This window comes from Magnetospirillum fulvum MGU-K5, from assembly GCF_000442515.1.
GTDB lineage: Bacteria > Pseudomonadota > Alphaproteobacteria > Rhodospirillales > Magnetospirillaceae > Phaeospirillum > Phaeospirillum fulvum_B.
On the sequence record NZ_AQPH01000025.1, the window covers coordinates 1 to 44304 of the forward strand.

44 protein-coding genes and 2 pseudogenes are annotated in these 44304 nt (G+C 65.1%); 17 read left to right on the forward strand and 29 right to left on the reverse strand.

Features of this window, described 5'->3' with window-relative positions:
- A pseudogene (locus tag K678_RS19025) lies at positions 1 to 181 on the forward strand (tRNA epoxyqueuosine(34) reductase QueG); the annotation flags it as partial.
- Here the strand turns inward: K678_RS19025 and K678_RS08225 are convergent.
- The 11 genes from K678_RS08225 to cysE form a co-directional block, all read right to left on the reverse strand.
- Complete coding sequence (locus K678_RS08225; protein ID WP_021131998.1) at positions 146 to 502, reverse strand: helix-turn-helix domain-containing protein; 357 nt, start codon at positions 500 to 502, stop codon at positions 146 to 148. The pseudogene K678_RS19025 and the gene K678_RS08225 overlap by 36 nt on opposite strands.
- A 231-nt stretch (positions 503 to 733) precedes the next feature.
- Positions 734 to 1834 (reverse strand): tRNA 2-thiouridine(34) synthase MnmA, encoded by a 1101-nt coding sequence (gene mnmA / locus K678_RS08230; protein ID WP_196802558.1) that lies wholly within the window; start codon positions 1832 to 1834, stop codon positions 734 to 736.
- Positions 1835 to 1940: 106 nt separating this feature from the next.
- Positions 1941 to 2279, reverse strand: a complete 339-nt coding sequence (locus tag K678_RS08235; RefSeq protein ID WP_002727038.1) for a ferredoxin family 2Fe-2S iron-sulfur cluster binding protein — start codon at positions 2277 to 2279, stop codon at positions 1941 to 1943.
- 27 nt (positions 2280 to 2306) lie between these two features.
- On the reverse strand, positions 2307 to 4196 hold the full coding sequence (hscA, locus tag K678_RS08240) for a Fe-S protein assembly chaperone HscA (RefSeq protein WP_021132000.1): 1890 nt from the start codon (positions 4194 to 4196) through the stop codon (positions 2307 to 2309).
- On the reverse strand, positions 4197 to 4817 hold the full coding sequence (hscB, locus tag K678_RS08245) for a Fe-S protein assembly co-chaperone HscB (protein ID WP_021132001.1): 621 nt from the start codon (positions 4815 to 4817) through the stop codon (positions 4197 to 4199).
- Between the two features lie 16 nt (positions 4818 to 4833).
- Entirely contained in the window at positions 4834 to 5169 is a 336-nt protein-coding gene (locus K678_RS08250; RefSeq protein WP_021132002.1) for a HesB/IscA family protein, read from the reverse strand.
- 60 nt (positions 5170 to 5229) lie between these two features.
- On the reverse strand, positions 5230 to 5634 hold the full coding sequence (gene iscU / locus K678_RS08255) for a Fe-S cluster assembly scaffold IscU (protein WP_021132003.1): 405 nt from the start codon (positions 5632 to 5634) through the stop codon (positions 5230 to 5232).
- 80 nt (positions 5635 to 5714) lie between these two features.
- Positions 5715 to 6983 (reverse strand): IscS subfamily cysteine desulfurase, encoded by a 1269-nt coding sequence (locus K678_RS08260; protein ID WP_039852529.1) that lies wholly within the window; start codon positions 6981 to 6983, stop codon positions 5715 to 5717.
- 28 nt (positions 6984 to 7011) lie between these two features.
- A complete protein-coding gene (locus K678_RS08265) occupies positions 7012 to 8157 on the reverse strand; it encodes a cysteine desulfurase family protein (protein ID WP_021132005.1) in 1146 nt (381 codons plus the stop codon).
- 39 nt (positions 8158 to 8196) lie between these two features.
- The gene (locus K678_RS08270) at positions 8197 to 8670 is read right to left on the reverse strand and encodes an Rrf2 family transcriptional regulator (RefSeq protein ID WP_021132006.1); all 474 of its coding nucleotides are present in this window, start codon (positions 8668 to 8670) and stop codon (positions 8197 to 8199) included.
- Positions 8667 to 9461 carry a serine O-acetyltransferase gene (gene cysE / locus K678_RS08275; RefSeq protein WP_021132007.1) on the reverse strand — a complete coding sequence of 265 codons (795 nt, stop codon included), beginning with the start codon at positions 9459 to 9461 and terminating at the stop codon, positions 8667 to 8669. Before cysE ends, K678_RS08270 begins: the two co-directional genes overlap by 4 nt.
- A gap of 211 nt (positions 9462 to 9672) precedes the next feature.
- Here cysE and K678_RS08280 point away from each other — a divergent pair, with 211 nt between their 5' ends.
- Complete coding sequence (locus K678_RS08280) at positions 9673 to 10362, forward strand: alpha/beta hydrolase (protein ID WP_021132008.1); 690 nt, start codon at positions 9673 to 9675, stop codon at positions 10360 to 10362.
- Positions 10363 to 10433: 71 nt separating this feature from the next.
- Here K678_RS08280 and K678_RS08285 read toward each other — a convergent pair whose 3' ends face one another.
- Both K678_RS08285 and K678_RS08290 read right to left on the reverse strand, forming a co-directional pair.
- Complete coding sequence (locus K678_RS08285; RefSeq protein WP_021132009.1) at positions 10434 to 10757, reverse strand: hypothetical protein; 324 nt, start codon at positions 10755 to 10757, stop codon at positions 10434 to 10436.
- A 14-nt stretch (positions 10758 to 10771) separates the two neighbouring features.
- Positions 10772 to 11839 (reverse strand): anhydro-N-acetylmuramic acid kinase, encoded by a 1068-nt coding sequence (locus K678_RS08290; RefSeq protein WP_021132010.1) that lies wholly within the window; start codon positions 11837 to 11839, stop codon positions 10772 to 10774.
- A 77-nt stretch (positions 11840 to 11916) separates the two neighbouring features.
- On the opposite strand from K678_RS08290, the gene tyrS reads away from it, so the two are divergent.
- Complete coding sequence (gene tyrS, locus K678_RS08295) at positions 11917 to 13167, forward strand: tyrosine--tRNA ligase (RefSeq protein WP_021132011.1); 1251 nt, start codon at positions 11917 to 11919, stop codon at positions 13165 to 13167.
- Between the two features lie 3 nt (positions 13168 to 13170).
- On the opposite strand, the gene cyaY is transcribed toward tyrS, so the two are convergent.
- Positions 13171 to 13479 (reverse strand): iron donor protein CyaY, encoded by a 309-nt coding sequence (gene cyaY, locus K678_RS08300; protein WP_021132012.1) that lies wholly within the window; start codon positions 13477 to 13479, stop codon positions 13171 to 13173.
- Positions 13480 to 13605: 126 nt separating this feature from the next.
- Here cyaY and rpmE point away from each other — a divergent pair, with 126 nt between their 5' ends.
- A complete protein-coding gene (gene rpmE / locus K678_RS08305; RefSeq protein ID WP_002727010.1) occupies positions 13606 to 13836 on the forward strand; it encodes a 50S ribosomal protein L31 in 231 nt (76 codons plus the stop codon).
- A gap of 145 nt (positions 13837 to 13981) precedes the next feature.
- Positions 13982 to 15745, forward strand: a complete 1764-nt coding sequence (locus K678_RS08310; protein ID WP_021132013.1) for an adenylate/guanylate cyclase domain-containing protein — start codon at positions 13982 to 13984, stop codon at positions 15743 to 15745.
- Between the two features lie 6 nt (positions 15746 to 15751).
- Here the strand turns inward: K678_RS08310 and K678_RS08315 are convergent, their stop codons facing one another.
- Positions 15752 to 16153: a DUF1465 family protein gene (locus K678_RS08315; RefSeq protein ID WP_021132014.1), complete on the reverse strand. Its 402-nt coding sequence runs from the start codon at positions 16151 to 16153 to the stop codon at positions 15752 to 15754.
- 457 nt (positions 16154 to 16610) lie between these two features.
- On the opposite strand from K678_RS08315, the gene rimO reads away from it, so the two are divergent.
- Genes rimO through K678_RS19450 form a run of 3 tightly spaced genes read left to right on the forward strand, consistent with a single transcriptional unit; the run spans position 16611 to position 19380 of the window.
- On the forward strand, positions 16611 to 17939 hold the full coding sequence (rimO, locus tag K678_RS08320; protein ID WP_021132015.1) for a 30S ribosomal protein S12 methylthiotransferase RimO: 1329 nt from the start codon (positions 16611 to 16613) through the stop codon (positions 17937 to 17939).
- Positions 17936 to 19105: a sensor histidine kinase gene (locus K678_RS08325; protein ID WP_231376230.1), complete on the forward strand. Its 1170-nt coding sequence runs from the start codon at positions 17936 to 17938 to the stop codon at positions 19103 to 19105. Before rimO ends, K678_RS08325 begins: the two co-directional genes overlap by 4 nt.
- A gap of 29 nt (positions 19106 to 19134) precedes the next feature.
- Positions 19135 to 19380, forward strand: a complete 246-nt coding sequence (locus K678_RS19450; protein WP_231376231.1) for an ATP-binding protein — start codon at positions 19135 to 19137, stop codon at positions 19378 to 19380.
- 223 nt (positions 19381 to 19603) lie between these two features.
- On the opposite strand, the gene K678_RS19455 is transcribed toward K678_RS19450, so the two are convergent.
- Both K678_RS19455 and K678_RS19460 read right to left on the reverse strand, forming a co-directional pair.
- Positions 19604 to 20347, reverse strand: coding sequence for an SDR family oxidoreductase (locus tag K678_RS19455; protein WP_231376233.1), 744 nt, complete (start codon positions 20345 to 20347; stop codon positions 19604 to 19606).
- Positions 20347 to 21666 carry a class II aldolase/adducin family protein gene (locus tag K678_RS19460; protein WP_231376232.1) on the reverse strand — a complete coding sequence of 440 codons (1320 nt, stop codon included), beginning with the start codon at positions 21664 to 21666 and terminating at the stop codon, positions 20347 to 20349. Before K678_RS19460 ends, K678_RS19455 begins: the two co-directional genes overlap by 1 nt.
- 128 nt (positions 21667 to 21794) lie before the next feature.
- Between K678_RS19460 and K678_RS08335 the strand changes: the two genes are divergently transcribed.
- Together K678_RS08335 and K678_RS08340 are read left to right on the forward strand one after the other, a co-directional pair.
- Positions 21795 to 22739 carry a tyrosine recombinase XerC gene (locus K678_RS08335; protein ID WP_021132018.1) on the forward strand — a complete coding sequence of 315 codons (945 nt, stop codon included), beginning with the start codon at positions 21795 to 21797 and terminating at the stop codon, positions 22737 to 22739.
- A 101-nt stretch (positions 22740 to 22840) separates the two neighbouring features.
- Positions 22841 to 23611 (forward strand): hypothetical protein, encoded by a 771-nt coding sequence (locus K678_RS08340; RefSeq protein WP_021132019.1) that lies wholly within the window; start codon positions 22841 to 22843, stop codon positions 23609 to 23611.
- Positions 23612 to 23764: 153 nt separating this feature from the next.
- Here K678_RS08340 and K678_RS08345 read toward each other — a convergent pair whose 3' ends face one another.
- From K678_RS08345 to rpmH, 7 genes and pseudogenes are all read right to left on the reverse strand, one after another.
- Positions 23765 to 24142: a helix-turn-helix domain-containing protein gene (locus tag K678_RS08345; RefSeq protein WP_021132020.1), complete on the reverse strand. Its 378-nt coding sequence runs from the start codon at positions 24140 to 24142 to the stop codon at positions 23765 to 23767.
- A 437-nt stretch (positions 24143 to 24579) separates the two neighbouring features.
- Positions 24580 to 25500: an acetylglutamate kinase gene (gene argB / locus K678_RS08350; RefSeq protein ID WP_021132021.1), complete on the reverse strand. Its 921-nt coding sequence runs from the start codon at positions 25498 to 25500 to the stop codon at positions 24580 to 24582.
- Between the two features lies 1 nt (position 25501).
- Positions 25502 to 26203, reverse strand: coding sequence for a ribosome biogenesis GTP-binding protein YihA/YsxC (gene yihA / locus K678_RS08355; RefSeq protein WP_021132022.1), 702 nt, complete (start codon positions 26201 to 26203; stop codon positions 25502 to 25504).
- A pseudogene (gene yidC, locus K678_RS08360) lies at positions 26167 to 27717 on the reverse strand (membrane protein insertase YidC); the annotation flags it as partial. The gene yihA and the pseudogene yidC, both read right to left, overlap by 37 nt.
- 166 nt (positions 27718 to 27883) lie before the next feature.
- Positions 27884 to 28132: a membrane protein insertion efficiency factor YidD gene (gene yidD / locus K678_RS08365; protein ID WP_021132024.1), complete on the reverse strand. Its 249-nt coding sequence runs from the start codon at positions 28130 to 28132 to the stop codon at positions 27884 to 27886.
- Complete coding sequence (gene rnpA / locus K678_RS08370; RefSeq protein ID WP_021132025.1) at positions 28129 to 28527, reverse strand: ribonuclease P protein component; 399 nt, start codon at positions 28525 to 28527, stop codon at positions 28129 to 28131. The genes yidD and rnpA overlap by 4 nt, the downstream gene beginning before the upstream one ends.
- Before the next feature lie 5 nt (positions 28528 to 28532).
- On the reverse strand, positions 28533 to 28667 hold the full coding sequence (rpmH, locus tag K678_RS08375; protein ID WP_021132026.1) for a 50S ribosomal protein L34: 135 nt from the start codon (positions 28665 to 28667) through the stop codon (positions 28533 to 28535).
- Positions 28668 to 29147: 480 nt separating this feature from the next.
- Between rpmH and K678_RS08380 the strand changes: the two genes are divergently transcribed.
- The gene (locus K678_RS08380; RefSeq protein ID WP_021132027.1) at positions 29148 to 29723 is read left to right on the forward strand and encodes a protein phosphatase CheZ; all 576 of its coding nucleotides are present in this window, start codon (positions 29148 to 29150) and stop codon (positions 29721 to 29723) included.
- A gap of 50 nt (positions 29724 to 29773) precedes the next feature.
- Here K678_RS08380 and K678_RS08385 read toward each other — a convergent pair whose 3' ends face one another.
- Positions 29774 to 31747 (reverse strand): protein meaA, encoded by a 1974-nt coding sequence (locus tag K678_RS08385; RefSeq protein WP_021132028.1) that lies wholly within the window; start codon positions 31745 to 31747, stop codon positions 29774 to 29776.
- 190 nt (positions 31748 to 31937) lie between these two features.
- On the opposite strand from K678_RS08385, the gene ccrA reads away from it, so the two are divergent.
- The 6 genes from ccrA to K678_RS08415 all read left to right on the forward strand — a co-directional run bounded on the left by ccrA (position 31938) and on the right by K678_RS08415 (position 41029).
- Entirely contained in the window at positions 31938 to 33224 is a 1287-nt protein-coding gene (gene ccrA / locus K678_RS08390) for a crotonyl-CoA carboxylase/reductase (RefSeq protein WP_021132029.1), read from the forward strand.
- Between the two features lie 95 nt (positions 33225 to 33319).
- Positions 33320 to 34978 (forward strand): acyl-CoA dehydrogenase family protein, encoded by a 1659-nt coding sequence (locus tag K678_RS08395; protein WP_021132030.1) that lies wholly within the window; start codon positions 33320 to 33322, stop codon positions 34976 to 34978.
- A 238-nt stretch (positions 34979 to 35216) separates the two neighbouring features.
- Positions 35217 to 36869, forward strand: coding sequence for an NAD+ synthase (locus tag K678_RS08400; RefSeq protein WP_021132031.1), 1653 nt, complete (start codon positions 35217 to 35219; stop codon positions 36867 to 36869).
- Positions 36866 to 38206: a glutamate--tRNA ligase gene (gene gltX, locus K678_RS08405; protein WP_021132032.1), complete on the forward strand. Its 1341-nt coding sequence runs from the start codon at positions 36866 to 36868 to the stop codon at positions 38204 to 38206. The genes K678_RS08400 and gltX overlap by 4 nt, the downstream gene beginning before the upstream one ends.
- Before the next feature lie 36 nt (positions 38207 to 38242).
- Positions 38243 to 39625, forward strand: a complete 1383-nt coding sequence (gene cysS / locus K678_RS08410) for a cysteine--tRNA ligase (protein WP_039852532.1) — start codon at positions 38243 to 38245, stop codon at positions 39623 to 39625.
- Positions 39626 to 39631: 6 nt separating this feature from the next.
- Positions 39632 to 41029 (forward strand): hypothetical protein, encoded by a 1398-nt coding sequence (locus K678_RS08415; protein ID WP_021132034.1) that lies wholly within the window; start codon positions 39632 to 39634, stop codon positions 41027 to 41029.
- Between the two features lie 69 nt (positions 41030 to 41098).
- On the opposite strand, the gene K678_RS08420 is transcribed toward K678_RS08415, so the two are convergent.
- The 4 genes from K678_RS08420 to K678_RS08435 form a co-directional block, all read right to left on the reverse strand.
- Positions 41099 to 41869, reverse strand: a complete 771-nt coding sequence (locus K678_RS08420; RefSeq protein WP_021132035.1) for a DsbA family protein — start codon at positions 41867 to 41869, stop codon at positions 41099 to 41101.
- A 94-nt stretch (positions 41870 to 41963) separates the two neighbouring features.
- On the reverse strand, positions 41964 to 42866 hold the full coding sequence (locus K678_RS08425; RefSeq protein WP_021132036.1) for a YicC/YloC family endoribonuclease: 903 nt from the start codon (positions 42864 to 42866) through the stop codon (positions 41964 to 41966).
- A 73-nt stretch (positions 42867 to 42939) separates the two neighbouring features.
- Entirely contained in the window at positions 42940 to 43719 is a 780-nt protein-coding gene (locus K678_RS08430) for an SDR family NAD(P)-dependent oxidoreductase (RefSeq protein WP_021132037.1), read from the reverse strand.
- Positions 43694 to 44110 carry a DUF2141 domain-containing protein gene (locus K678_RS08435; protein ID WP_021132038.1) on the reverse strand — a complete coding sequence of 139 codons (417 nt, stop codon included), beginning with the start codon at positions 44108 to 44110 and terminating at the stop codon, positions 43694 to 43696. The genes K678_RS08430 and K678_RS08435 overlap by 26 nt, the downstream gene beginning before the upstream one ends.
- Positions 44111 to 44304: the final 194 nt, after the last annotated feature.

Below are 44304 nucleotides of genomic sequence, written 5' to 3' on the forward strand. Positions count from 1 at the left end.
GGTCAAACGGGTCGGACGGGATCGCTTTGTCGCCACCGTGTTGATCGCGATCGCCAATGGCGGCCGGACCGAATTGCTGCCGCTGGTCGAGCGTTTGAAGCTCGACCCGGCGGCGGAGGTTCGCGAGATGGCGACGTGGGCTGCCTCAGCCCTCGGCGGCGAGAGCGCGAGCCAGCTGTGACAACGCTTCCTGATGGCGTTCGTTGGTGATGGTCGCGAAATTCCGCGCCAACTCCAGGCACATTCTCTGACGGGCATTCAGATCGGACGCGCGATTGGTCTCGATGCCCTCGAAGAAATAATTGACCGGGACGGAGAGCGCCTGGGCGATCTCGTACAAACGGCCGGAAGAGATGCGGTTGATGCCGCGTTCGTATTTGTGGGCCTGCTGATAGGTCACACCGATAAGGTCAGCCATCTGCTGCTGAGAAAGCCCGAGCATAATGCGGCGCTCGCGAATTCTTGCTCCGACGTGACGGTCGATATCATTGGCACGGTTCATAATATACTCGGGCCTCGTCTTCATCCTCGCCGCAATACTTGGTCTATATGTCGGCAGGATTGGATGGATAGTTGGGGTCCGGCACCCGGTGCGGGTGATAACCACCTGCCGCTGAGATAGGCTGAATTCCTGAGGGGGGCAACCCGAAACTGCCCAACCTGTGGAAATCCGTAATACTACGCAGAGTTTGAATCTTAAGTATTATGTATATTGATCAAGACTCAGATCGCGTTAGAGGATCGCGTTCGCCGGATCGATCCAGCCGCCGCCGAGCATTCTAGAGCCTTGATAAATAACGCAGGCTTGGCCGGGGGCAACGCCCTGTTCCGGTTGGAGCAGTCTGACCTCGGCGGATGTCTTATCCAAACGTCGTAATTGGGCCGGAACAGGGGGCCGGGTCGAGCGAACCCGGACCTCAACTGCCAGTTCTGTTTCAGACCCGCCTAGCCAGTTGAAGCCGGACAGCATCACCCGGCTTTGATTGAGCGCTTCGCGGGGGCCGACGATGACCCGGGCGGTCTCGGCCTCGACCGCCAGCACATACAGCGGCGGCCCACCGCCCAACCCCAGACCCCGCCGCTGACCGACGGTGAAATGGATGATGCCGGGGTGGTGGCCCAGTACCTTTCCGTCGCGATCGACGATGTCGCCGGGGCGAACCGCCTCGGGACACAAGGTTGCGACAATCCGGGTGTGGTCGCCATCGGGGACGAAGCAGATGTCCTGGCTGTCGGGCTTGGCGGCGACGGTCAGACCGTGACGGGCGGCGATGGCGCGGGTCTCGGTCTTGTTTTCGATGTCGCCCAGCGGAAAGCGGAGGAAATCGAGCTGCTCGCGGGTGGTGGCGAACAGGAAATAGCTTTGGTCGCGGGCGGGGTCGCGGCCACGCAGCATTTCCGGCCCGTCCACGCCCTGGCGGCGGCGGACATAATGGCCGGTGACCAGGGCATCGCCGCCGAGATCGCGGGCTAGGGCCAGCAGATCGCGGAACTTGACGGTGCGATTGCATTCGATGCACGGCACCGGGGTCCGCCCGGCGGCATAAGCGGCGGCGAAGGGGGCGATGACGTCGCGCTTGAACTCGGCTTCAAGGTCGTGGACGTAATGAGGAATGCCCAATTGGTCGGCGACGGCGCGGGCGTCGTGCAGATCGCGCCCGCCACAGCAGCCGATCGCGGCGGGGCCGGGATCGTGCAGCCGCAGCGTCACCCCGACGACATCATAGCCCTGTTCGAGCAGCAGCGCCGCCGTTGCCGAGGAATCGACGCCACCCGACATCGCCACCACGACGCGGGTGGCGTGGGGCGGTTTGGCGATGTCGAGGCTGTTCAGGCCGGAAGACGGCATGGCGCGGATTCGTTCTGTTGCGGGCGCGGTCCGGGGGCCGCCCCGCTCTCACCGGGGCCGGGCCGCCCCCGTGAGAGGTCCAGGGGGTGGACTATTTCTTGCCGACCATCATGTTGCGGGTCGCGGCGGGCAGGGTGACGGTCAGCCCGTCCATCTCCTTGGTGACGATGATCTGGCAGCCCAGCCGCGAGGTCGCGGTCAGCCCGAACGCGAGATCGAGCATGTCCTCTTCGTCTTCGCTGGCGGGCGGAATCTTGTCGTACCATTCCTTGGCGACGACGACATGGCAGGTCGAACAGGCCAGCGAGCCCTCGCAGGCCCCTTCCAGATCGACGTGATTGCGGTGGGCGGCTTCCATCACCGACAGGCCTTCGGCGGCATCGACCTCGGTGCGCGAGCCGTCGGGATTGATGAATGTCAGTTTGGGCATGGGACGCGTGCCTTTATCCGAAAAGAGTTAGCCGCCGATGGCGTCGTCAAGCGAATCGATCGCGACCCCGGCCAAAGCCTGACGGATACCGCGATCCATCCGCCGTTCGGCGAAGATCTTGGTTGCCGCCTCCAACGCGTCCATCGCGGCGGTGACGGCGTCGCGGTCGGACAAAGCGATGGTGCGCTCGACCTCGGCGATAGCCGCATCGATACCCTTTCGCTCGTCCGCGGACAAGAGGTCGGAATCGACCCCCAGCGCCGCCTGGACCGCCAGCACCGAGCGGCGGGCTTCGACGACGGTTTCGGCCAGCAGGCGGTTGTCCATGTCCTCGCGGGCATGTTCGAGCGAATCCCGCAGCATCGTCGCCATTTCGTCCTCGGTCAGGCCATAGGACGGCTTGACCGCGACCTGCTGTTCGATCCCGGTGCTGCCCTCGCTGGCGGTGACGGTCAGCAGACCATCGGCATCGACGGTGAAGGTCACACGAATGCGCGCCGCTCCGGCGGCCATCGGCGGGATGCCGCGCAGGACAAAGCGGGCGAGCGAGCGGTTCTGATCGACCATCTCGCGTTCGCCCTGGACGACGTGGATCGTCATCGCCGTCTGGCCGTCCTGATAGGTGGTGAATTCCTGGGCCATCGCCACCGGAATCGGGGTGTTGCGCGGGATCAGCTTTTCGACGATGCCGCCCATCGTCTCGATCCCCAGCGACAGCGGGGTAACGTCGAGCAGCAGGGTATCGGACCCGGCGGTCAGCGCCTCGGCCTGCAACGCCGCGCCGACGGCGACGACTTCGTCGGGATTGATGTCGGCGAGCGGATCGCGGCCGAACAGCGCCTTGACCGAGCTGCGGACCAGCGGCATCCGGGTCGAACCGCCGACCAGCACCACGCCCTGGATATCGGCGACGTCGATCCCGGCATCTTCGATCACCTGACGGCAGATCGCGACGGTCCGGTCGAGCCACGGCGCGGCCAGTGCGTCCAGCGTTTCACGCGAAAGGGTGTGGCGGGTGGCGATGCCGCCGACCTCGATCATCCAGTCACCCTCGCGCTGGGTCGACAGGCATTCCTTGGCGACGCGGGCGGCGGCCAGGGCCTGCATCACCTCGCCCTCGGTCAGGGTGACGTCGCCTCGGGTCGCGGCGCGCTCGGCCAGGAAATGCTCGGCTACGGCATGGTCGATATCGTCGCCGCCCAGCGCGGCGTCGCCGCCGGTGGCGCGAACCTGGAACACGCCCTTTTCCATCCGTAGGATCGACAAATCGAAGGTGCCGCCGCCCAGATCATAGACGGCGTACAATCCCTCAGCCCCGTGATCGAGCCCATAGGCCAGCGCGGCGGCGGTCGGTTCGTTGACCAGACGCAGCACCTCGAGCCCGGCCAGGCGGGCGGCGTCCTTGGTCGCGGTGCGGGCGGCATCGTCGAAATAAGCGGGCACGGTGATGACGGCGCGATCGACCTCTTTGCCCTGGGCCGCTTCGGCACGGGCGCGAAGCGCGCGCAGGATGTCGGCCGAGACCTCGACCGGGGTCAGCGTCCGCCCGGCGACGCGCAGCCGGACCATGCCGCCCTCGGCGGCGCTGTCGAGCCGGAAGGGCAGGGTGCCCGCCAGCGATTTCAAATCCTCGATCCCGCGCCCCATCAGCCGCTTGACCGAACTGACCACCTGTTCCGGCTTTTCCAGGATCATCCGGCGCGCTTCGCGCCCGACGATCACACTGCCGTCCTCGTCATACTGAACCACCGAGGGGATCAGCGCCTGACCGTCGTCGTCGCGGAGCACTTCGACCACGCCGCCCTGAGCCAGAGCCACCACCGAATTGGTGGTGCCGAGATCGATGCCGACGGCAAGGCCGCGATCCTGCTCATGCGGAGCAGGGCTCTCGCCGGGTTCGTGCAACTGCAACAGCATTCAGGGCGTCCTTGTGATGCGGGTTTTCTTGGCCCGGGCCTCTTCGGCGAGGCGGGACAGATATTTCAGCCGGATGGCCAGATGACCGGCCTGATCGAGGTCGTTGGCGTTGAAGGCGGCGGAAATGCCGCACTGGCAGGCGATCATCGCCGATTCGGCCTCCATTGCCAATTGCGCGACCCGCTCACGGGTCTCGGCCTCGGCCAGCGCCTCGCGCATCTCCATCTGCTCCATCAGCAGGGCGCGGTCGTTGATGGTGCCGCAAGCGGTCAGATCGACCGGGCTTCCCAGCAGGCCGAGCAGATAGGCGGCGCGGCGGAGCGGGTCCTTCAGCGTGTCATGGGCGTCGTTGAGCGCGGTGGCCTGCGCCTGCGACAGCGCCTTTTCACGCGGCGATTTCGAGGCAAAGCGGTCGGGATGAACCCGCCGTTGCAGGCCGAGATATTGGCGTTCCAGCGCGTCCTGATCGATATCGAACGAACGCGGCAGCCCCAGCCGGGTATAATGATCGACAACGCCCGGCCCCTGCACCGCGCCGCAGACCGAACAGAACAGGGCGCGGGACGCGACAGGGCCCTTGCAGGACCAGCAGGGGGCGATCGCGGAGGCGGGATGGTTCATCGTCGGTCCTCGCCCCTCAGACGTGGAAGGATTCCCCACAGCCGCAGCGACCTTTCTCGTTCGGGTTGCGGAAGACGAAGCCGGACTGCATCTTGTCCTCGACGAAGTCCATTTCGGTGCCAAGGATGAACATCGTCGCCTTGGGATCGATCAGGACGGTGACGCCGTTATGTTCGACGATCTCGTCATAGGGCGTCCGCTCGTCGGCGAATTCCAGGGTGTAGGACAGGCCGGAGCAGCCCTTCGAACGCACCCCGATGCGAATCCCGGCCGACGGCTTGCCGCGCTTGTCGAGAAGGGCCTGGACACGGGTCGCGGCGGCGTCGGTGATGGTCAGTGGAGCAGCGGGCATGGGGGTATCCTCAAGGATGGAAACGCGGTGGTCCAAAAGCCGGGGTGGGCGGCGGGCAGCCTATTCGGCTGCCGCGCTGTCGTCCTTGCCGGCCTTGCGCTTGTAATCGGCGATGGCGGCCTTGATCGCATCTTCGGCCAGCACGGAACAATGAATCTTGACCGGGGGCAAGGCCAGTTCCTGGGCGATGTCGGTATTCTTGATCTGACCGGCCTCGTCGAGGGTCTTGCCCTTGACCCATTCGGTGACCAGCGAGCTTGACGCGATCGCCGAGCCGCAGCCGAAGGTCTTAAACTTGGCGTCCTCGATGATGCCCTCGGCGCTGACCTTGATCTGAAGCTTCATCACGTCGCCGCAGGCCGGGGCGCCGACCAGCCCGGTGCCGACGTTGCCGTCTTCCTTGTCGAGCGATCCGACATTGCGCGGATGTTCGTAATGGTCGATGACCTTGTCGCTGTATGCCATGACGAGTCTTCCTTTTCGGGCCGGAGGATCACTCCGGAATGATTCCAAACTATATCACGTCCGCACGGGATGCGAGATGATTAATGCTCGGCCCACTGCACCGAGCTGACATCAATCCCTTCCTGATGCATTTCCCACAGCGGGCTGAGCGAGCGCAGATGCTCGACCGCGCTGACGATGTGGTCGATCGCATAGGAGATGTCTTCGTCGGTGGTGAAGCGGCCAAAGCCGAACCGCAGCGAGGTGTGGGCCATTTCGGCATTCAGCCCCAGTGCCCGCAGCACATAGGACGGTTCGAGCGAGGCCGAAGTGCAGGCCGAGCCGGACGACACCGCCAGACCCTTGACCCCCATCATCAGCCCCTCGCCCTCGACGAAGGCGAACGAGATGTTGAGGTTGCCGGGGACGCGGTGGTCAAGGTCGCCATTGACGTAAATCTCGGGCAGACGCTGTTGCAGGCCGCCCAGCAGGCGGGTGCGCAAGCCCAGCAGACGCTTGGATTCCTCGACCATCTCGGCCTGGGACAGCGCGCAGGCCAGACCGAGGCCGACGCACAGCGGCGTCGCCAGGGTGCCCGAACGCATCCCGCGTTCCTGGCCGCCGCCATGGATCATCGGCACCAGCCGGACGCGGGGGCGGCGGCGGACATAGAGCGCGCCGATTCCCTTCGGTCCATAAATCTTGTGGCCGGAAATGCTCATCAGATCGATGTTCATCGCGTTGACGTCGAGCGGGATCTTCCCCACCGCCTGGGCGCAATCGGAATGGAAGTGGGCGCCCTTGGCCCGGCACAGCGCGCCGATCTCGGCCAGCGGCTGGATCACCCCGATCTCGTTATTGACCCCCATCACCGAAACGATCGCGGTGCGGTCGGTGATCGCCGCCTCAAGCTCGGCCAGATCGATCAGCCCGTTGGTGCCGACCGGCAGATAGGTCACCTCGAACCCTTCCTGCTCGAGGTGGCGGCAGGTGTCGAGTACGCATTTATGCTCGGTCGAGACGGTGACGATATGGTTGCGGCGATCCTTCAGGAACATCGCGACGCCCCGGATCGCCAGATTGTTCGATTCGGTCGCGCCCGAGGTGAAGATGATTTCCTTGGCATCGGCTCCGATCAGCGCGGCGATCTGGGCGCGGGCCTGCTCGACCGCTTCCTCGGCTTCCCAGCCATAGGCGTGATTGCGCGAATGCGGATTGCCGAATTTCTCGGTGAACCAGGGCAACATCGCCTCGACCACGCGGGGATCGCACGGCGTGGTGGCCTGATAATCGAGGTAAACCGGGACATTGGGCCGCCGTGCCGGGGTCGCGGCGTTGGTCGGGGTGGTCTTGAGGCCGAGGGCTGTCATCGGTTTCATCCTTCCTTCAAATCGTGCGTCAGGCGGCTTCGGCCTGCGATATCGTGAACCCCTTGCGCCGGGCCAGATCGGTCCAGGCGGCAAGAAAGCGGTCGATGTCCTCTTCGCGGCTGGCCCAGCCCAGGCTGATCCGGATCGCCGACCCGGCGATCTCGGGCTCCAGGCCCATTGCCGTCAGCACCCGGCTGACCTCTTGCCGCCCCGAGGCGCAAGCCGGTCCGGCGCTGACCGCTACTCCGGCAAGGTCGAGCGCCATCACCTGAGTTCGGCCGGGCAGGCCGGGCAAGGCGAGGCAGGTCGTGTTGCTCAGCCGGGGCGAAGCCGCGCCGACCGCGATCGCCTGGGGCAGACGGGTCAGCGCCGCGCGCTCCAATCGGTCGCGCATCGCGCTCAATCTCAATGTGGTGGTGGGATCGCTCAAATCATCCCCTACCAAGGTGGCGCACGCCCCAAACCCGACAATACCGGGCAAATTCTCGGTTCCGGCCCGGCGGCGGCTTTCCTGACCACCTCCAAGCAAGAAGGGTGCCAGGGGAAATGTCGGATCGGCCAGCACCAGCGCCCCGATTCCGGGAGGGCCGCCCATTTTATGGGCAGAGAGGGTGAGGAAATCGGCACCCAGCGCCGTCAGCGACAGCGGGGTCCGCCCGGCGGCCTGGGCCGCGTCGCAATGAAGTCGGGCGCCGTGGGCATGGGCCAGCCGGGCCGCTTCGGCCACCGGCTGGATCACCCCGGTTTCGTTGTTGGCCAGCATCACCGACACCAGCGCCGGGCGCGTGTCCTCGCCTAGCAGGCGGTCGAGTGCGGCAAGGTCGATCAGGCCGTCGGCCCCGACCGGAATAAAAGCGGCCCCGGCGCGTTCGGCCGGTTCGGCGATGGCGGGATGTTCGATCGCCGAGACGATCAGGCGCCGGGCCCCGCTGCCCGCCAGGATCAGGGCGTCGGCCTCGGTCCCGCCCGAGGTAAAGATCAGGCCGTGCGGATCGGCCCCGACCAGGGCGGCGACCTGGGCACGCGCGGTTTCCAGCCGTTTGCGTGCCGCCCGGCCCGGCCCGTGGATCGAGGAGGGGTTGCCCGCTTCGGCCCAGCATTCCGCGATCGCCGCCGCCACGGCGGGGCGCAGCGGAGCGCCGGAATTATAGTCAAGATAAGCGGTGCCGCTCATCGGCGCGCGCATCCTTCCGTTTTCGTCGCGCTGGCTGCGTTATTCGGCTGCCGCGATGGTGCCGGGGCGGTCGCCGCCATGGAACATTCCCGAACTCCCCAGAATGCGGCGTTCGCAAATGTCATGGAGGGAAACCGAACTGAGATAGAGATAAATCTGGTTGCCCAGTTCCTCCCACAGATCGTGGGTCAGGCAGCGGCCCTTGTTGTTATGACAGCCGGCCGGAGTGCCGGGCGAGCATCGGGTGGTCTGGATCGGCTCATCGACCGCCAGAATAATGTCGGAGACGCGGGTCTGCTGCGCGATCCGGGCCAGCAGATAGCCGCCGCCGGGGCCGCGCACGCTTTTGACCAGCCCGCCCTTGCGCAGCTTCCCGAACAATTGTTCGAGATACGACAACGAGATTTCCTGGCGTTCGGCGATATCGGCCAATGCCACCGGGCTCCCGCGCGAGTGGCTGGCGAGATCGACCATCGCCATCACGGCGTACCGTCCCTTGGTGCTGAGTTTCATGATCCAGTCTCCCGCTCCAGTGCCGGTTGGTCCGGGCTTTTGCCGACCGGCCGCGTGTGATCCGGCCCGGTTCCGGGCACGGTCGGTTCGCCGCCGACCAGATGGGGCAGCCGAGCGCAGCCGAGCGTCGGATGTCCATGCAGTTCGGTTTCCAGTTCGGTGACCCGCTCGACCAGACCGGCGATCTGACCGCGCAGGCTGTCGATAGCGCGGATCACCGGGTCGGGCAGGGATTCGCCCGGCAGTCCATAGGCGCAGAACTCGGGGTCTTTGCTGCGCCGCATTGCCATCCGGGCCGGGATGCCGACCATCGTCACGCCGGGGGGGACGTCGGTCAGCACCACTGCGTTGGCTCCGATCCGGGCACCCTTGCCGACGGTGATCGGGCCCAGCACCTGGGCACCCGATCCGACGATCACGCCATCATCCAGCGTCGGGTGACGCTTGCCGCTGTGCAGCGAGGTGCCACCCAGGGTGACGCCGTGATAGAGCGTGACGTCCGAACCGATCACCGCGGTCTCGCCGATCACGACGCCGGTGCCATGGTCGATGAACAGCCGCCGGCCGACGATTGCACCGGGGTGAATCTCGATCCCGGTGAACAACCGTCCCAGATGGGAGATGAACCGCCCCAGCACCCGCGCTCCCCGGGTCCAGCACCAGTGGGAGATGCGGTGAATGGTCACCGCGTGCAGGCCAGGGTAGCACAGCAGGACCTCGAGCCGGGAATGGGCGGCGGGATCGCGCAGGCGGATCGATTCGATGTCTTCTCGAAGCCTCTTGAAAATCATAGCTCTCAATATGTTAATCTACGCCCCGACGGCCGGTCCGGCCGTCGGGGGACAGACCATCCGGCGCGCCAGCTCATCGCAGCGGACTATATTATGTCCGACAAGGCAGGTCAAGTTTGGCCGGCCGGCCGATGGTTTTTGTGTATTTTTCCCCGATTCGAATACTCGGATATCGAGTGTCAGCGGGGCTGGGAGATGATTGCGGTGAACCATGCCTGAAGTGATTTTCAACGGACCGGACGGACGTCTGGAGGGGCGCTATCATCACGGGAAGTCGCCGAACGCGCCGTTGGCGCTGTTGCTTCATCCCCATCCGCAGCACGGCGGAACGATGAACAACAAGGTGGTCTATGCCCTGTACCACGCTTTCGTGCGGCGGGGGTTTTCGACCTTACGGTTTAATTTTCGCGGCGTCGGGCGCAGCCAGGGCAAGTTCGACAACGGCCAGGGCGAACTGTCCGATGCGGCCTCGGCGCTGGACTGGATGCAGTCTTTCAACCCCAACGCGTCGGCCTGCTGGGTCGGCGGCTTTTCGTTCGGGGCGTGGATTGCAATGCAGTTGCTGATGCGGCGTCCCGAGATCGACGGATTCGTTTCGGTCGCGCCTCCGGCCAACGTGTTCGACTTTACCTTCCTCGCCCCCTGTCCCTCGTCGGGCCTGATCGTTCACGGCACCGCCGACGATCTGGTCCCCGAAGCCAGCGTTGCCAAGCTGGCGGCGAAATTGGCGACCCAGCGCAATATCCGGGTCGGCTATCGCACCATCGAAGGGGCTAACCACTTCTTCGGGTCTCAGCTCGACCAATTGGGTGGGATCGTCGAATCCTATCTGGCCGACGTTGCGCCCGAGCGTCAGGTCGCTCCGGTTCCGGTGCCGGAACTCGCCGCGGCGATGAGCTGACGCTAAGGCTGTTTGCCCCCTCTCTTGTCCGCCGCAGCGTGGGAGAGGGGGGAAACCTGTCCGTTACCGGCTCAGAGCGCGCTGCAATCGGCCTGAGCCAGTACGGTCCATTCCGAACTTTTGCGCCCCCGCCCGACCGAGGTGACGTCAACCACCCGGGCGGTGAACACCCGCGCCTGATGCGGGCGGACGACGACGCACAGTAGCGCGGCGTACTGGTTCCAACTGATCTGATCGTTTTTCACCATCGCCCACAGATTGCCACGGTCATCGATCTGGGCATCGAGCACGCGGGGGGTGGCGCGGATTGCGGCCAGGGCGGTGTCGCGGTCGGCGTGGGCGGAGGGAACCGCCAGGACGATCAGGCAAGCGACGGCAAAGACAAGGCGCATCATCGCGAAAGACTCCGTCAGGGGGTAAAAATCCGGCCGCCGCCGAGTGGTTCCGGGACGCCGGTGGTCGAGGGGAAGGTGGTGGGCAGCCCGGCCAGAACCCGCGCCGCCAGAAAACCGAACGCTTGGGCTTCCAGCGCATCGCCGTTCCAGCCGACCGTTTCAACCGGGCGAACATCGACCTCCAGCACTTGGCGCAACGCCAGCATCAGCACCGGATTGTGCCGCCCGCCGCCGGTGATCAGCCATTGGCGCGGCGGCTGAGGCAGATGCATCTGGGCGGCTCCAACGGCGGCGGCGGTAAAGGCGGTCAGGGTCGCCGCTCCATCGGCGGGCGACAATCCCCGCGTCAGCTTCGCCGCCAGCCGGGCAAAATCGTCGCGGTCGAGCGATTTCGGCGGGGCCAGATCAAACCAGGGGTCGGACAGGAACACCGCAACGCGGTCGAGATCGACCCGTCCGGCGGCGGCCAGCGCGCCGTCGAGATCGACCGGCTGGCCGGTATGGGTTTGGGCCCAATCGTCGATCAGGGCGTTGCCGGGGCCGGTGTCGAATGCGCACATCGCACCGTCTTCACCGATCCAGGTGACGTTGCCGACCCCGCCGAGATTGAGCACGGCCAGCGGCGCTTCGATCCCGGTGGCCAGGGCACGGTGGAACACCGGCACCAGCGGTGCCCCCTGGCCTCCGGCGGCGACGTCGGCGGTGCGGAAATCATTGACGACACGGATGCCGGTGGTGGCAGCCAGCCAGGCGCCGTCGCCGATCTGGTGGGTGTGGCCCTGGTCGGGGCGGTGCGACAGGGTGTGGCCGTGAAAGCCGATCACCCCGATGGCGTCGGGGCCAAGCCCGGCCTGATCCAGCAGGCGGGCGACCGCCTCGGCGTGGAGGCGGGTCATCTCGGCTTCGGCGGGTTCGACCGGGCCTTCGCCCAGCGCGGCGGCGCGCAGGGCGGTCCGCACCGGCTCGGGATAGGGCAGGGTCAAAGCGGGGCCGAAATGGGCGACGGTCTTTCCATCGGTTTCGATAAGAGCGGCATCGATCCCGTCAAGGGAGGTACCGCTCATTAATCCGAGCGCCAGCATTGTGTTCCCCTCGCATTGTCGCCGCAGCCCGATTGTGATAAACGAGCGAGCTTTCGGCAGCAAGCGGATCAGCGGCCATGAGCACTCCCACTTCGGATTTCCTTCGCGTCGTCGTCGAACGCGGTTACCTCCATCAATGCACCGACCTCGACGGTCTGGATCTGCGCCTGAGTCAGGGGAGTGCGGCGGGCTATATCGGGTTCGACGCCACCGCGCGGAGCCTGCATGTCGGCTCGCTGATGCAGATCATGTTGCTGCGTTGGTGGCAGAAGACCGGCAACAAGCCGGTCGTGTTGATGGGCGGCGGCACCACCCGCGTCGGCGATCCCACCGGACGCGATGACGCCCGCAAGATGTTGTCCGACGCCGACATTGCCGACAACATCGCCGGAATTCGCTCGGTGTTCGACCGCTACCTGACCTTTGGCACGGGTAACACCGACGCGGTGATGGTCAATAATGCCGATTGGCTGGACTCGCTGAATTATATCGCGTTTTTGCGGGATTTCGGCCGCCACTTCACCATCAATCGGATGTTGACGTTCGATTCGGTGCGGATGCGGCTTGAACGCGAACAGGCGATGACCTTCTTCGAATTCAACTACATGATCCTTCAGGCCTACGATTACGCCGAATTGTGGACGCGGCTGGGCTGCTGCCTCCAGATGGGCGGATCGGACCAGTGGGGCAATATCGTCAACGGCGTCGAACTGGGGCGTCGGGTCCATCAGGCCGAACTGTTCGGTCTGACCAGCCCGCTGCTGACCACCAGCTCGGGGGCGAAGATGGGCAAGACCGCCAACGGCGCGGTGTGGCTCAATGCCGACATGCTGAACCCGTGGGAGTTCTGGCAGTACTGGCGCAACACCGAAGATGCCGATGTCGGCCGCTTCCTGCGCCTTTACACCGAACTCCCGCTCGACGAGATCGCCCGGCTGGAGGCGCTTCAGGGGGCCGAGATCAACGAGGCGAAGAAGATCCTGGCGGGCGAGGTCACCCGGCTGGCCCACGGGGACGAGGCGGCGGCTCTGGCCGCCGAGACCGCACGCAAGACCTTCGAGGAAGGTGTCTCGGCCGACTCGCTGCCGACGATCGAACTGGCTTCGGCCGAGTTCGCCGCCGGGCTGCCCGTCTTTGCCTTGCTGGTGAAGACCGGGCTGGTCGCCTCGAACGGCGAGGCCAAGCGGCTGATCAAGGGCGGTGGGGCGCGTCTCAACGATGCGGTGATCGAGGACGAAACCCGCCCGGTAACCCTGTCCGATCTGACCGGCGGCGTGCTGAAGCTGGCCGCCGGCAAAAAGCGGATCGTGCTGGTCCGGGCGGTTTAGCCGTTACGAAAGGGCAACGCCCAGTTCGGCCGACAACAGCGGCAGCAGCGCGAGCGCTGGGTCTCGGGTCGAGACCCAGCGCTCGTCGCGCCACACGAAATGGTGGGCGCCGCTTTTGGGCGAGGCTACCCAGATTTCGCGGTTCGGGGTCTGCTTGTTGATGATGTAGGTGCCGCCGTTATCGAGGGTGACGGTCAGCACGCCGCCCTCAAGATCGGCATCGGCATCGTCGCGGCCATCCTCGATCGCCTCGGCAAGGCGTTCGAGCAGCGGGTCGGCCAGGGCGATAAAATGGCTTTCTTCCAGGCTCATACGGGCTCTCCAGGCATCATGGGGGCATTAATGCTACTCCTCATCGGCCCCTATGGGTCAAGGATGGCTTGCACCGCCCCCCCGTTTTGGTTATAGAAGCGCCTTCGATTTGCGGAGCACCTGGCCATGAAGGACAATATTCATCCCGATTACCACGAGATCAACGTGGTCATGACGGACGGCACTGAATTCAAGACCCGCTCGACGATGGGCAAGGCCGGCGACATCCTCCGGCTTGACATCGACCCCAAGTCTCATCCGGCTTGGACGGGCGTTCACCGCCTGATGGACACCGGCGGGCAGCTCGCCAAGTTCAAGAAGCGGTTCGAGGGTTTCGGCATTAAGTCGAGCTCGTAAGTTCGGGTCGCAGACACGACCGGGCAACCGGCCGGCCTTGTGCCGGCCGGTTTCGTTTGCTGTGGACTTCATCCGCCAATAAGGGTAGAGCACATCAGTAAGCGGCCGGCTCGCGGCCCTAGAATTTGACGATGTCTGGGGCATCATGATCATCGTCCACTTTGAGGTCTACGTCCTCGAAAGCAGAGGATGGATGCTGCACGCCCGCTATCCCCGGCTGGACCGGGACGAGGCGATGCAGGAGGCCCGCGAGCTTGAAGTCTCCATGGGCCTGCGCGTCAAGGTCCTGCGAGAAACCTATAACACCGAAACCAACGCCTTCGACGAGGCCGAGGTTTATATCAGCGGCAATGCCCCGCCACCGCCCAAGCAGACGGCGGCCCCGGCCAAGGGGAAGACGTCGCGCCGCGCCGCACCGCCGCCCAAGGCCCGGATGCGGGCCGCCCCTCCCCATCGTGCCAAGCCCAAGGACAATTCGATCGGCAGCGCCGCCGCGGTGCTGACCCGGTTTACCCTGATCCTGCTCGCGGCGGTCGGTCTCGGGCTGGTATCGCTGCGGCTGATGCAGACGATCGTGCTGGAGCTGTACAATTACGGCTTCCGCATCACTCCCGACGATTACAACCATTTGCAGGCCGTGTTGTTCACCCTGGTGGTTCTGCTGGTGTCGGTGCCGCTGGGGCTGCGCTTTCTCCCCACCCACGCGCTGCTGCCGAAGGGGCCGGTGGGCGGCACCATGTCGCCCCGTACCGATCCCAAGCTGAAAAAGTCGCTGAACAAGCTGGTCGCCCGCGTCGCCGCCGAGGGTGGGGCCGAGCCGACGATCCCCGACCGATGGGAGGACGACCCGAAGGCGGTTGTCCCCCTTCCGCTCGATTTCGATTTCGGGGCCGCGTCCGAGCCGTCCGAACCCGCCGCCGAATCGTCTTCGGCCCCCGAAGCGCCGAGTGTCGTGCCTGCTGCTGCGCCGCCGCCAAGTCCTGCGCCCGCCGCTCCGCCGGTCCCGCCCGTCAAGGATGCCGCGACCGAACTGTGCGACCGCTTTCTCGACGGTGCGATCCGTGCCGCGAAGACAAGCGGGATGGCGTTCGACCAGTACCAGCGGTTCGCCCTGAACCTGTATATGGCCGGTGCGGTGGGGGCCTTGGCCGAATCGCGCCGTCTCGATGACGCCACCCGCCGTCGCCTGCTCGCCCATGCGTTCAACCGGCTTGACGCCTCGCCCGACATGGCCGCCGGCTTCGAGGCGCGGATGGGCGAATATATGATGGAGCCGCGTTACATGCGGCTGATCCAGGCCGGGCGGGCCGGGATCGAGACATTGGAGCTGGGCGACGCCCACGGGGTCCATTCGGTGCTGCTGTCGATCCTGCGCGATTGGAACCGTCCCGCCACCGAGAAGAAGGCCTCGATCATGACGGTGATGTTTACCGACATGGTCGGCTCGACCGACATGACCCAGGCCCGGGGCGACGTTGCCGCCCAGGAAATCGTCCGCCGCCATAACGCGATTGTCCGCACCAGCCTGGCCCAATTCTCTGGCAAGGAGATCAAGCATACCGGCGACGGGATCATGGCCTCGTTCGCCTCGGCCGCCAACGCGGTCGAAGCCTCGATCCAGATTCATCGCGAAGTCGCCGCCCACAATGCCGGGCAACCCAATTTGCCGCTGCATTTGCGGATCGGCCTGAATGCGGGTGAGCCGATTCAGGAAGAAGACGATCTGTTCGGGGTTACGGTTCAGCTGGCCGCCCGGGTCTGCGCCGCGACCCAGTCCGACCGCACCTTGTGCACGACGGTGGTCAAAGACCTCGCCTCGGGCAAGGGCGGCGCGTTCGACAGCGCCGGAAGCTTCGCCCTGAAGGGATTTCGTGAAAAAATCCCGTTGTGGGATGTGGTCTGGCGCTAAAGCGGGTTAATGCAGGACCCGCTCGACCAGCATTTCTTCGAGCCGGGCGACGCGGAGGAATAGCCGGTGGCTGCGGTCCATCAGGCTGCGCAGGCCGTTCGGTAGCGAGGAATCGCCGATGAAGCTGTCATCGAGGCAGACATCGAACCCCGACAGGCGACGTTCCGAGACCAGCGCCTGTTCCGGGGTCAATTCGCCGGTCTGCACCGCCCGTTGCACCATCAGCCACGCCATCACCTGGGTCAGGCGCGAGGTGACGCGCATCGCCTCGCAGCTCATGCGCAACCCCACCACCGGCTCGGCGCGTTCGCGGTCGCGCCGTTCGGAATGGCTGAGGTAATTCCTCGCTTCGACCATCAGGGTGAGGGTCTCGTCGTATGTTCTGCTGAAAAAGGCGGGTTGCGGCATAAGCGCCCCTCCCATGCCACAAGAGCGACCTTCGTTTTTATAATGTCGCATCTTCGTAACGCTATCGCAAGGTTCCCCCCTAAAATAATTATTCGTCACCCATTTCGGCTCGATTCTCCTCAACTTGAAGTGTTGTGACAGATTTGTTTTGGATGTGACGAATTGGGCCGAGTGAAAAAGACTATACTTACTGTGACTGGCTTGCGTCGGGGCGCGTCATGCCGTAAGGTGATGCTAAGAAAACCTGAGGCGATTTGGGGGTGTGTCTCTTCCTCATCTTTGGGTGGTTTTAAATTCCGGCCGTAACAACTTTTTGTTGGAGCGGATCAGTCTGCGGTTGGCTTGGTTCTTCTATCCACTTCGGTTATAACTTATGGCTGTGATGGCTTGAGACTTGCGAATAGAGGGCGATATCCGCTAAGTGACGTCTTTTCCACCCCCGGCAGCCGGAACCGTCATGAACAGACCGAACCCGAAGGTCGGAATCGTCAGCCTTGGCTGTGCCAAGGCCCTGGTCGATTCCGAGCGTATTCTTACCCGCCTGCGGGCCGAGGGATATGACATCTCCGCGACCTATGACGGGGCCGACGTCGTCATCGTCAATACCTGCGGCTTTCTCGACAGCGCGCGGGCCGAATCGCTTGAAGCGATTGGCGAGGCGATTGCCGAGAACGGGCGGGTGATCGTCACCGGCTGTCTGGGCGGTGATCAGGCGGCGATCCGCGCTGCCCATCCTTCGGTGCTGGCGATCAGCGGACCGCACCAATATCAGGCGGTGGTCGAAGCGGTGCATGGCGCGGTTCCGCCGCCGCACGATCCTTGGGAATCCCTGGTTCCGGCGGCGGGGCTGCATCTGACGCCGTCGCATTATGCCTATCTGAAGATTTCCGAGGGCTGCAACAATTCCTGCTCGTTCTGCATCATCCCCGACATTCGCGGACGGCTGCAAAGCCGCCCGATTGCCGACGTGCTGGGCGAGGCCGAGCGGCTGGCCGAGTCCGGTGTGCGCGAATTGCTGGTGATCTCGCAAGATACCGGGGCCTATGGCGTCGATCTGCGCCATCAGGCGCAGGATTGGCGCGGGCAGTCGCGCCGCACCCACCTGACCGATCTGGCCAAGGGGCTGGGCGAGTTGGGGATCTGGGTGCGGATGCATTACGTCTATCCCTATCCCCATGTCGACGATCTGATCCCGTTGATGGCCGAAGGGACGATTCTGCCCTATCTCGACATCCCGTTTCAGCACGCCAGCCCCACTGTGTTGCGGGCAATGCGCCGTCCCGCCGATCATGAAAAGCTGCTCGATCGGATTTCCGGCTGGCGACGTGACTGTCCCGATCTGGCGATTCGCTCGACCTTCATCGTCGGTTTCCCCGGCGAGACCGAAGAGGATTTCGAGTTCCTGCTCGATTGGATGGAGGAGGCCAAGCTCGACCGCGTCGGCTGTTTCAAATACGAAAACGTCAAGGGAGCCGCCGCCAACGCCCACGCCGATCATGTCGATGAGGACGTCAAGGAAGAGCGTCACCAGCGCTTTACCGAAGCGGCGCGCCGGATCGCCGATGAACGCGCCGCCGCCAAGGTCGGCAGCGTGATCGTCGCGATTATCGATGAGGTGGACGAAGAGGGCGCGATCGGCCGCAGCGCCGCCGACAGCCCCGAGGTTGACGGCGCGGTGTTCCTCAACGGCGAAACCGAGCTTAGCCCCGGCGATCTCGTCGCGGTCGAGATCGATGCCGCCGAGGATTACGATCTGTGGGGCCATCCGGTCGGGCCGCCTTCATGACGGAGGCGCAAGCCCCATCTCCTTCCGATCCCTACCGTGCCGCGTTCCAATCGTCGAGCCGGCCGTTAGCTCTTTTGGGAGCCGATGGCCGGTTTTTCGATGCCAACCCGGCGTTCTGCACCCTGTCGCGTCGTGATCTTGCCCAGCTGGTCGGTACCGCTCCGGATTGGATCGCCCCCTGGCGCGATGGGCTGGCGATTCTGTCCGGTCCCGATGGCAACCGGGTCGACGTCTCGCTGGCCCTGGCCCCGCTGCCCGGTGGCGGCACCCTGATCGATCTCGATCCCTGGCCCGAAGTGCGACAGCGCGCCGCCGAGCGGGCCCATCGCGAGATGCGGGCGATTATCGAGAATACCTACGAATTCATCGGTCTGCTGTCGCCAGAAGGCCATCTCCTCGACGCCAACCGCACCGCGATGTCGTTTATCAAAAGCAACGATTTCGAATCGGTGCGCGGGCATTTCTTTGCCGATACCCCGTGGTGGGGTCATTCCTCGGAAGAGCGCCTTTTGCTGATCGATGCGATCCGCCGCGCCAGCCAGGGCGAGTTCGTCCGGTTCGAGACCTCTCATCGCGGCGGCGATGGGGAGTTGGCCTATATCGATTTCTCGTTAAAGCCAGTCACCGACACCGATGGAACCGTGATCTATCTGGTTCCCGAAGGCCGCGACATCACCCAGCGCAAGCGGGCCGAATCCGATCTGCTCGCCGCCAAGTTGGAAGCCGAGTCCGCCAATCGGGCCAAGTCGAACTTCCTGGCTACCGTCAGCCACGAATTGCGCACGCCGCTGAACGCGGTGATCGGCTTTTCCGAAGCGCTGCTGTCCGACGCCCTGGGACCGCTGGACCCCGAGCAGGCGCGCGATTATCTGCGGCTGATCCACGCCGCCGGGCACCATTTGGGCGCTTTGATCGAAGATATCCTCGACGTGTCGCGGGTCGAACTGGGGCATGTCGATCTCGCCGAGGACGAAGTGTGCCCGGGCGATCTGGTCGCGTCGGTTCGCCGTCTGCTCGACCCTCACGCGGAAGAGGGATCGATCCGGTTGCAGGTCGATCTGCCGTCCACGCTGCCGCGTCTGCGGGCGGATTCGCGCCGGTTGCGCCAGGTCCTGCTCAATCTGGTCACCAACGCGATCAAGTTCACGCCGGCCGGGGGACGGTGACGATCCGGATCGAAGTTGGAGTAGACGGGGTGGCTTTTCACGTCGTCGATACCGGCATCGGCATCCCGGCCGAACATCACGGCAAAGTGTGGCAACCGTTCTTTCAGTCGGATGCCCTGCACGCCCGTTCACACGATGGAGCCGGGCTGGGGCTGGCGATCGTCAAACGCTTTGTCGAGGCGTTGGGCGGTCAGGTCAGCCTGGACAGCGCGCCGGGTCAAGGCACCTGCGTCAGTGTCCTGTTGCCGCCCGAGCGAGTGATCGCCGCCGAATAGTCGGTCGTGAAAAAGTCCTTCGGCCTTTGGCCTCAGTGTACTTTTCCCCGGTTCAAAAAGAATCCCCGTGCTCAATCAAGCTTTCCGCGCGGGGATGGATTTGGTTCCCTCCGAGGCCGATGGGCGACGCCCATCGGCCTCGGAGGCGGGGAGGGACTTTTTCACGGGAGACCGAATAGGGAGGGTGCCGGGCGGCCACAAGGGCCGCCCGGCACTCCGGCGGTTAGCGCAGGCTGGCTTCGATATTACCGCCATCGACGGTGATGGTGCAGGCGGTGACCTTGTTCGAACGGGCCAGCCAGACAAAGGCGTCGGCGACGTCCTCGGCTCCCACCTCGCGGCCGAGCAGGTTGCCCGCCATGTAATCCTTTTCCGACAGGCCGCGCGCCGCCGAGCGGCTGGCGATCATGTCGCCGGTCAGCAGGCCGGAGCGGATGCGGTCGGCATTGACCGCCGCCGAGCGGATGCCGTCCCTGCCGTGATCGAGCGCATATTGCTTCATCAGGAACAGGGTCGCCGCCTTGGGCAGGCCGTAGGGGCCGAAATTCTTGCCCGGATTGACCGATTGCTTCGAGGCGTTGAACAGCAGGCTGCCGCCGGTGCCCTGGGCCTTGAACAGCCGCACCGCGTTCTGGGCCACCGATTGGTGGGCAAAGAAATTCAGCTCGAACGAGCGGCGCAGGGTGGCGTCATCGACGCTGCCGATGGTGCCCTGCCACGCCGCGCCGGCATTGCTGACGACGATATCGATGCCGCCGAACCGGCAGGCGATCGCGTCGAAGGCGGAGGCAACGGCGTCCGGGTTGGTGACATCGCAGCCCAGACCCAGCGCACGCGGCCCGATCGAGGCGGCGACGGCCTCGGCCGCCTCGGCTGAGAGATCGAGGATCGCCACCTCGGCTCCCTGGCGGGCGAAGGCGCGGGCGGTCGCGGCGCCGATCCCCGAACCGCCGCCGGTGACCACCATCACCTGCCGGGCCAGCGGACGTTCCGGGTGCTTGCGGCCACCCAGCTTGGCCTGTTCCAGCGACCAATATTCAAAGTCGAACAGGTCGGCTTCGGCGGCGGGGGCGTAGCTGCCGATGCTTTCGGCGGCGGCGGCGCAGGCAGCGGTGGCCAGCGCCATGTCGGCGGCGATCGCTGCGGCGGCGGCGGTGGCTCCGATTCCGAACAGGCCGAGGCCGGGGACGATCGCGACGCGGGCGACCGGGTCGAGTTCGATTCGTCCGCCGCCCTTGGCGTCGTTATTGGTGACGAAGTAATCGTGGTAGCACGATTCAAACTCTTTGATCGCGGCGCGGGCGGCCTCGGTCCAGGCATCGAGGTCGGCGCTCGCGGGGGCGGGGGCAGTACCAGCGGCCAGGATTTGGTGCGGATGACGTGGTCGGGGGTGGCAACGCCGCGTCCGATCGCCAGGATCAGTCCGGCATCGGCGGAAAGGGCGCGGGCCGCTTCGTCGTCGCGCAGGTCGAGCAGCCAGCGTTCGAACGCGCCGTCGCCCTTGTCGCGGGCGAGCAGGCCGCGCAGACGGGGCGCCAGCGCAGCGGCGGGAACGGGGTCCGCGACCAGACCGGCGACGGGAACGACACTGCGGCGGCCCTGGGCCAGGCGCTGTTCGGCCAGGGTGACCAGATCGATCATCCGCTGGTAGGCGGTGGCGGCATCGTCGCCAAAGGTGACCAGACCGTGCTTCAGCAGCACCAGACCCTCGACGGTCGGGTCGGCCTCATAGGTTTCGGCGACGGCGCGGGCCAGGGCAAAGCCCGACATCATGTAGGGAACGACGCCGACGCGGGGGCCGAACACCTCGCGGCAGATCGCCGCCCCGTCCGGCTGGTTGGTGAGGGCCAGCACGGCGGTGGCATGGGTATGCAGCACATGCCGCTGCGGCAGAAAAGCGTGCATCAGCGTCTCGACCGAGGGGGCGGGCGAGTTGGATTTCAGCCGGTTCAGCCCCAGCACATCGACCATCTCGGGATCGGACAGACTCTCCAGCCGCCGCAGCGCCCGCAGCGCGTCCAGCCGCACCGGGGGCAGACCTTCGGGGTCGATCACCGCCATGTCGCGGCCCGATCCCTTGATATGCAGCACCGCGACCGGCTCACCCAGCAGATCGGGCTGGGTCGCCTTGACCGAGCTGTTGCCGCCGCCATGCAGGACCAGCGTCGGATCGCCGCCCAACAGCCGGGTGGCGTAAACGGACAGAGCCAACTCGGCGTCGATTCCCTGGGCGCTCCATTGGGCGACCAGATGTTCGGCTTCGGCAGGGGACCACAAGGATTTCATCGGTAAACCTCGGACGGCGGGACAGACAGGCTAGGGGGCGGATTATTACCCGGCTTTCTTTCCGCTGTCACCGCCATGGGGCGCTGCCATACTATTCGGACATCGCAACCGTCTCCTGTCGCACTCTGATGTCCGCCGCCCCGATAGTTTTCACCGTTTGCCCCGACCTTGCCGCCGCCTTGGCGGGGTGGAGCCGTTGGCTGGCCGAAGAGAAGCGCTCGTCGGCCCACACCATTGACGCCTACAGCCGCGATCTTGCCGCTTTTCTGTCCTTTCTGACCGTCCATCTCGGCGAACCGCCCGATCTGGCGGCGTTGTCTGGCCTTAGCGCCGCCGATTTCCGCGCCTATCTTGCCCGGCGCGGGGGCGAGGGGCTGTCACGCGCGTCGCTGGCCCGGGCGATGTCGACGCTGCGCGGTGCCTTCCGCTATCTCGACCGCGCCGGGCTGGTCCACAATCCGGCGCTGGCGACGGTGCGTTCGCCCCGGGTCCCGCGCTCGGTGCCGCGTCCGCTCGCGGTCGATGAAGCGATGGATACCCTGGCCGTCGCCGCCGAGGAGCAGGACGAACCCTGGCTGGCCGCCCGCGACGTCGCCTTGTTCACTCTGCTGTACGGGGCCGGGCTGCGTCTGGGCGAGGCGCTGGCTCTGACCCGGCGCGAGGCCCCCACCGGCGACAGCATCGTCATCACCGGCAAGGGGCGCAAACAGCGGATGGTGCCAATTTTGCCGGTGGTGCGGTCGGCGATTGCCGCCTATCTCGACCTGTTGCCCTATCGGGGCGAGCCGGACTCCCCGCTGTTCCTGGGGGCGCGGGGCAAGCGGCTCAATCCCGGCGTGGTCCAGCGCCAGATGCGCCGCCTGCGGCCACTGCTGGGTCTGCCCGACACCGCCACGCCCCATGCGTTGCGTCATAGCTTCGCCACCCATCTGCTGGCAGGCGGCGGCGATCTGCGCACGATCCAGGATCTGCTTGGTCACAGTTCGCTGTCGACCACCCAGCGTTATACCGCGATCGATTCCACCCGCCTGACCCAGGTCTATCGGGACGCCCATCCTCGTGCCAAAGGCTGAACCGACGGAGAGGGGGGCCGTCCGCTTGCGACACATTCTCTCTGGCGTTGCTCCGGTTCCGTGCTTTACTCGCAGAGACAACAGGTGCGGACGGACACTTTATGGAAGACCAGGGCGACCACGGCATTCTCTGGACGCAGTTCATTCTCGCGGCGGCATTGGCGCGGGCCGCGACCACCGCGCGCCAAGGCGAGTCCTCTGCTGCCGAGGTTTCGTTTTCCTTTGCCGATACCCATGCCGGATGCGGCTGCATTGCCCGCCCCAGCGGTCTGGACATGGTTCAGGCCGAGCGCGCCAACTTCACCGGAACGGCGTTTCACGAGGCGGTGGCAACCTCGCTGGCCGGGTGCGAGGGCCATCCCGGTTCGTGGGTGTTGGCGGCGCGGGTGTTGGGGGCGTTCGGGGTTGCGGTCGAGATCGACGTCAACGACATCGACCCCGCTCAGATCGCCCGTGCCCAGGCCAACCGCGAAGGCGGCTGGGTCCGGTTCTGGAGCCATGACTGGTTCCGCTTCCTGCGCTCAAGGGTGGCGATGCCGCGCCGTCCCGACTTTGTCTTCATCGATCCGCCGCCCGACGATCCGCGCGGTCCTGGCTATGCGATCGACGCCGCGATCTTGCTGGAGACACTGGCGATCCCCTACATGATCACCTATCCGGCGCAAGGGGCGCAGTCGGCGATCGATCAGATCGGTCGGTTGGGGCTGGAATTGTTCCGCGACGAAGGCGGGCAGGGGGCGGTGCTCGGCGGCGGGGCCGAGACCGTGGTGCTGGATGTGCTGGGCGATCTCGGCAGGCTGGCGCCGCTACTGGGAGGGCGGTTCGCGCCGCGCCTGCCCCGGCCACCGGCCGCCGACGATTATTGCATCTGACAGGGACGTCTGGACGACGGAGCAATCCGTTCCGACCGTTGGTCACAGGCTCGTCTGGGGCTGCGGGGGGAGGGCCGAAATGCCCACGCAGTCCTTGGACGATCCGGGAGGGACGGCCCGGCAGCAGGGCATCCGGTTCCGCCACGGGGCGGTTTAGTCGTCGCCCCGTTCACTCAGCGCCTTGGCGAGGTCATAAATGCGCCGCCGCACGTCGGGGTCGCTGATGCTGTAGTAATTGCGGACCAGTTCCAGGGTTTCGCGTCGCAGCCGGGGGTCGGCCTCGCCAGCGGGCAGGTCTTCCTGGGGCGGTTCGCGGCCCATCTGAACCGGGCTGAGGTTCTGGACCTCCTCCGGCATGTCTTCGAAAAAGTACGAGATCGGAATTTCCAGGGCGCGCGACAGATCGAACAGTCGCGAACAACTGACGCGGTTGGCACCGCGTTCGTATTTCTGGACCTGCTGAAACGTCAAGCCGATCAGTTCACCAAGCTTTTCCTGGCTCAGTCCCAGCAGGGTGCGCCGCAACCGCATCCGCGCACCGACGTGAACATCAATCGGATTGGGTGCGCCCGATGGGGTTCGGCCTCGATTTGCCTTTTTTCTTGGCATGTTTCCCTCAACACAATTTCGGCGCCGATACTTGCCTCAGTGTATGCGAAACGCAAGAGGGAAGGCCGCAAGGAATAAGGGAAAAACTAAAATTACGGCATAATCTACACTAGCTCAAAGTCGCGATGGTTCCAAAGACAACCGTTCGGATAGTTTTTGGCTAGTTATCTCTGTTTTATGATTACTCGGGCCGTGTCGGAATGTCCCGTGGGTACATGATACCATTACTGTATGACGAAAGAATGTCATGTGAAGGCACGATGCCGCCGACTTCGCGGAGAGGGGGGGATGTCCAACGGGGAGGCAAAAAAAGGGGGGCAGGTCCGTTACGGGCCTGCCCCCTTCAAAAGACTGGTTTATCAGCCCGCTTTGATCAGGGTGCCGACACCGTGCGGGGTGAACAATTCGAGGAGGACGGCGTGGGGAATCCGCCCGTCCAGGATCACCGCGGCATCGACGCCCTTGGCCACCGCATCGAGGCAGGTTTCGACCTTGGGGATCATCCCGCCCGAGATGGTGCCGTCGGCGATGAAGGCCTTGACCTGAGCGGCGGTCATTTCCGGGATCAGATTGCCCGATTTGTCGAGCACGCCGGGAACGTCGGTCAGCATCAACAGACGGCGCGAGCCGGTGGCGGCGGCGATGGCGCCGGCGGCGGTGTCGGCGTTGATGTTATAGGTCTCGCCCGCCGGACCCATGCCCACCGGCGCGACCACCGGGATGATGTCGGATTCGCGGAAGAAATCGAGAATGTGCGGGGTGATTTCGGCCGGTTCGCCGACAAAGCCCAGATCGACCGGAACGTCGCGGTTGGTTTCGGGATCGCGGCGGATATGGCGCAGCCGACGGGCGCGGATCAACTGGCCGTCCTTGCCCGACAGGCCGACGGCAAAGCCGCCCGCTTCGTTGATCGCCGACACGATCTGCTTGTTGATCTTACCGGCCAGGATCATCTCGACCACTTCGATCGTGGCCTCGTCGGTATAACGCAGACCGTCGATGCGGGGCGTGACGATGTTCAGCCGCTTCAGCATCTGGTCGATCTGCGGCCCGCCCCCGTGCACGACGACCGGATTGACCCCGACCTGACGCAACAGCACGACGTCCTGGGCGAACAGCCGGGCGAGGTCGTCCGACTCCATCGCGTGGCCGCCGAACTTGATCACCAGGGTCTCGTCCGAGAAATGGCGCATGAAGGGCAGCGCCTCGGACAGGGTCTTGGCACGCTCCAGCCAGGCCTTGCGATCATGCAGGATGTCGGGGGTGTCTTCGCTGATCATCTTAAATCTTCGCTCCACGGGCGAGGGTGGCCAACTCGGCCCGCAACTCCGCGATGCCAAGTCCGGTTTCAGAAGAGGTGGCGATCAGAGTGGGGTGGGCGGCAACGCGGCTGGCGATTTCCGCCCGGACCGTTTCGGTGACCGCCGCCAGGGCGGAATCGCTGATCTTATCGGCCTTGGTCAGCACCACCTGATAGACCACGGCCGCCTGATCGAGCATTTTCATCATGGTGCGGTCGCTGTCTTTCAGCCCATGACGGGAATCGACCAGCACGATAGCCCGACGCAGCACGCTGCGGCCGCGCAAAAAGCCCTCGACCAGCCGGGTCCAACGCTCGACCTGGGCCTTAGGGGCGCTGGCAAAGCCATAGCCCGGCATGTCGACGAGAACCAGACGTCCGCCCAGATCGAAGAAGTTCAGTTCCTGGGTACGGCCGGGGGTGTTGGAGGTCCGGGCCAGACTGTTGCGTCCGGTCAGGGCGTTCAACAGGCTGGACTTGCCGACGTTGGACCGCCCGGCAAAGGCCAGTTCGGGCAGGTCGGCGGGAGGAAGGGTGTCAAGCGACACCCCGCCCATCATAAAGCGGCATTCGCGGGCGAACAGAAGGCGCCCGGTCTCGACCGGGTCGGCATCGGCCGCCCCGGTCGAGGGATCGCGTTCGGACGTCAGGGCTTTACTCCCAGGCGACGCATGATCATCCATTGCTGGGCGATCGAGAGTGCGTTGTTCCAGGCCCAATAGATCACCAGACCCGAAGAGAAGTTCGCCAGCAGGAAGGTGAACAGGATCGGCAGGAAGGACAGAACCTTGGCCTGGACCGGATCCGGCGGCTGCGGGTTCAGCTTCTGCTGGAAGTACATCGTGATGCCCATGATCAGCGGCCACAGCCCCAGATGGAGGAAGCTGGGCGGCGCCCACGGGATCAGGCCGAACAGGGTAAAGATGTTGGTCGGGTCCTGGGCCGACAGATCGTGAATCCAGCCATAGAACGGCGCATGGCGCATTTCGATGGTGACGAACAGGACCTTATACAGGGCGAAGAAGACCGGAATCTGCACCAGGACCGGCAAGCAGCCGGACAGCGGGCTGACTTTCTCTTTCTTGTAGAGAATCATCATTTCCTGCTGAAGGCGCATCTTGTCCTCGCCAAAGCGGGCCTGAAGGGCCTGCACGGCGGGCTGGAGCTTCTTCATCTTGCTCATCGACACGTAGGACTTATTGGCCAGCGGGTACATCGCCAGCTTCAAGATCACGGTCAGGGCCAGGATCGCGAGGCCCATATTGCCCAGAGCCGAATGAAGCATCTGGAGCAGATAGAAGAACGGCTTGGTCAGGAAGTAGAACCAGCCGAAATCAATCGCGAGGTCAAAGCGGTCGATGTCGTACTTCTCGCCATAGCTGTCGAGCATGCCGACCTGCTTGGCCCCGGCGAACAGACGGAAATCGGCGTCCAGGCTGGCGCCGGGGGCAATGGTGCGGGCACCGCCCATGTAATCGACCTGATAGCGGTCGGTGTTGTCGATCCGCTGATGGACGAAGCGGGCGGTGGTCTGCTCCTTCGCCGGGGGGATCAGGGCGGTCAGCCAGTATTTGTCGGTGATCCCGGCCCAGCCGCCTTCGGACTCGTGCCGCGATACGCCGTCCTTTTTCAGGTCGTCGTACTTGGTCTCGCTCAGGGTGCGGTTGAAGACGCCAAGCGGGCCTTCATGCAGGATGTACATCCCCTCGGTATGCGGGGTGCCGGTCCGCGCCAGCAGCGAGAACGGGTGCAGCGCCACCGGACGGGTGCCGTAATTCTCGACCCGCTGCGCCACCGAGAACATGTAATTCTCGTCGATGGTGAAGGTGCGGATGAAGCGCAGCCCGTCGCCATTGTCCCAGGTCAGCACCACCGGCTGTTCCGGGGTCAGGACGGTGCCGGACTGGGGCGACCACAGAGTGTCGGGACCGGGGACCCGAATGGTCGGGTCGGTCGGGACCCAGCCGAACTCGGCCCAATACGGATTGGGCGAACCGGCGGGCGAGAGCAGAATGATCTCGGCGCTCTCGGGGTCGGTGGTCTCGTGATACTTGGCCAGGGTCAGATCGTCGATCCGGCCGCCCAGCAAAGCGATCGAGCCGTGCAGCGACGGGGTCTGGATCGAGATGCGGCGGCTGGAGGTCAGCGCCGTGGCGCGGGCTTCCACCGGATTGACGTTGGCCGGAGCGACGATGGCGGGCGCAGCCGGAGGCTGGGCCGGGCTGGTCGACGCCGACGGGGCGGTCGCCGTGGCCTGCGGGTCGCCGCAGGCAGCTCAGGAGCCTTGGCCGGCACGAAATATTGCCAGCCGATCAGGATCAGGACTGAAACGGCGATGGCGGCGAAAAGATTGCGCTGGTCGTTCATGACATCCTTTCCGACTGACGGGGCGGCGGGGGTACGGGGTCGAACCCGCCCTCGGACCAGGGGTGGCAGCGGCAGATCCGCCGGGCGGCCAGCCACGATCCGGACAAGGCGCCGTGGGTCTGCACCGCTTCCAGTGCGTAGGCCGAGCAGGTCGGGGTAAACCGGCAGCTCGGCGGCAGCAAGGGCGAGATCAGGTATTGATAGGTGCGGATCAGTCCGCGCAGGACCAGACCGACGGGGTTCATCTCTCTCCTTGGGCCGCAGGAACGGTCGCGGCGGGCTCGACGCGCAACGCCCCGAGACGTTTTAGCGCCGTGGCCAAATCCTGCAAGAGAAGAGAATATGGCCGGTCCAGGGTTTCGCGTCGTCCGATCACGACATAATCCAATCCGGGCGCGGCCCGGGCTGGAAAAATCTCGGCGACTGCGGCGCGCAAACGCCGTCTGGCCCGATTGCGGCAGACGGAGTTCCCCACCTTCTTGGAAACGGTGAAGCCGACTCGAAGCGAGTCGGCTTGCGGATCCTTGGTCGGACTGGGCGCGGCCTGAAGAATCAGACCGGGAGCCGCCCATTTGCGCCTGAGGCCGGCGACACGCAGAAAATCGGCCCGTTTTTTAAGCCGATCGAGCTGCGCCGACATCGCCCCTAAGCAGACAGCTTCTTGCGGCCCTGGCGGCGGCGGTTGTTGATGACGCGGCGGCCGCCGACGGTGGCCATGCGCGCGCGAAAGCCATGACGGCGGGCGCGAACGAGCTTGCTCGGCTGATAGGTACGCTTCACGAGGGCTACTCCGATACGAACAGACATGAAAACGAGCGGACGTGTATAAGCCGCCCGCGATGCGGAGTCAATCGTGCTGGCGGCCGATTTCGGCCCGCCTCCGCCGAAAAACGGCGCTGGACCCGGTGCCTTGGCCATCCTAGGCCGAGGTCGGTCTTTTTGCCAGAGAATGCAAAATAAAGCAAAGTCTATGGATTTAATAGATTGTGGCGCGTACTCTTTTCATGGATCGGTCACCCCGGCCGCTCCGGCCCATGCTCTATATCTCGGCGTGCGGCGTCGCTGCGTCCCTCTACGTTGAAGCGAGGTGTGTCTCATGCTCCGGCTCCCTGTCACATTTTTGCTCGCCTCGCTGCCCGGAGGAACGTGCTGGCTGGTCGGTTTGCTGCTGATTTGAAACAATTTGGGGATACATGGCGTTGGCGTGGCGATGGTAAACGGTCTATCATCGTACCTAGACAAACGGGTGTGGAAATATAAATGGCCATCGCCAAGGGCGCGGCGGATGCCGCCTGCCTGAAACGGGAATTGGTTGGGCTGTTCGGGCATCTGCAAAAAATTCGTGCGGAACTCGCCGCCCTCAATCCGCCGAGTTCGTCCGATCACTTCAACAGTATGTCGGAACAGCTTGACGCGATCGTCGCGGCGACCGAAACGGCAACCAATACTATTATGGAGAGCGTCGAGGACATCGACGGTCTGATCGCGGAGGCGCGTGTTCTGGCCGCCAGTGCCGATTCACCCCGGCTTGAGGAAATTTTCGGCACCGTCGGCGACCGGGTCAATCAGGTGTTCGAAGCCTGCTCGTTCCAGGACATTACCGGCCAGCGGGTGTCGAAGGTCGTCAACTCGCTGAAGTTCGTCGAGGATCGGGTCAATTCGATCATCCTGACCTGGGGACGCGAGGAACTGGCCAAGGTGGTGGTCGAGATCAAGCAGGAAGAAGATCCCGACCGCAAGCTCCTCCACGGCCCGCAATTGCCCGGCGAGGCAATGGGGCAGGACGATGTCGATGCCATTCTGGGCCAGGACGCGATCGACAAGCTGTTTGGTTAAGGACCGGCGGCAAACAGCCCCCCCACGCCCGGCGCGGGGGGGGCGCTCTGTTACCTATCCAGCAGATCGAGGATGTCACCCATGATCCGGGTGATCTCGTAATCCTTTGGCGTATAGATGCGGGCGCATCCGGCGGCCAGCAGGGTCCGTTCATCCTCGGGCGGGATGATGCCGCCCGCGACAACCGGGATATCGCCCAGACCAGCGGCGCGCATCCGGGTCAGAATGTCGCTGATCAGCGGCAGATGGCTCCCCGACAGGATCGACAGCCCGACGACGTGAACGCTTTCCTCCAACGCGGCATTGACGATCTGGGCCGGGGTCAGGCGGATGCCTTCGTACACCACCTCCATCCCGACATCGCGGGCGCGCACCGCGATCTGTTCCGCGCCGTTGGAATGGCCGTCCAGGCCTGGCTTGCCGACCAGAATCTTGACTCGCCGTCCGAGCTTGGCCGATACCGCCTCGACCCGCTGCCGCAAGGCCGCCAGCGCCGCCCCCTCGATGCCGGAACCGGAAGACGAAACCCCGGTAGGAGCGCGGTATTCGCCCCAGACGTCGCGCAACGTCTGGCTCCATTCGCCGGTGGTGACCCCGGCATGGGCGCAGGCGATTGACGGGTCCATCACATTGCGGTCTTCGGCGGCGGCGGCACGCAATTCGGCCAGCGCGGCGGCCACTGCGGCCGCATCGCGGCTGGCGCGGAAGGCCTTCAGCCGTTCGATCTGTTCGCCCTCGGCGCGGGGATCGACCGACAGGATCGCCCCGTCGCCGGTGGTCAGCGGGCTGGGTTCGGTCTCGGTCCAGCGATTGCCCCCCACCACCACCTGCTCGCCGGATTCGATCGCGGCGATCCGGCGGGCGTTGGATTCGACCAGCCGTCTCTTCATATAGCTGCTTTCGATCGCGGCGACGGCGCCGCCCATCGCGTCGATCTTCGCCACTTCCTCGCGTGCGCCCGCCGCCAGTTCGGCGACTTTGGCCTCGATCGCGGTGGCACCGGCAAAGATATCGCCATATTCGAGCAGGTCGGTTTCATAGGCGACGATCTGTTGCAGCCGCAGCGACCATTGCTGATCCCACGGACGCGGCAGGCCCAGCGCTTCGTTCCAGGCGGGAAGCTGCACCGCGCGGGCCCGGGAATCCTTTGACAGCACCACCGATAGCATTTCGATCAGGATGCGATAGACGTTGTTTTCGGGCTGCTGCTCGGTCAGGCCCAGGCTGTTGACCTGGACGCCATAGCGGAAGCGGCGCAGCGTCTCGTCGGTGATGCCGTAGCGGTCGCGGCAAATCTCGTCCCACAGCCGGGTGAAGGCGCGCATCTTGCAGAGTTCGGTGACGAAGCGAATGCCCGCATTGACGAAGAAGCTGATCCGCCCGACCACCTGGGGGAAGTCGGCTTCGGGCACGCGGGGGCGCACGGTGTCGAGCACCGCGATCGCGGTCGCCAGCGCATAGGCCAGTTCCTGGTCTGGCGTCGCGCCCGCTTCCTGGAGGTGGTAGGAGCAGACGTTGATCGGGTTCCATTTGGGAACCTCGCGATAGGCAAAAGCGATCACGTCGGCGGTCAGCCGCAAGGACGGGCGCGGCGCGAAGATGTGGGTGCCGCGCGACAGATATTCCTTGATGACGTCGTTCTGGGTGGTGCCGTTCAGGCTGGACCGCGCCGCGCCCTGGCGCTCGGCGGTGGCGATATAGAGCGACAACAGCCACGCCGCCGGGGCGTTAATCGTCATCGAGGTATTCATCTTTTCGAGGGGGATCCCCTCGAACAAGGTCATCATATCCCCAATATGACAGACGGGCACGCCGACCTTGCCCACTTCGCCCTGGGCCAGGGGGTGGTCGCTGTCATAGCCGGTCTGGGTCGGCAGGTCGAAGGCGATCGACAACCCGGTCTGACCCTTGGCCAGATTGGTGCGGTACAGCCGGTTGGATTCGGCGGCCGAGCTGTGTCCTGAATAGGTGCGGATCAGCCACGGCTTATCCCGTGAAGAGGAGGGGGCTCTGGGATCGGTCATCGGCGCGCTCGATTGTTTCGGTGCGGGAAAGCCGCCCGGAGGGCGACTAATTGTTTCTTAACGAAATGTATTCACGAAACAAACTATCATTTTGTGCATTGCGAAGAAAGCGGCAAAACGATAACTTTATCGGGCGGGCGCAAGGAACGAGCGCATCGCCGACAGGCCAGGCACTTGAAGGAGATCGCGTATGACCGAAGCGGCACTCTCGTCCGAGACTCGTCCGGGACAAGTTGTGAAGGATCTTTATGAACTAGGTGAGATCCCCCCGCTTGGGCACGTCCCCCGGCAGATGTACGCCTGGGCGATCCGGCGCGAACGTCACGGCAAACCCGACACCGCGATGCAGGTTGAAGTGGTCGAGACGCCGGTGATCGATTCCCATGACGTTCTGGTCATGGTGATGGCCGCCGGGGTCAATTACAACGGGGTGTGGGCCTGTCTGGGCAAGCCGATCTCGCCGTTCGATTACCACAAGGCCGACTATCACATCGCCGGGTCCGACGCCTCGGGCGTGGTGTGGGCGGTCGGCTCGAAGGTCAAGCGCTGGAAGGTCGGCGACGAGGTGGTGGTTCATTGCAACCAGACCGACGGCGACGACGAGGAATGCAATGGCGGCGACCCGATGAACTCGCCCAGCCAGCGCATCTGGGGTTACGAAACCCCCGACGGCTCGTTCGCTCAGTTCGCCCGCGTCCAGGCCCAGCAATTGATGCCGCGTCCGCGCCATCTGACCTGGGAAGCCAGCGCCTGCTATACCCTGACGCTGGCGACCGCCTACCGAATGCTGTTCGGCCATCGTCCCCACGTCCTGCGCCCCGGTCACAATGTGCTGGTGTGGGGGGCTGCTGGTGGTTTGGGCTCGATGGCGGTCCAGTTGATCGCGGTGTCGGGTGCCAACGCGATCGGCGTCGTCTCCGAGGATGACAAGCGCGATTTCGTCCTCAGCCTGGGGGCCAAGGGCGTCATCAATCGCAAGGATTTCGATTGCTGGGGCCAGTTGCCCGACGTCGACGGCGATCCCAAGCTGTTCTCGGACTATATGAAAAAGGTCCGCGAGTTCGGCAAGGCGATCTGGGACATCACCGGCAAGGGCAACGACGTCGATTTCGTGTTCGAACATCCGGGCGAATCGACCTTCCCGGTCTCGTGCAACGTCGTTAAGCGCGGCGGGATGGTGGTGTTCTGCGCCGGAACCACCGGCTTTAACCTCACCTTCGATGCCCGCTTCGTGTGGATGCGGCAAAAGCGGATTCAGGGCAGCCACTTCGCCAACCTGCTTCAGGCGGCCCAGGCCAACCAGCTGGTGATCGAGCGGCGGATCGACCCCTGCATGTCCGAGGTCTATTCCTGGGACGACATCCCGCTGGCCCACATGCGGATGCTGAGAAACGAGCACAAGCCCGGCAACATGGCGGTGCTGGTGCAGGCCCATCAGCCCGGTCGCCTGACCATCGAGGATTGCATCCACGGCTGATCTGGCCTCCGCACCTCCGGTTTTTCTTTTACGTTCAGACTCGTGCCACGCCCCCCGTCGGGGCGTGGCCGACGTGCCGCAAGGATGATAGAGCGATGACCACCCAGCTTCCCGATCTGATCGGCCTGTGCGAAACGGCGCTGGCCGCCGCCGACAGGCTGCGCGCCGATGCCAAGGACCGGGTATCGGCCCTGGTGGTGCGCGATGGCCGGGTCGCGGCGTCATTGCTGGAAACCCACCAGACCGCCGCCCATGGCTATGCCTGGCTGGCGACGACCGTCACCGCGCTGGAGCAGATGCTGGGCTGGGCCAAGCGGCTGGAGGCCGACGCCAAGCTGGGCGAGCTGGAGGCGCTGATGCTCCAGGCCGCGTTCGGGGAATATCTGTCGCAGATTCATGGCGGCATCCCGATGAGCCAGGGCGAGATTATCCGTCCCTCCGATCTCGGTCTGGAGCCGACTGATCTGCATCGTCTTGCCGAACCGGCGGTGCAGGTGCTGCGTCGCCTCGGCTGTACCGCCGCCGTGCGCAGCCAGATCGCGGCGTTGCTGCGCGACGGCCACAGCTATGGCGAGGCCGGTCTGGGCGACGAGACCCTGACCCTGATCCGGGATCAGTTCCGCCGCTTCGCCGACGAGGTGGTTGCCCCCTTCGCCCACGAATGGCACCTGAAGGACCAGTTGATTCCGATCGAAGTGGTCGATCAGGTCGCCGAGATGGGGGTGTTCGGCCTGACCCTGCCCGAGGAATATGGCGGGCTGGGGCTGGGCAAGACCGCGATGTGCGTGGTGACCGAGGAATTGTCACGCGGCTATATCGGTGTCGGTTCGCTCGGCACCCGCTCGGAAATCGCGGGCGAACTGATCCGCCTGGGCGGCACGCCCGAGCAGAAGGCGGAATGGCTGCCCCGGATCGCGTCGGGCGAGATTTTGCCTACCGCCGTCTTTACCGAACCCAACACCGGCTCGGACCTCGGTTCGTTGCGGACGCGGGCGGTGCGGACGGACGATGTCTACACCGTCACCGGGGCGAAGACCTGGATCACCCATGCCGCCCGCTCCGACCTGATGACCCTGCTGGTTCGCACCGATCCGGCCACCAGTGATTATCGCGGCCTGTCGATGTTGCTGGCCCCCAAGCCGCGCGGCACCGAGGCGGCACCGTTCCCGGCCCCCGGCATGAGCGGCGGCGAGATCAAGGTGCTGGGCTATCGCGGTATGAAGGAATACGAACTGGGCTTCGACGGCTTTACCGTTCCGGCGGCGAACCTGCTAGGCGGTGTCGAGGGCCAGGGCTTCAAGCAATTGATGGAGACCTTTGAATCCGCCCGCATCCAGACCGCGGCCCGCGCCGTCGGCGTCGCCCAGGCGGCGATGGAGACCGCGTTGCGCTATGCGACCGAGCGGGTCCAGTTCGGCAAGCCGATCTATGACTTCCCCCGCGTCGGCGGCAAAATCGCCTGGATGGCGGTCGAAACGATGATCGCCCGCCAGATGACCTATTTCTCGGCGCGGGAAAAGGATGAGGGTCACCGCTGCGATATCGAGGCGGGGATGGCCAAGCTGCTGGCCGCCCGCGTTGCCTGGGCCAATGCCGACAATGCCCTTCAGGTCCATGGCGGCAACGGCTATGCCGAGGAATATCCGGTCAGCCGCCTGCTGTGCGATGCCCGCATCCTCAACATTTTTGAGGGTGCCGCGGAAATCCAGGCCCAGGTGATCGCGCGCGGTTTGCTGGGCGGGGCGCGAGGGTAGGGGGGGCAGCTTTTCTCAATTATGGCTTTCAGCCTGCGGGCTGCGGCCCGCTCCCGCTCGGGGGAAGGCCCCCGAACCCCCTTTTTGAAACAAAGGGGGTCCGGGGCGTCGCCCCGGTTGGGTTTGGGCGAAAGCCCAATACCTTTCAGGGATAAATAAGAAAAGCTGCCCTTCGTTGACAGGCTTGGCCGCCGTCCATAGTCTGCGAGCCTGATCCAGCTATCCGGCCTGTTCTGTCATGACCGAGTCTCTTCGAATCGCGCTTGCCCAGATCAATCCCGTCGTCGGCGATATTGCCGGCAATGTCGGACTGATCCGTGATGCCCGGACCCGCGCCGCCGCGCTGGGGGCCGATCTGGTGGTGTTCGGCGAATTGTGCGTCTGCGGCTATCCTCCCGAGGATCTGGTGCAGAAGGGCGCGTTTCTCGATGCGTGCGCGGTGGCGGTGCGCGATCTGGCCGCTGAGACCGTGTCCGGTCCGGCGATCCTGGTGGGCGCGCCCTGGCGCGAGGCCGGGCAGGTCCATAATGCCGCCCTGCTGCTCGATGGCGGGGACGTCGTCGCCATCCGGTTCAAGCACCATCTGCCCAATTACGGCGTGTTCGACGAGGCGCGGCTGTTCGTGCCCGGTCCGCTGCCCGGTCCGATCACGTTTCGCGGCGTGCGGCTGGGTGTCCTGATCTGCGAAGACATGTGGTACGCCGACGTCGCCGGGGCCCTGGCCCGCGAGGGGGCCGAGATTCTGGTGGTGCCGAACGGGTCGCCGTTTGAGGACGACAAGCCGGGGATGCGGCTGGACCATGCGGCAGCCCGGGTTGCCGCGACCGGCCTGCCGCTGATCTATGTCAATCAGGTCGGCGGCCAGGACGAACTGGTGTTCGATGGCAGCAGCTTCGTCGTCGGCAGCGATGGCGGTCTGGCCGCCTCTCTGCCCCCGTGGCGGGTCGAGATCGCCCTGACCGAATGGCGGCGCGGCACCGACGGCTGGGAGTGCGCCGGATCGCTGGCCGCGCCGGTCGGGCGGCTGGAAAATCTGTATCAGGCGATGGTCGTCGGCCTGCGCGATTACGTGCGCAAGAACCGCTTTCCCGGAATCGTGCTGGGTCTGTCGGGCGGGATCGACAGCGCCTTGGCCGCTGCGGTCGCGGTCGATGCGCTGGGGGCCGATCGGGTCCGCTGCGTGATGATGCCGTCGCCCTACACCTCGGTTGACAGTCTGGAAGACGCGGCGCAGGTTGCCGCCTTGCTGGGCACCCGACTCGACACCGTCGATATCCGCCCGGCGATGGAGGCGTTCACCGGAATGCTTGCCCCGCTGTTCGGCGATGCCGCGCCCGACACTACCGAAGAGAATTTGCAGTCGCGCGCCCGTGGTCTGACCCTGATGGCGCTGTCGAACAAGTTCGGGCCGATGGTGCTGTCAACCGGCAACAAGAGCGAAATGTCCTGCGGCTATGCGACGTTGTATGGCGACATGTGCGGCGGCTATGCCGTGCTGAAGGATGTCTATAAAACCACCGTGTTCGCGGTGTCGGACTGGCGCAACCACCATCGCCCGCAAGGCGTGCTGGGGCCGGAGGGCCGGGTGATGCCGGACCGGGTGCTGACCAAGCCGCCGACCGCCGAATTGCGGCCCAACCAGACCGACCAGGACAGCCTGCCGCCCTATGAGGTGCTGGATGGCATCCTGCAATGTCTGATCGAAGGAGAGATGAGCGTGGCCGAAACCTGCGCCAAAGGCTATGACGAGGATGTTGTCCGCCGGGTGTGGCGGATGCTCGACCGCGCCGAATACAAGCGGCGTCAGGCCCCGCCCGGCGTCAAGATCACCGCGCGTGCGTTCGGTAAGGAGCGGCGTTACCCGATCACCAACGCCTTTACCCCGCGATGAGTGTCACCGTCCGCTTCGCCCCCAGCCCGACCGGGTTGCTCCATGTCGGCAATGCCCGTGTCGCCCTGATTAACTGGCTGTTCGCCCGCAACAGCGGCGGTCGCTTCGTGCTGCGGCTCGACGACACCGACCCCGAACGCTCGCGTCCCGAATTTGCCGAGGCGATCGAGGCCGATCTCCTCTGGCTCGGCCTGTCGTGGGACCGGCTGGAACGTCAGTCCGAGCGGCTTGACCGCTATCACGCGGCGGCGGAGCGTCTGAAAGACTCGGGGCGGCTGTATCCCTGCTGGGAGACATCCGAGGAATTGGAAATCCGGCGCAAGCTGGCGCTGTCGCGGGGACGGCCGCCGGTCTATGACCGCGCCAGCCTGCGGCTGAGTGCGGCCGAGATCGCTGCCCGCGAGGCCGAGGGCCGCCGCCCGCATTGGCGGTTCAAGCTCGATCATGCCGAAGTGCGCTGGGACGATCTGGTGCGCGGTCCCTGCCACGGACATGGCGAGCATTTGTCCGATCCGGTGCTGATCCGTGCCGATGGCAGCTTCCTCTACACCCTGCCCAGCGTCGTCGATGATATCGAGTTCGGCATCACCCATGTCGTGCGGGGCGAGGATCACGTCACCAACACCGTTGCCCAGATTCAGATTTTCGAGGCGCTGGGCGGGCCGGTGCCGGGCTTTGCCCATCTGTCGCTGCTGACCGATGCCGGCGGTGGCGGGCTGTCGAAGCGGTTGGGGTCGGGTTCGCTGGCCGACCTGCGCGGTCGGGGCATCGAGCCGATGGCGCTGAACGCGCTGCTGGCCCGGCTTGGCACCTCGGACGCGGTTGCGGTCCAGCACGATCTGGCTGGTCTTGCCGCCGAATTTGGTTGGGACAAGTTCGGGCGCGGCAGCCCGAAATTCGACCTTGCCCTGCTGGAGCGGCTCGATTCCCAGTTGGTGCACGAAATGAGCTTCGCCGAAGCGCAAGACTCGCTGGCCGATCTCGGTCTGGCCGAAGCGGACGAGGCATTCTGGCTGGGTGTGCGCGGCAATCTGACCCGGATGGCCGATGCGGTCGAGTGGTGGGCGATCTGCCGGGCCGACCTGACCCCGACGATCGAGGATGCCGACTTCACCGCCGCCGCCGCCGCTCTGCTGCCGCCGGAACCGTGGGATCTGTCGAGCTGGTCGGTCTGGACCGAGGCGGTGAAGCAGGCGACTGGCCGCAAGGGCAAGGCTCTGTTCCATCCGTTGCGGCTGGCGTTGACCGGGCGCGAGAATGGACCGGAACTGAAGACTCTGTTACCTCTGATCGGGCGGGCCCGGGCGCAGGCCCGGCTTGAAGGCCGCGTGGCCTGATCTTCCCTTTGAATGTCGTTTGCCGGAGACCGATCGGTGCCGCTGGTTCTTTATAATACCCTGTCCCGTCGCAAGGATCCGTTCGAGCCGCTGGCTCCCGATCATGTCGGGATGTATGTCTGCGGCCCGACCGTCTATGACCGTGCCCATATCGGCAATGCCCGGCCGGTGATCGTTTTCGACGTGCTGTACCGGCTGCTGAAGCAGACCTATCCGTCGGTCCGCTATGTCCGCAACATCACCGACGTTGACGACAAGATCAACCAGCGTGCCAAGGATTCGGGCGAGCCGATCGCGGCGATCACCGCCCGCACCACCGCCTTGTTCCACGAGGATATCCGGGCGCTGAACTGCCTGCCCCCCGATGTCGAGCCGCGCGCCACCGCCCACATCCCGCAGATGGTGGCGATGATCGCCCGGCTGATCGAGCGTGGTCACGCTTATGAAGCCGAGGGTCACGTCCTGTTCAGCGTCGGCTCGATGCCGACCTATGGGGCGCTGTCGCGGCGTTCGCAGGACGAGATGATCGCCGGTGCCCGGGTCGAGGTGGCCCCCTATAAAAAGGACCCCGGCGATTTCGTGCTGTGGAAGCCCTCGTCCGACGATCTGCCCGGCTGGGACAGCCCGTGGGGACGGGGCCGTCCCGGCTGGCACATCGAATGCTCGGCGATGAGCCTTGAACATCTGGGGGCCAGTTTCGATATCCATGGCGGCGGCCAGGATCTGGTTTTCCCGCACCATGAAAACGAGATCGCGCAGAGCGTCTGCGCCAATGGTCAGCCGTTTGCCCGCTACTGGCTCCACAATGGCTGGCTGATGGTCAATGGCGAGAAGATGTCAAAGTCGCTGGGGAATTTCATCACCGTCCGCGACCTGCTCGATCAGGCGCCGGGCGAAGCGATTCGGCTGGCGATGTTGACCACCCATTACCACCAGCCGCTCGACTGGACCGCTGATTTGCTGCGGCAATCGCGGGCGACGCTGGACCGGCTCTATACCGCGTTGCGCGCCGTCGCCGACATCCCCGCCGACGAGGCCGCCGCCGCTCCGATCGAGGTGCGCGCCGCACTCGAAGACGACCTCAATACCCCGCTGGCGATCAGCCATCTCCACGATCTGGCCGGAAGCCTCAACAAGGCGACCAGCCCGGCCGACAAGGCGCGGGGCAAGGCGCGTCTGCTCGCCTCGGGCCGTCTGCTCGGTCTGCTGTCGCACGATCCCGAAACGTGGTTCAAGACCGCGACGGCGAAGGGCAGCGGTCCCGATGATGCCGAGGTCGAGGCGATGATCGAGGCCCGCGCCGCCGCGCGCAAGGCCCGCGATTTCGCCGAGGCCGACCGGATTCGCAAGGCGCTGGCCGAGGCCGGAATCGTGTTGGAAGACGGCGCATCGGGGACGACCTGGAAACGGGGGACCTGACCCCCGATGCCGCGAGCCCCGCTTACCGGCTGGTCGTTTGCCTGGCATTGCCTGTCATTCGTGCTGGTCGTGCTGTTGTTGATCGCACCCGCGCTGTGGAACGGATATCCGCTGATCTATTTCGACAGCGAAGATTACGTCGACATGGCGTTCAGCTTTCAGCCGATCGTCTGGCGGACGATGACCTACAGCATGTTGTGCACCCTAACCCGGCTGTTCGACACGCTGTGGATCATGCCCTTGGTCCAGGCGGTGCTGACCACCTGGGTCCTGCATGAAGCGGTGATGGGCTTTGTCGGGCGATGGCGGCATATCGTGTTCCTGGCCATCGGCTTGCTGCTGGCCCTGCTGACCGGGCTGCCCTGGGTCGCCTCGCAATTACTGGCCGACGTTTTCGCCGGGGTCGCGATCCTGGGCGTTGCCGCCCTGGCCTTCGGCGAGGGGTTGCCGCGCTGGCGGCGCTGGGCGTTGGGGGTGGTGACCGCGCTGGCGATCTGCGTCCATATGTCGCATGTCGCCGTCGCCGCCGGGTTGCTGATGGTGCTGTGGGTGATGTCCGGCCTGTCGCGGCTGATCCTGCGGATGCCGCGTCCGCGTCTGACCGTTGTCAGCCTGTCGATTGTCTGCGGCATTCTGGCGGTTCCGGTGACGCACCAAATGGTTACCGGGCGGTTCTATTTCAGTGAGTCGGGGCAGGTGCTGCAACTGGCCCTGTTCGTCCAGAATGGCGTCGCTCAGGCCTATCTCGACGAGGTTTGCCCCCAGGGCGCGCCCTTGAAAATGTGCGAGCACAAGGACGAACTGCCCCGTACCGCCGACGAATTCCTGTGGGGCGACAGTCCGTTCGACGAGATGGGCGGCTGGAAGGCGATGCATGACGAGGCGGGGTTCATCGTCAAGGATGCGATCCGCCGCTTCCCGCTCAAAGTGCTGAGTGCCGCCTTTGACAACACGGTCGAGCAATTGCAATCGATCGATAGTGGCGAAGATCTGGTGCCGATGACCTGGCACTTCGTCAAAACCCAGTTGCGCCACTTCCCCGACGAGTTCCGCGAATTCCGCTTCGCCCGCCAGCAGCGGCGGCCCGCGCTTGATTTCACCGCCCAGAACGATTTCCAGGTTCCGGTCAATTACGCGGCCGAACTGGCGCTGTTGGCGGTGCTGGTGGTGGCGTGGCGGCGGCGCGACCGCTCGACCACCGGGTTGGCGGTGATCGTGACGCTGGCCATTATCGGCAATGCGATTGTCTGCGGTGCGATTTCCAATCCGCACGACCGCTATCAGAACCGGGTGGTGTGGCTGGCTTTGTTCGCCGTCGCGATCGGCGCGGTCCGTCTCGACCAGCGCTTCGCCCGCCGCCGTCCTGATTTGATCGAGACCAAGGCCGAGCCGGAACGAGGATAGGCGGTGACGCTTCCATAAAAAACCCGGCGAGGTTTCCCTCGCCGGGTTTTTTGTTGCGCCGAACCGCGATCAGCTCTTGCCCGCGCCGGTCTTGCGCGCGTTGTCGATCAACTGGCGGAAGGTGGTCTGGTCGAGCGCGCTCGACAGAATGCGGTCGCCGATGATGAAGGTGGGGGTGCCACCGATATCGAGCGAGCGGCCGAGGTCGAACACCTTGGCCAACTGACGGTCAATCTCGGGGTTGGTGACGTCCTTCTTCAACTGCTCGACATTGAAGCCCTGTTCGGCCGCGATGCGCAGCACCGTCTTCTCGTCGAGGCGGCCACGGAACTTCATCAGAGCGCGGTGGAGGTCGTCATATTTGGCCTGGCTCTGCGCCTTGGCAACCAGGGCGACACGGGCGGCGAACACCGAATCCGGCCCCAGGATCGGATATTCCTTGTAGACGACCCGGACCTTGCCGTCGGCCTTCACCGCATCCCACAGGGCGTCGAAGGTCTGCTTGCAGAAGCCGCAATTGTAATCGAAGAACTGGACGATGGTGATGTCGCCCTTGGTGTTGCCGCTGACGGGGTCTTCGGCGCTGCGATAGACGTCGTCCTTGCGGGCTTCGAGCATCTTGTGGGCGTCGGCTTCGGCCTGGGCCCGCATCTTCTCGCGCAGGGCCTCAAGCGATTCGGCCAGCACTTCGGGGTGTTCCATCAGGTAGTCGCGGACGACCTTCCTGACCGCCTCGGCCTGCTTGGGGGTCAACGCGCCGCTGTCCTGAGCGGAGGCCGGGGACGCGGTCAAGGCGAGGGCCGACGTCAGGAGAAGGGCGGCAAGGGGCTTGGCGATCATGGGAGAGTCAACCTTCGGAACCATGAGGATGAGGCAGGCATATTGGCCGATGGCCGCCGCCGGGGCAAGCACCCTGGCGGGAAAAATGCCGGGACTACTCGATGTTCTGGACCTGCTCCTTGAACTGATCGATCACCGCTTTCAGATCAAGGCCGATCCGGGTCAGCTCGACATCGGCGGATTTCGAGCACAGGGTGTTGGCCTCGCGGTTGAATTCCTGGGCCAGGAAGTCGAGCTTGCGCCCGATCACGCCGCCCTGATCGAGCAGGGCACCGGCCGCCGCGACATGGGCGGACAGGCGGTCGAGTTCCTCGCGGACATCGACCTTGACCAGCAGCAAGGCGACTTCCTGCGCGACCCGCTCCTCTGACAGGGCAGGGGCGCCTTCCAGCACCGCCGCGACCTGCTGGGTAAAGCGCTCGCGGATCGCTTCGGGGCGCAACGCGGCACAGGCGGCGGCACGAGCGGTCAGGGTCTTGATCTCGTCAAGCTGGGCCTTCAGCACCGCACCGATCCGCGCGCCTTCGCCCCGGCGTGCCGCGACCAATTGGTCCAGCACCGCCTCCAGCGATGCCTTCAAGGCGGCGGTGCGGGCGTCGCGGACGGTGTCGTCTTCGGTGGCGTCGTCCTCGGTGGCAGGCTCGATCACGCCCCGGATGGCCAGCAATCCGTCCATCCGCGCCGGGGTCAGTTCCGGGCGCACCGCCTGCCAGTCGCGGCACAGATCGACCAGACGGGTCAGCAGCGCGGTGTTGATCCGCATCTCGCCCGCTTCGGTTTGGCGCGACAGGGTCAGCGATAGCTGGACGTTGCCGCGTGCGATGCGGCGGGCGGCGGCCTCGCGGGCCGGAATGTCGAGTCCGTCGTGGCCCGAGGGCAGGCGAAGGCGCAAATCGAAACCGCGCCCATTGACGCTTTTGGCCTCCCACACCCAAGAGGTCAGGGAATCCCGCCCTTCGGCGCGGGCATAGCCGGTCATGCTGGCGACGCTCACCATCGTTCTCCCATACTCGTCACTATCATTGTGCCCTGTCGGGCCGGATTATCGCGCTCTGGCCTCATCGCCGCTGTTAGCCCTTCGCCGGAAGGAGGCGAGTGAGGCGGTCGGCCACGATGTCGGGCAGGGCGGCTCCCAGCCAGGCCAGCGCCGCCATCGGCCCGGGAAAGGCGATCCGGCCGCAATTGGCGGCCAGTTTGCGCCGGATCAGCCGGGCGGCATCGTCCGCCTGCATCAGAAACGGCATCGCGAAGGTGTTGACCTCGGTCATCGGGGTGGCGACGAAGCCGGGGCAGATCACCGAGACGGCGATACCGTCCGCCGCCAGCGCGCCGCGCAGGGCCTCGCCCCACACCCGCACCGCCGCCTTCGAGCCGCAATAAGCCGGAGCACCGCCGACGCCGCGAAAGCCCGCCATCGAACTCATCAGCGCGATCTGTCCCTTCCCGCGCGGGCGCATCGCCGCGATCGCGGGCATCACCGTATTGACGGTTCCGTCGAGATTGACGGCGAAAATCTTTCGGGTCTGGTCCGCGCCTTCGGCTCCGCCCGCGGTCCCGGCGGAAATACCGGCATTGGCGATCACCAGATCGAGCGGACGGTGGCGGTCGCAGGCCGCGATCCAGGCGGCGACTGCCTCGGACTCGGTGACGTCGAGGGCGGCCGTCACCACCTCGGCCTCGCGCTCGCGGCAGGTCTGGGCCACCGCCGCCAGCCGGGCCTCGTCGCGTCCGGTCAGAAACAGCGTGATCCCGGCTTTGGCATAGCCTTGGGCCAGCGCCGCCCCCAGCCCCGATGAGGCCCCGGTGATCAGGATCGCGGCGGGATCAGCGCAGGGTGATGGTGAGGGCATGATGCTGTTCCGTCGGAGCGATGGTAAATGCGGCCTGTTCGAAATCCGGCGGTCCGAACGGCGCGCTGGCATCGTTGGAGAACCCGTAAGGTTCGGTCGGCATGCCGATGAAGGTCTTGTCGAGTTGTTCGTTGCCGTTGCTGTCCTGGTACAACGCGATGGCATAGCGGCCGGGCGGCAGGTCGGCAAGCGTCACCACCACCGAACCATGCAGCGGATATTGTGAGAATTTGGCAGCCGGCGACTCGCGGCGGTCGAAGCTGTCGGCATCGCGGAACACCATCCCTCGCACCGCGCCCTCGGCGGCTTTGGTGATCGTGATCGTCAGATCGGCGGCCTGCGCCGCCCCGGCGGCACACAAAACGATAAGCGACAGCAGGGCCGTCCGCATTCAGCATCTCCGGGAGAAGTCTCTTTTGGCGAGATTTTTCCGCCACTTAAATCAGGGCGCAGCCTAGCGCCCCCCGACCCGTCCGCGCAAGCCGCCTGCCTTAGCCGTTAACCATGATCCGGTTGCGGCCGGTCTTTTTAGCCGCGTACATCGCCTGATCAGCCTCGTCCATCACCCTGTCGAACCCGATCTCG

What these genes read in the sequence shown, in the direction of transcription:
- hscB (WP_021132001.1), bottom strand. Translation starts at nt 4,817, where the DNA reads ATGAACCATCCCGCCTCCGCGATCGCCCCCTGCTGGTCCTGCAAGGGC.
- K678_RS08435 (WP_021132038.1), bottom strand. Translation starts at nt 44,110, where the DNA reads ATGCGGACGGCCCTGCTGTCGCTTATCGTTTTGTGTGCCGCCGGGGCG.
- yihA (WP_021132022.1), bottom strand. Translation starts at nt 26,203, where the DNA reads ATGGATGATCATGCGTCGCCTGGGAGTAAAGCCCTGACGTCCGAACGC.
- K678_RS08235 (WP_002727038.1), bottom strand. Translation starts at nt 2,279, where the DNA reads ATGCCCAAACTGACATTCATCAATCCCGACGGCTCGCGCACCGAGGTC.
- K678_RS08425 (WP_021132036.1), bottom strand. Translation starts at nt 42,866, where the DNA reads ATGGTGAGCGTCGCCAGCATGACCGGCTATGCCCGCGCCGAAGGGCGG.
- rimO (WP_021132015.1), top strand. Translation starts at nt 16,611, where the DNA reads ATGAACAGACCGAACCCGAAGGTCGGAATCGTCAGCCTTGGCTGTGCC.
- K678_RS08395 (WP_021132030.1), top strand. Translation starts at nt 33,320, where the DNA reads ATGACCACCCAGCTTCCCGATCTGATCGGCCTGTGCGAAACGGCGCTG.
- K678_RS19455 (WP_231376233.1), bottom strand. Translation starts at nt 20,347, where the DNA reads ATGGTGGTCACCGGCGGCGGTTCGGGGATCGGCGCCGCGACCGCCCGC.
- cysE (WP_021132007.1), bottom strand. Translation starts at nt 9,461, where the DNA reads ATGATTTTCAAGAGGCTTCGAGAAGACATCGAATCGATCCGCCTGCGC.
- K678_RS08280 (WP_021132008.1), top strand. Translation starts at nt 9,673, where the DNA reads ATGCCTGAAGTGATTTTCAACGGACCGGACGGACGTCTGGAGGGGCGC.
- K678_RS08400 (WP_021132031.1), top strand. Translation starts at nt 35,217, where the DNA reads ATGACCGAGTCTCTTCGAATCGCGCTTGCCCAGATCAATCCCGTCGTC.
- K678_RS08315 (WP_021132014.1), bottom strand. Translation starts at nt 16,153, where the DNA reads ATGCCGCAACCCGCCTTTTTCAGCAGAACATACGACGAGACCCTCACC.
- K678_RS08260 (WP_039852529.1), bottom strand. Translation starts at nt 6,983, where the DNA reads ATGACAGCCCTCGGCCTCAAGACCACCCCGACCAACGCCGCGACCCCG.
- K678_RS19460 (WP_231376232.1), bottom strand. Translation starts at nt 21,666, where the DNA reads ATGAAATCCTTGTGGTCCCCTGCCGAAGCCGAACATCTGGTCGCCCAA.
- gltX (WP_021132032.1), top strand. Translation starts at nt 36,866, where the DNA reads ATGAGTGTCACCGTCCGCTTCGCCCCCAGCCCGACCGGGTTGCTCCAT.
- K678_RS08420 (WP_021132035.1), bottom strand. Translation starts at nt 41,869, where the DNA reads ATGATCGCCAAGCCCCTTGCCGCCCTTCTCCTGACGTCGGCCCTCGCC.
- tyrS (WP_021132011.1), top strand. Translation starts at nt 11,917, where the DNA reads ATGAGCACTCCCACTTCGGATTTCCTTCGCGTCGTCGTCGAACGCGGT.
- K678_RS08285 (WP_021132009.1), bottom strand. Translation starts at nt 10,757, where the DNA reads ATGATGCGCCTTGTCTTTGCCGTCGCTTGCCTGATCGTCCTGGCGGTT.
- iscU (WP_021132003.1), bottom strand. Translation starts at nt 5,634, where the DNA reads ATGGCATACAGCGACAAGGTCATCGACCATTACGAACATCCGCGCAAT.
- rpmE (WP_002727010.1), top strand. Translation starts at nt 13,606, where the DNA reads ATGAAGGACAATATTCATCCCGATTACCACGAGATCAACGTGGTCATG.
- K678_RS08345 (WP_021132020.1), bottom strand. Translation starts at nt 24,142, where the DNA reads ATGCGGTTGCGGCGCACCCTGCTGGGACTGAGCCAGGAAAAGCTTGGT.
- K678_RS08310 (WP_021132013.1), top strand. Translation starts at nt 13,982, where the DNA reads ATGATCATCGTCCACTTTGAGGTCTACGTCCTCGAAAGCAGAGGATGG.
- K678_RS08385 (WP_021132028.1), bottom strand. Translation starts at nt 31,747, where the DNA reads ATGACCGATCCCAGAGCCCCCTCCTCTTCACGGGATAAGCCGTGGCTG.
- K678_RS08290 (WP_021132010.1), bottom strand. Translation starts at nt 11,839, where the DNA reads ATGCTGGCGCTCGGATTAATGAGCGGTACCTCCCTTGACGGGATCGAT.
- K678_RS08430 (WP_021132037.1), bottom strand. Translation starts at nt 43,719, where the DNA reads ATGCCCTCACCATCACCCTGCGCTGATCCCGCCGCGATCCTGATCACC.
- K678_RS08250 (WP_021132002.1), bottom strand. Translation starts at nt 5,169, where the DNA reads ATGCCCGCTGCTCCACTGACCATCACCGACGCCGCCGCGACCCGTGTC.
- K678_RS08415 (WP_021132034.1), top strand. Translation starts at nt 39,632, where the DNA reads ATGCCGCGAGCCCCGCTTACCGGCTGGTCGTTTGCCTGGCATTGCCTG.
- K678_RS08325 (WP_231376230.1), top strand. Translation starts at nt 17,936, where the DNA reads ATGACGGAGGCGCAAGCCCCATCTCCTTCCGATCCCTACCGTGCCGCG.
- argB (WP_021132021.1), bottom strand. Translation starts at nt 25,500, where the DNA reads ATGATCAGCGAAGACACCCCCGACATCCTGCATGATCGCAAGGCCTGG.
- K678_RS08225 (WP_021131998.1), bottom strand. Translation starts at nt 502, where the DNA reads ATGAACCGTGCCAATGATATCGACCGTCACGTCGGAGCAAGAATTCGC.
- K678_RS08335 (WP_021132018.1), top strand. Translation starts at nt 21,795, where the DNA reads ATGTCCGCCGCCCCGATAGTTTTCACCGTTTGCCCCGACCTTGCCGCC.
- yidD (WP_021132024.1), bottom strand. Translation starts at nt 28,132, where the DNA reads ATGAACCCCGTCGGTCTGGTCCTGCGCGGACTGATCCGCACCTATCAA.
- K678_RS08270 (WP_021132006.1), bottom strand. Translation starts at nt 8,670, where the DNA reads ATGAAACTCAGCACCAAGGGACGGTACGCCGTGATGGCGATGGTCGAT.
- K678_RS08265 (WP_021132005.1), bottom strand. Translation starts at nt 8,157, where the DNA reads ATGAGCGGCACCGCTTATCTTGACTATAATTCCGGCGCTCCGCTGCGC.
- cyaY (WP_021132012.1), bottom strand. Translation starts at nt 13,479, where the DNA reads ATGAGCCTGGAAGAAAGCCATTTTATCGCCCTGGCCGACCCGCTGCTC.
- K678_RS08340 (WP_021132019.1), top strand. Translation starts at nt 22,841, where the DNA reads ATGGAAGACCAGGGCGACCACGGCATTCTCTGGACGCAGTTCATTCTC.
- ccrA (WP_021132029.1), top strand. Translation starts at nt 31,938, where the DNA reads ATGACCGAAGCGGCACTCTCGTCCGAGACTCGTCCGGGACAAGTTGTG.
- rnpA (WP_021132025.1), bottom strand. Translation starts at nt 28,527, where the DNA reads ATGTCGGCGCAGCTCGATCGGCTTAAAAAACGGGCCGATTTTCTGCGT.
- K678_RS08380 (WP_021132027.1), top strand. Translation starts at nt 29,148, where the DNA reads ATGGCCATCGCCAAGGGCGCGGCGGATGCCGCCTGCCTGAAACGGGAA.
- hscA (WP_021132000.1), bottom strand. Translation starts at nt 4,196, where the DNA reads ATGCTGTTGCAGTTGCACGAACCCGGCGAGAGCCCTGCTCCGCATGAG.